Genomic DNA, 57,671 nt, shown 5'->3' with positions numbered 1-57,671 from the left:
AATGGAAATCAAAGAACCAAGCAACAAACTTTATAGTTGGCTCGTCCGTGTTCATTACATGCTCCACGAACTCTTCGAGATCATCACCATTTTGCTGAGTTGTTACATGGTATACGCGTTGCTCCCCATTCACCTCAGCCATAGCAAACTGACCTTTTAGACTCAGTGCCGCTTCTGCTACATCTTGGTCTTCATTGGCTTGAAGTAAAGCCAATGCTTCAGGTAGATCAACACAATCACTTGCTGTTTTTACTAGTGTTACAAATTCGTCTTGAGTCATTTTTATCTCACGTTTATAAGGCTTGTTTCTTATTCTTGGTTTGTTGAGTTTGCTTAGCAAGCATCACTTCTTTATCTTTCATCAATTTCATAAACTGATTACGACGGGCAACAAACTGCTTCATCTCATCTTTTGGCACAGAATCTGCCATTGGAATATTCGCTGTTACTGCATTTACAGGGCGATTTCTAACCAACAATTCAAAGTGTAGGTGAGGTCCAGTTACGCGACCAGTCGCTCCAGACAATGCAATAATATCGCCGCGCTTAACCTTCTGCCCTTTCTTCACCAAGATTTTACTGAGGTGCAAATAACGAGTTTTATAAATTGGGCCATGCTCTAGCACGATATATTTACCTGCATAAGGGTGATTACGAATCATAATCACTTTCCCGTCACCTGTAGCATGTACTTCAGAACCAAGCGGCGCACCAAAATCAGTACCATTGTGCGGAGCTAAGCGTCCAGTTACTGGGTGTAGACGGTGCGGGTTAAATGGTGAGGTTATTCTGTGATATTTACTTGGATAGCGATCAAATGCACGCTGTAGGCTATCACCATTTTCATCAAAGAACTGACCGTTATTGTGCAGATACGCACTAATTACGCGCCCTTGATTGTAGATGTTAATAGCTTCAACTTCGCGATTTCCGGTTTCCTGGCCATCAATGTATTGAACCTTGTGGACGATACTGAATTTATCTCCCGCTCGCAGTTCCTTAACAAAATTTAATTTGTCTTTTAGTAGGTTTGAAATCTCTTCAATTTCAGTACTGCTAAGGCCTAGTTTATGCGCTGAGGTTGAGAAACTGCCATATACCTTGCCCACCAAGGCTTTTGTTTCCCATGTACCCGGTAATGAAATATCTTTATATGCAAAGCTGTCATCTTGACCTCGTGTATATTGAACACGATCAGCCAAAGTAAACTCGAGTTCCATCTTAACCAATCGGCCTGACTCTTCATCTGCCCAAAACTTTAAGATATTACCTGGTTTCAGCTTATCTAAAGAGAGGTGGTTAAGATCCTCTTCCATAATTCTCATCAAATCTTGATAAGAGAATCCAAGACGCGAGAAAACCACACTCAAGTTGTCACCACGCTTAATGTGGTAGCTATACGTCGGCGCTTGTTCCCAGTTAGCTTTCGCTGAAGAAGTATCAATGGTTGGTGCAGGTGCAGAGTTTATATCGAGTTGCACAAACTTACGCTCTTCATGTGAATGCGAAAATAGAGCAACTATCAATAGCAGAACCGGAATAAGGAGTAGCTTTTTGTTGGACAAGAGTTGACTGCGATTGAATTTAAACACCACATTACCTATTCATTGAAATTTGGGCTGGAAGAATATAGGAATTTGAACAAAATTTCATCAGATTTTTTATGCACAAATTCCGGAAAGAGAGTTTACCAGTAATAGGTATACCCTATCAAAGAACAGCTGTATCAATTTGATTGTTCGGTCAACTTATTGTCAGTTATACGAAACTCTCTGCTTACAGTCTGTTGCGGATGCTCTGCCATCGCTTGATCTATACCATGCTCAGAATACACAATATGAAACTGATCTCCCTTAAAACTCAGAGAGTTAAGCTCAACCCTGTCGCCCAAAAACACCTCATTTTTGAACATCCAACGCTGCGGGTTAACTTGATAGAGAGTAAGGTAATAAAACACCCCACTCGCTCCGCTTGTCACTATAGATGGCACAACTACATAGCCGTTAGACCCTTTGTTGAAGCAAACATAGTTTGTATCTATGAACAGTTGTAGATTCGATTCCGTATAGCGTTCTGTTGATTGATATAACCGTTTGTCATGTTGACTTGGCTCAAGCAGCAGCTGTGATGCAATTTGAACATCCGCATTTTCACTCATATCAAGATGAAGAGTATTAGGTCGATTATAATCTGCAACATCACAGTTAAACTGAGTTGGTGTCAGTGGATGCGCAAAAGTAAGCGCTGGTAACATTAATCCCGCCAAAGCACCTGTGACTAACCATTTCATATCAAGCTTCTTAATCATTTGTAAAATCGACAATATTTAAACATATAGATAATGCTGTATAAACCCAATTTTAGATGTGCCTCAACTCAATTGCGAACACATCACACAGTGAAAAAAGAGCACATATCTACCTAGATAATAGATATGACATCTCGTTGTAATCATTTGTTCATTATTATCTGGTTTAATCAGGCGTCTTTAATTTCTTGTTATTACAAAGCAGAACAGCCTTAAAATGGAAGATGTAAAACTTAGTATTGATGTTATCAAAAATCTACAGTCTGTTGAGTATCACTGGGTACGCGCGATGCACGTAGAGGGATACAATGACAGTCAAATCGACCACTATATAATGCAATGCTTTGGCGGTGACACTGTATTTGCTCATCTATTTCGACGTGTGGCATTGCATCAAGAAAGTATTTATCTATTAATGCAGCACTTAGGCTATGCGCCTTCCAATCTTGAAAAGATATAGAGGGAGTAGGCTCTAGAGCCGCGGTTACATCTTCTCTCTTCCATAAAAAAACCGAGCACTGAAAAGTGCTCGGTTTTCCAATTTGATTGCGTAAGGTTACCCTTTCACGCCACCAGAAGTTAGACCACCAACCAACCAGCGCTGTGCTAACAAGAACACAATGGTAATTGGGAATGCAGATAACACTGCGGCGGCGGCAAAATCACCCCATAGATAGTTCTGAGGGTATAGATATTGCTGCATACCAACGGCAAGAGTGTAATTATTCACATCAGACAATAGCAAGGATGCAACAGGTACTTCACCGACAACACCAATGAAGGATAAGATAAATACCACCGCTAGAATCGGCACCGATAACGGCAATAGTACCAAACGGAATGCTTGCCAAGGTGTTGCGCCATCAAGAGCTGCTGCTTCTTCTAGTGAATTATCTATCGTCTCGAAATAGCCTTTGATAGTCCAAACATGAAGCGCAATCCCGCCTAAGTAAGAAAAGATAAGACCGCCATGGGTGTTCAATCCCAAGAATGGAATATACTGCCCTAACTTATCAAATAGCGCATAAATCGCCACCAACGCCAACACAGCGGGGAACATCTGGAAGATCATCATCGCTTTTAAGATAGTGCTCTTACCTTTAAAGCGCATACGAGCAAACGCGTAAGCCGAGGTTGTAGATAACGCCACAATCAAAATTGAGGAGATACCAGCGACTTTCACTGAGTTCCATAACCAGGTTAATACTGGGAATGGAGGTGGTGTAACGCTGCCATCTGCATGTGTTACCGTAAAGCCCAATGCTAATTTCCAGTGCTCCAAAGATGGGTTATCAGGGATCAAGCTACCGGTTGCGAAGTTACCTTCACGGAACGAGATCGCTACCACCATCAGCAGTGGAAATATAATAAGTGATAAGAAAATCCATAGAGCAATATGCGTTGCCCAAACACGGTATTTAAGGTCTTTACCTTGTACCATTGCCATAATTATTGCTCCTTAATCTTGAGACAGCTTAGTGAAACGTAGGTTTAATAGAGCCATACCGCCAACCAATAGGAAGATAAGGGTTGCGATAGCACTTGCTAGGCCGAAGTCTTGACCACCACCACCTTCGAATGCAATTCGATAGGTATAACTCACCAATAGGTCCGTATAACCTGCAGGCTCTGATGTACCAATCATATTTGGTCCACCATTGGTCAACAGCTGAATCATTACAAAGTTATTGAAGTTAAACGCAAAGCTTGCAATCAATAGTGGCGTCATTGGCTTAATCATCAATGGCACAGTGATGTGGAAAAAGTTCTTGAATGGACCCGCCCCATCAATAGCCGATGCCTCATACAAATCATCAGGAATAGCCTTTAATAGCCCCATACATAGGATCATCATATACGGGAAACCAAGCCAGGTATTCACAATCAAGACCATGGTTTTAGCTAAAATTGGGTCAGAGAACCAGCTCGGAGAAATGCCAAATATCTGAGTTAATACTAGGTTTATCTCACCAAAGCTTTGGTTAAATAGCCCTTTGAATATCAATATTGATATAAAGGCAGGCACGGCATATGGAAGAATCAGTAATACTCGATAAACAGAACGACCTTTCAGCTCTTCCCATTGCACAATACTGCCTAACACCAAGCCAATAACTAGGGTAAACACAACGGTGCATATTGAGAAAACTACAGTCCAGATGAATATAGAAACGAACGGCTCTTTAATACCATCATCTTTCCACACACGCTCGAAGTTATGCGTACCAATACCAACCACAAAACCTGGTGAGACTGGATTACCAATAAAGCTACCGTTGCTATCAACTGCTTGATAAAAACCGGTATCCATATTCGGCATGAATATTTGACCCGTCTCATTGTTCAGCATCGCCTGCTTATCATCTTGCAGGGTGAACAACGGCTCTACTGCTGCAAATTTACGAAGCCCACTCATTCGAATTGCTTCGCCATCAGGCATAATAAGGTCAAAACTGCTCAGCACTGGACGCGCTTGGATAATGCCCTTGATAGGCTCTTTTGTGCCTTCGACAGATTCTACAGGGCTAAGATTGAGATCTTGTCCTTTCGCTTCTTCCGATAGGCTAAATTTAGGTGTTGCTAATGTTTTCTCGCCATCTTTAACGGTAATAACATGACTGCCATCAGCAGCCTTTAACAAGGTAAACGAAAAGCTATCACCACTTTGGAAAGTACGACCTTCCAACACCGACTGTGTACGCTCGAGTGACAACTGATTTTTTGCGCTGTAGTTTGTGAAAGCGAGGTTTACTGTGTACGCCAACGGGAACAAGATGAATAGAATCATCCCAGCGACGCCTGGATAGATATAACGATGTGCGTAGGTTTTCTTGCTACCAAATATATACAGCGCCAATGCTGTAATTATTAGAGTGAGAAGTGCGAAAGCTACTTCACCACGCGAATACATTAGAATGGTTGCATAACCATTTACAATTCCGACTAAGCCAAGGGTTGCCCACTTTAATACCGCTTTGGTATTGCTGGCAACAGGAGGCGTCTCAACAGAACCAGAAGATTGTACCGTCTGCATAAAAAGACCTACTAGCGAATGAAAAATTTAAAACTAGGAGGGGTTACCCCCTCCTAAAAGGTTTTTTACCCAAGTAATATTAAGATACTTGTGGGTATATTAGTTGCGAAGCATTTGCTTCTTAGCATCAGATAGAGCGGCATCAACTGTTTGGCGATCATCTACGATATTGATAATTGCGTTCTTAGCTGAGTTCCAGTAGTTATTCATTTGTGGAATGTTCGGCATGATTTCACCGTGCTCAGCACTTTCCATTGTTGCAGCAATACGTGGATCAGAAGCTAGCTCTTTTTGGAAAGATTTAAGGGCAACTGCACCTAAAGGCTTATCGTTATTTACGTCACGTAGACCATCGTTAGTCAGCAGGTAGTTCTCGATGAACTCAACTGCAAGGTCTTTGTTTGGTGACGCAGAGCTGATACCAGCAGTTAGAACACCAACGAAAGGTTTAGATGCTTTACCATTAAAGGTAGGGATTGTCGTTACGCCGTAGTTCACTTTGTTGTCATAACCACCCCAAGCCCATGGGCCGTTGATGGTCATTGCTACATCACCTTTAGCAAAAGATGAATCTGCAATCGAGTAGTCCATATCAGCAGAGATCACTTTCTTCTCAACTAGGCTATGCAAGAAGTTCATTGCCGATGTAACGCCTTCGTTTGCAATACCTACATCTTTAATGTCATAGCCTTCGCCAGTGAATTTGAACGCATAACCGCCGTCAGCCGCCATAAGTGGCCATGTGAAATACGGTTCTTTTAGGTTCCACATGATCGCTTTCTTGCCATCTTTTTGCAGTTTTGCATCAAGGGCTGCCACTTCTTCCCAAGTCTTAGGTGGGTTAGGAACTAGGTCTTTGTTATAGATAAGTGCTAGTGCTTCAATCGCAACTGGATAACCAATAATTTTGCCATCGTAATTTACAGCATCCCATGCAAAATCAACAATGCCATCTTTAACTTCTTTAGACGGTTTGATCTCAGCAAGTAGGCCAGCTTCTGCGTAACCACCAAAGCGGTCGTGTGCCCAGAAAACGATGTCAGGGCCGTCACCAGTAGCCGCTACCTGAGGAAAGCGGTCAGATAGACCATCAGGGTGAGCAACGGTTACTTTAACTCCAGTGTCTTCTTCAAAGCGCTTACCAACTTCAGCAAGGCCGTTGTAACCTTTGTCACCGTTGATCCAGATAGTTAGTTGACCTTCTTCGATTGATGCGTGTGCTCCAAACGAACCTAAAGCGACTAAAGTACCTAATGCTACTGTGCTTAGGGCTTTTTTCATGGGTATCTTCCTTTTTATTATTAATGTAGGGCCACCGTCATTCATCGGAAAGCCAAATTTCATTATCTATCATCCCCCACTCCACAACGCTAATCATCCTCCTAACTACTACGCCCTCACCAAGCCTAAACAAAATCGCGATCAAGCTCACGCTCAATAAAAGACACAGATCACAGAACGCGTAATCTTGTGAGTCAGATCGACAGATAAGCACCAGTAAAAGTGATATTGGTCCTTTTTATCAACAGGTATGCCTTTAAGCCTACTCCCCTGCTACTCCCCCTACAAAAATAGGGTTCAGGATGATGTTGCAGTGGACAAAAATGCACAAACTAACAACATCCGAGATATGGATGGTAAGAACTTTTTTTCAACCTCGTTGTTGAATTAACATTTCCAAGATATTGGCTGACATTCTGTTGTTTGTGCGTGATGAATTCATGACGGGGGACACAACATAGAGTATTGGGGGAGGTCAATATCAATTGAAATGACCGGGGGTGCCACATCGAATCCGCTGTGTGCACCGCCTTTTTTCTTATTCGTCTATTTAGGACAATATATTGATACCAAAATGGCTCCAATATGGGCTATTTCGATATAAATATATTTTGAAAATCTCTGAAGATACAACTGCAGTGGCTTTCAATCACAACCAACTGTTTCCTATTTTTAGTGATCACACATACCAATATCTATACAGTGGTCACTAAAACGTAAAAATAAAAATTGAGGACCAACTCAAATGACAAGTGTCACGTTAAAAAACGTCTATAAATCCTACGGTGACGTCGAGATCTCAAAGAATGTAAACCTCGAAATTCATGAAGGCGAATTTGTTGTGTTCGTTGGCCCATCGGGTTGCGGTAAATCTACACTGTTACGCTGTATTGCAGGCTTAGAAGATATCACATCAGGTGACTTGTATATCGGCGATACGCGTATGAACGATGTAGAGCCATCCAAGCGTGGTGTGGGTATGGTATTCCAATCTTACGCCCTTTATCCTCATCTTAACTTATATGACAACATGTCATTTGGTATGAAACTGGCCAAAGCCGACAAGCAAGAGACTCAACGCCGCGTTGAACATGCCGCAGATATCCTACAACTGACCCACCTTCTAGAACGTCAGCCTAAGGCTCTATCTGGAGGTCAGCGTCAGCGTGTTGCTATCGGGCGTACTTTGGTATCACAACCGAATGTATTCCTGCTCGATGAACCTCTGTCAAACCTCGATGCCGCTTTGCGCGTACAGATGCGCAGTGAAATCACCAAGCTGCAACGTCAACTTGGCTGTACAATGATCTACGTAACCCACGATCAAGTGGAAGCGATGACAATGGCAGACAAGATTGTGGTTTTAGATGGTGGTTATGTTTCTCAAGTAGGCCGCCCTCTCGAGCTATATCACTATCCACAAAACCGCTTTGTGGCAGGTTTTATCGGTTCACCTAAGATGAATTTCATCAGTGTTCATGCCATTGAAGCCAGCTCTACCCATGTAAGAGTTGAGCTGGAAAACAAGGTCAGCTTTGATATCCCTGTTGACGGTACAACGGTTAATGTTGGAGACCGTATGTCCCTTGGCATTCGTCCGGAGCACCTTTTAATGTCCGACTCTTCAGAGGCAACTATCCAAGGTGAAGTAACGATTGTTGAAAAGCTAGGGCAAGAAACACAGGTATATCTGTCAGTAGAAAGTGCCGATACTGATATTAACTTCCGTCAACCTGATACGTTAGAAGTAGAGCCGGGCGATCACTATACTATCGGTATTGATCCAAAGCGCTGTCATCTATTCCATGATGATGGCCGTGCATGTCGCCGCCTACATCAAGAAGTTGGCGCAGAGATCCCGCAAGCATAAAAGCGACCGTGATTTAAGCCCTTTATATATTCTCAAACCCTTGCCATGCAAGGGTTTTTTATTTGTACATTTTATGGGTTCGCGATTGCAGTAACCCGAATATAATCTTTATAAGACCCCGCCATTGCCCCCTGCACGGAATCGATTATTATTGATAACCTCTGGCTATTTCCTTTAGTGCCCGGCCTTGAAAAATAGATCCGTTCCCCAAAGCTGACCCCCCTTCCGCCTAAACGTATTGAATAGGGAATAAGTTGATCGGGAGCACTTTGATGCATCAATCCACCATATTCAGATTCAATCTTCACCGAATACCCAGAGTTTGACCCCACTATCATATCAATACTTTTCTGAGCACCTGTTTTTAGTACTCCCATATCTAAAGAGTTGTTATTCAGTGTCGCGCCCTGAAAGGCCAGCGATAAATATGGGTAAATACGCACTGAGCTTTTAAGCCTTCTAGTATTGTTGCGCGAACCTTGTAGCTGTCCAACCAAAATGCCAGAGTACAAACCAGGTTGCAGGGCTTTATTTTCTACAAATTTCAATTCAAAGGTGTGAGTGCGACGGTTATGTTTAAATGGAATAAAGATTTTCCGATTCTCTCGTTCACTATACGTCTTACCTGATTCATCACTAATATAAGCAAATAACGACTGACCATCGTGTTCAAATCGAATCATTCCATTGCCATACGAGTCAATAGAAATCCCTTTAATATCACACCGCCTTAGCGCTTCGCTCAGTTCTACCTCAAACCTTAAACTGGGGATATTACTTACATCACTGTTTGGCACAGCTTTAGTTGTCATCCCCCAACTTCCAGAGCATGAAGCATAAGACATACTGCTCATTACCCCAATTATCACAAATAACATCAGCCGTTTTGTCATGGTGATACCTCGCGCAAGGTTAATGCTTGCAGATAAATTAAATTATCACTGGTTTGTTCAATAATTAAGTCGCCCGTTAATTCCGGCGTACCAATAATAGTCACTGTATAGCGGCCACTTTTCATGCGATCAATAGCAAATCGACCCGCTTTGTTAGTGAATATACTGCGCGTGATCCCCTCACCACTGACCACGCCATTACGCAATATAACCGCGTCACCATTGCTCAACTTCAATGTCCCAATTACGGTCTTTGATTCATCAGAGCCGACAGTCACAACGTGACCAGTATTTGAGCCGGGGACTATCTGATAGTAGCCAGAACCATAGTCATAACCTATATCTGCTTCCGGAATCGTCACGTTAAATGAACTGTATGAATGCCCGTATAGGGAAGTAGAATTATTTAAGCTAGAGGTTGCGCTAGCTTCTGGAGATTGGTCTTCGTACTCATTAATGTTTACTGGCACTTGTATAGAGTCGTGCACCTTGATTATCGCCGCAGGGCCTCGATAGCCTCGATTCCAAGAAACATCACTATCTACTACGGTCAAACCACTAGATAAACGCCCTGATACCGTATTGGCGGTAAATATATCTTGATTGTCGACAACCCGATTGACATCAACCTCAGCAGAGAAGCGATTTCCAATATAATCGGCTCTTGCTTCATAGAGTTGCGCCTCATCACCATACTCTCCTAGCAATTGATAACCATAACTACCAACCGAGTTCGAACTGTATTTACTAAACGCAGTACGCGCGACGTTACCACGACTAAAATACTGGGCTAGCGCTTCATATTCTCCACTATCTGAATACCAATCCCACTCAACAATGAAGTAATAAGTTGTCTCCTCAAACTCAAACGCTCCTTTGTTTTGCAGATAATCAGCCCCTATAGTGAGCTCGAAGTCCTGATACCCTACTTGTAGTTCCAGTTGTGCAAACAGTTCATTCTGCTCAGGGAATGTGAGCATGTCATATTCCACATAACTATTTAAACTCAAATACGACGTCATTCGATAGGTATAATCAAGCAATGCTCGACCACCAGTTTCAAGAGGAGCTGCGCTCCATGGCGTCGCCCTGTAATCGGTGAAGCCTTCTACACCGACTCTAAAATTAGGGGCATTGTAGCCAAGGTTTCCCCATACTGAACTTGCATAGTCGAGTGAGACAATCGCACCATAATAGGGAGAATCGACCTGCTGCTCTTGATAATGAAGTGCGCTCGCTCTTAATCCGATATTGGCAAACCCCGTCCCCAGTCCAAGGCTCATACCTGCAATCTGACCTAACGGATGATATATACCGTTTATGCCGACGGTAAAAGCATCTGTTAATCCGTAGTCAACATAAGACTGCACCACGTATTGCTGCTCATCGTAGATATACTCTCGGTCCGCCACATTAGATACCACACCAGCATATATACCGTAATCACTGTACCCTTGACGCAATAATCTGGTATTAAAGAACTGGCTATACGTTATTTCTTCACGCCGTCCTGATTGATAACGAATTTCCAAACGTATGTCGTTATTTCCCTGACGAAGGGGCAAGTCATCGATATCGTAGCGGCCAGGAGGAAGACGCAAATCACCATAAAAGGTGTCATTTACGTAGACTGAAACCGTGGCACTCTCAACCAGATAGACCTCTTGCGAACCACCAGATTGAATGTTTCGTGTCGGTTGCAAACGGTTCCACAAACGCTCCATTGCTACACCGCCTAAGGGCACAGAAGGCAGGTGCCCCGTTACAAACGGATTAATATCACCAACACTAAATCGCATTGGATAATCAGGCCTATCAACAAATGCTCTCACATCACCACGATAAACTTGAATATTGTCAGAATCATCCGCTAAATTTTCTGGGGCAACATACAAAGCACCATCAATATTCAATCCTTGATAACCCCCAAAATTACTGCTCGCTACCCATTCAAAACGCCAATCCGTTTGTTGAGTATCCTGCTCACTATCGACATACGACGCCGTTAAATTAAAGATGTTGTGCCACGCAAAAAATCCCGACTCACTATAAATCGGCTTTTCATAGGGAATATCAAAGCTGTATTCATTGCGCTTAGCTCGGTCTTTTTCCAGAGACAATGTCAAGCTAAGGTCAAGGTTATCGAACGTCAGTTCAATCCCCATATCTTGCAGTTCTTGTTGGCTCACAACCTTATTTCCAAAACGTAATAGCGACTCATTTACATCAGGAGCCAGATAGTTCTTTAATCTTTCATGCAATTCGGTGGCGCTAATCCCTATCAAACGCTCACCATCGGTCACAATGTTTATTTCAGATATCTGGGTTTGTCCTCGATAAAGAGGCACTGGAAAGGTCCACTGGTTGGCATATACCCAGCTAAAAAAGAAGATACATAGTAAGGTACTTAGCAACCTTATCATGATGACAAGACACTAATTTAGATTGATATCTACAAGCCTAGAGCCTTGCAACTCCTTAGGAAGTACATATTTTTTGGTCACTTTAGGTATGAGGTAGTTAGAGCTATTTTCCAGCTCCAACCCACTCCAAGTAGACTCTGTTTCTTCATCACCGACAGCAAAAGTAAGGCGTGCTTGCCCAATGTTAATCACGCAATTGCCTTTATTCACCAATACAATATTGGGGGAATCTACCTGTGCATTTAGGGTTCGGGTACACTTATCTTGTGTAGGTGAGACAAAAACTACAGTCGAGAAATTAAATAGGAATTTGACCTGAGACGCAGTCTCGTTGCCATCGTTGGTTTGCAGTTGCTCAAACATCACCCTGTAGGTTTGAGTGCTATCTACCTGCCCTTCACCCAAATAGCGAACCCTGAAACGACGGATCGTATTCGGCGCTACCATAGCTTGTGGCGGCAAAATCAAAAAGTCTTCATCCGCTGCGGTACTTATTTCTTGATTGGTTTCAGGGTCTATTGACACTTTATGCACAAGAACATCCAGCATAACTGGCTGACTGGTGTTATTCGTTACCTGATAACTCGATTGAGCCTTACGCCCCACATATTCCATCTCCAAATACATAGGAGTAACTTGATAAGCCCATGCCTGTATTGCCCACAATACTCCAACCGACAAAAAAACAATTAAACCCCTCATGTTTCCTCCTTAAAATCAACATGAGCGAGTAAATACCCGCTCATAAGAGATGATCTAATTTGGTAACAATTCGGCGTACTGCTTATATCACACCGGCTACTTCAATTGTGACCGTATCAGAATAAGTCCCTTCTAAAGCATCTGATGCGTCGACATTTAACTCAAGCGCTGCATTTTCAAAATCTGTTGCATTCACCTGATCAATCGTCTCTTCAAACGCTACCGCTGGGTCAAACACATAGCTACCCACGTTTAAAGTATATGGAAGGGAGGGCGCCCCACCACCATTACGAGCCATACCACCATTTGCAGAACTCATGGTAACTTTAAAGCCATCCACAGTATTACAATAGGCAGATACGGAACCGAGCCCTAGATCTGTGTGGTTAAGTTCACTTGCAAATACGTTTGTGCCTAAAGTATTATCAAAATCAATAGTCAACTCGCATTCACACGGCACAATCCCTGTAATTATGATGTCATCGCTGATATCACACATCACGCCACCTGGATCGTCTCCCTGATCATCACCTGGTGGAGTATCATAGCTATTACACATGCGGTGTTTATGCCGTTTCCCCGCATCTGCGTCCGGTATAATTAGCCCAAACAAGGCTAACCCCAAGATAGCTGCAAAAAATACCTGTTTCATAATCAATCCCTCGCCTTTTATCACTTTTACCAAGTTGCGAGGAAAGCTTAGTGTTACCCCTAAATTAAAGCGTCACCCTAAAGAATGAGTTAGCTACCATTTAGCGGGTGATTTTTGGGTGAATTTGTCGATTGCGCTACCGCTCTAGCAATAAGCTCTGCCCTAGAGTGCACGTTAATTTTTTTCATGACACTAGAAGCATGTGTTTTCACCGTATTGACACTTACATTAACGGTTTCAGCTATTTGCGGGTTATTTAGGCCCTTTAATAGCATTAAACAGATATTCTTCTCTTTTGGGGTAAGCGCATGCGATAAAGCAAAATCATCAGCTGCAATATGCGGATCAAATTCATTGGCAAGATAGGCTTTAGCAAGCTTACTGAGATCTCTTCGTGAGTACCAAAGCTCACCACTTTCTACAGCTTCTACCGCGCTTGCAATGTGCTCAAGACAATGCCGGCGCATCACAACCCCAGAAAAACCACTCAAGATCCAATCGCCTAACTGGAATCCTTCTTCATCTACATTAACCGCCAGCCAATCCCCTCGTTCATGTGCTGGATTGATGCCAACTCTGATTGGATTACCACTGGTAGCAACGTCAATAATATAGATACTTCGTGTTGATAATGAAGCATTAGGACAAAAACAGTCTCTCACATTGTTGGCGTGTGAGAATTTAATAGAAGTGAAGTGCTGTCTTAAAATAGCCGTTGCTGCACTGGCAAATTCATCAGAGCGTGTAACGACATAACCGCACGCATAAGATAGCGACATAAGCCCTCCTTAGGAACCTATGCCATCAAACGATACCCCTTTAAGCCTTGTATGAGTCAATATCTCAAAGCTACAAATCCATTTGAAGGCCATTTAACTTTAGGCGTTTTTGGTCTGATTTTCACCTTTGATACGCCTAATAATCCAATAATTTACCCATTTGAACATACGCTATTAAATACGATATCTATTTTAGAACTATATTATTGATGCGGATTATAGGTTTGCTCGCTAACATTGATGAGGGCCATCTACCAGCCCCTTAACCAATAAAGCCGAGCACTATCGCTCGGCTTTATTACATTTTGTTATTAGTGAATTGGCGCATCGGTTTTATTATTGAACTTACCGAAGTACTTCTCTAACACTTCAGGCGTTAACTCACCTGCTTCCTCAAGCTTTTTGAGCTCCGCCGCTATGCGTTTTTGCTCATCAATAGTAGGAAGTTGCTCTTCAAGTTGGTCTGCAACGTTGTCAGCCATGTCCTGCAGTTCTTTTTCAAAATCACTCATGATTCAAACCTCTCAATAGTTATGAGATGAGTTTACTGGAGTACACAATTAAGCTCAACTAGCAAAAAAGCCCCTCAGATTGAGGGGCAAAGTTTCCATCGCTTTTATTATAGTGTAATTATATTTAACATTTTAAAGCATGTGATTAGCCGAAATCGCCATTCACATAGCCTTGAGTGCGGTCATCTCTCGGATTACTGAATATTACTTGAGTTTCATTATGCTCAACTAATTCACCCATTAAGAAAAAAGCCGTGCGGTCAGAAATACGACGAGCCTGTTGCATTGAGTGCGTCACAATCACTATGGTGTAGTCCTTTTTTAGGTCTTCCATCAATTCTTCGATTTTATGTGTTGCGATAGGATCAAGCGCTGAGGTTGGCTCGTCCATTAAGATAACATCTGGTTCCATGGCAATAGTACGCGCAATACATAATCGCTGCTGCTGTCCACCCGATAGGCCGAAAGCGTGTGATTTAAGGCGATCTTTTACCTCATCCCATAACGCAGCACCGCGCAAAGAACGCTCTACAACCTCATCGATGTGTTTCTTATCTTTGATACCTTGTGCTCGTAAACCGTAGGCTACGTTCTCGTAAATGCTCATTGGAAATGGATTGGGCTTTTGAAAAACCATACCCACCTTAATACGCAGATCAGCAATATCAATATTGCCGTATATATCTTGGCTATCCATCTCAACTAGACCGGTGATTTTTACACCTTCAATCAGGTCGTTCATGCGATTTAAGCAACGCAATAGCGTTGACTTACCACAACCAGAAGGACCAATTAACGCCGTAACTTGACGCTGTGGAATCGGTAGATTGATTGCCTTAAGTGCGCGGTTTTCGCCATAAAAAAGGTCTAAATTTTCGATATTGAATTTGTTCATTGTTTAGTCTCTTGAATTCTTTAATCTGGCTAGCACTTAGTAAGTTGCTTTGTTGAAACGACTAGCGATAAGTTTGGTCAGCGTGTTGATAAGCAGTACGACTACGATAAGTACCGTCGCGGTGCCATAGGCTTGATTCCATTCATCAATGGTAAACAGCTCAGTGGTCAACTTATAGAGGTGAACGGTCAAAGTACGACCTGAGTCAAGCAATGATTCAGGAATACGCGCCACCATACCTGCGGTTAAAAATACCGGGGCTGACTCACCTATAACACGTCCAATACTCAAGATGACCGAGGTCAAAATACCTGGCATTGCGCTTGGCAAAATCAAGCGCCAAATGGTGTAGATTCTTGAAGAACCTAGTGCATATGAACCTTCACGATATGTCTGAGGTACCGCCATCAAAGCTTCTTCAGTAGCTCGGATGATGACAGGTAAAATCAAGATACTTAGTGTTAATGCCCCAGATAGGATGGAAAACCCAAACCCCATAATGGTGACAAAAAAGGTCATACCAAACAGACCAAAAATAATTGACGGAATACCCGCTAGAGATTCGGTACAAAAACGAATCACTTTCACAAACTTACTGCCAACTTTGGCGTATTCAGTAAGATAAATAGCGGTCATTATGCCTAACGGCGCCGCGACCGAGATAGATGCAATAACCATATAAATGGTCGAAATTATCATTGGGAAGATTCCGCGTTCTTCACCAGTACGCGTGTAATCATCAAAGATAAAGTTAAGGTCAACGAACTTCAAACCATTTGAAAGAACGTACCAGATTATCCAAAACAGGAAACCAACAGTGAGGGCTGCGGCCAACCATACAAATGCACTTAACATTTGGTCTTTGCGTTGACGAGCTTGTTTTAATTTAGCTATATCCATGACTTTACTTCGCCTTTTCACGGTTTAGGTACAATAAGGCACCGTTGAGGAGCATGATAAACACCAACAGAACCACGCCAGTTGCGTAAAGTGCGCTGGCATGCACGCCGCTTGCGTATGACATCTCAATTGCGATATTGGCAGTCAATGTACGAGCAGAATCTAAAATCCCTTCAGGCATTGCAGGTGCGTTACCCATCACCATGATAATTGCCATAGTTTCACCTAGTGCACGGCCTATTCCAAGAATCACACCTGTCATAATCCCTGAGCGTGCTGCTGGCACAAGTAACTTGAAGATGGTGTAGATTTTAGAAGCACCTAGAGCAAGTGAGCCCTCTTTATAAGCAGGAGGCACTGCGCGAATAGAGGTTTCTGAGACAGTAATTACCGTCGGTAGAATCATAATGCCGAGTACAATAATACCCGCAAGAATGGTATTACCCGCTGGCACATCAAAGACCTCTTGGATAAGAGGAACGATGATAACTAAGCCAAAGAATCCATATACTACAGAAGGAATACCCGCTAATAACTCAATCGCAGGACGAATTAAATTCGCGGCGCGCTTAGGCGCGACTTCTGCAATGAAAATAGCCGTCAAAACGCCGACTGGCACACCAAATAAAACTGCGCCTATGGTAGATACCAGCGAAGCGACTATCATAGTTGCAACGCCGTAAAGCGCAGGCGGTAACCAGTTTTGACCTAATACGATGCCGCTAACACCCACTTCCTGAAAAGCTGGGATACTTTCAACAACAATAAAATAAGCAATGATGGCAAGAGAAAGAATGCCGATAATTGCACTGGTAAGAAAAAGCGTATGGAAGATACGCTCTCTCCAGTCAACACCACGATTTTGGCGAAGGGACCCTTGGCCAAGATTGGAGGATTGAACGCTGTCATTATTCATAGAAAAATTCACTATAAATTGCGATGGGATATAAAAAGCTTATTAAAGTAAGCGAAAGGCTCAGCCTTCACAGGCTGAGCAAAATTTAATTTTGATTTAAAGCTTAGTTAACTGTGATGTAACCTTTCTTAGCTGCAATAGCTTGAGCTTCATCAGCAACCATCCAGCTTAGGAATTGTTGCGCTTCAGCCGAAGGTGCACCGTCTTTGTAAAGCACTAGGAATGGACGAGCTACTTTATAAGAGCCGTTTTTCACGTTATCAACCGTTGCTGCTGCACCATCAATTGTCAGAGCTTGAACAGATGAATCAACCGTACCTAGAGAGATATAACCTACTGCATATGGGTTATTCGCAACAGAAACCTTAAGTGCGCCGTTACCATTTGCTACTTGTGCACGCTGAGAGATAGCCGATACTTTCTTACCAGAGATAGTCATCTTAAGGTTCATGATGTCTTCAAATGCACCACGAGTACCCGAAGCAGTATCACGAGTGATTGCTACGATAGGCTTGTTCTCACCACCAACGTCTTTCCAGTTAGAGATTTCACCTTTATAGATTTTAGCGATTTGGTCAGCGGTTAGAGCCTTAACTGAGTTGTTTGGGTTTACAACAACAGCGATACCATCACGAGCAATAACAAGCTCTTTTAGGTTGTCTGATTTTTCTTCTGCTTTTAGGTCACGAGAAGAGATACCAAAATCCGCTGTGCCATTTTTTGCAGCACGAATACCTGCAGATGAACCTGGCGCTTGAATCTCGATAAATACTGGTTCACCCTTATTCATATAAGTTTCAGCAAAAACCTCAACCAAAGGAGAAGCACTATTTGAACCTACAACAGAAATAGTCTCTTTCGCAGTTGCTACGTTCATTGATAGAGCACCGAGTAGTGCAACTGTACCGATTACTGTCTTTTTCATCATATGTCCTTAATGGGAATCACTGTCACGACGATATGCCGTGGGTTTATTTAAACGACGAAGCACACTTTAAGCGGGTTATGTGACAGTTATGTTTCAGCAATTTGAAAGGTAAATGACAATTGGAAGGAAATGATGAGTAGATGGGGTGGTGTATCGGGGAATCGATGTGTCGGTGAATCGATGTGTCGGTGAATCGATGACGCAACCCACAGGATCATAGAACCAAAGCGCCACAGAACCGCACCTCCTCCCCCGTCATGCCGGTAATCTTTTAAGCCGGCATCTGTGATATCTCAGGTTCAATTAAGGCAAAACACTGAATTAGTATCGAGTATCTACAGATCCCCGCCTACGCGGGGACGACGATACAAAGGCGTGTCGGTGAATCGATGTACCGATGTACCGATGTACCGATGATGCAACCCACAGGGCCATAGAACCAAAGAACCACAGAACCGCACCTCCCCCCCCCGTCATGCCGGTAATCTGTTAAGCCGGCATCTGTGATATCTCGAACTCAAGTGAAGCAATACAGTGAATTAGTATCGAGTATCTACAGATCCCCGCCTTCGCGGGGACGACGATACAAAGGTGTATCGGTGTATCGGTGTATCGGTGTATCGATGATGCACCCACAGGACCATAGGACCATAGGACCATAGGACCGATACACCAAAAAAACGGAGCCACTAGGCTTCGTTGAGATTTATTCTGTATCCGCTTTCGGCTTTTTCTTCGGTATAAAGACGGAGTCACCAACTGCAATATTGGTATGGAAGGTTTTATCCCTTTTGACCGCCTTCTTAGGTGTCTTCTTGTGGTTTAACTGAGCATTACCACCCTGCTTGCCTTTTGACTTGGCGTAGGCCGGTTTTTTCGGTCTCAATCCTTTAAACTTACCTTCCAAGCCTTCAAGCACATCAAATTTAAGATCTTGATGGAGGAAGTTCTCTACGCGCTTAAAGCTATCCCAATCTTTTGGACCAACCAACGAAGCAGCACAACCCTTGTTACCTGCACGGCCTGTACGACCTACTCGGTGAACGTATTCCTCGGTATGTTTTGGCATATCAAAGTTGAAAACATGTGATACGTTCGAGATATCGATACCACGGGAGGCGATATCGGTGGTTACCAAGATCTTATACACCGCTCGCTCGAACTGACTCATGATGGTATTACGCTGATTCTGGTTCAAACTACCACTTAGCGCTACCGCCTTAAGCTTAAGTTCATTAAGCTTCTCAGTTAAGCGTTCAGTATCAGAACGTGTCGCGGTAAAGATCATGATCTGTTTATAATCAGCATCATCAATCAAACGCAACAGTTGTGCTTCCTTGTGATCAAGGTGGTCACACAGATAGAATTTCTGTTCAATATCCATATGCTGTGCTTGCGCACTATCAATTGAGATGCGCTTTGGATCATTTAGCAGTTCCATCGCAAGGTCATGAACCTCAGCGTGGTCTAATGTTGCTGAAAACATTAAGGTTTGACGGCGACGATGCTTAGCTGCGGCGTCTATTCGGCGCAACTCAACCGCGAATCCAAGATCAAGCATACGGTCTGCCTCATCCATGATCAGGGTATCTAAACCATCTAAAAATAGAGAGCGATGCTCTAAATGGTCCGCCAAGCGTCCCGGCGTCGCGACGATAAAGCGAGGATATTTACGCAAGGCTTTTACTTGATCATTGAAGTTTTCACCACCCACTATCAACTCAGCGTGGTAAGAAAGACCACCGAGCATAGAACGCAACTCACCATATACTTGACGCGCTAGTTCACGCGTTGGTGCCAATATTAGGCCACGTGGGTCTTTTGCAGAAAATGCCTTACTTTTAAGAGCCTTATGAAGCATTGGTAATACAAACGCAAGCGTCTTACCAGAGCCTGTCTTAGACGATGCTAATAGATCTTTACCTGCCATGATGACCGGAATGGCCTTCTGTTGAATCTCCGTCGCTTTCTTAAACGAATAGTGGTCCAAATTTTTCATCAAGCGGTTGTCTAAGCCCAGTTCACGAAACTTCAAAGTTTTCTCCTAAATAAGATAGTTATACGGTGCCAATCATACATCACATACCAATAGAGATCACAAAATTATCAAATTAACATAGTTACCCACTTGCCCACCCATAGCATTGCAAACCCCACTATTACTCAATCATCACCTTCTGAGTTGAATTGTGAGTAATCTAAAATGAAGAATTATTAATAGATGAAAGAATATTTCTACATTTTTCAATCAGCTACTACACTAAAAAAGTCATGGGCGACCAGTGGCATAATTAGAAAATTACAGGAGTTACTATGAAGAACAAAATTTTACTTGTAGCAGGAGTTAGCTCAGTATTATTACTTGCAGGTTGTGCGTCTGGTCCAGACGAAGCAACTACCGCAAAAATGAATGATCAAGATGCTCGTATTTCACAGCTTGAGCAAGATGTCTCAGCATTGAAAGCAGCGCACGAGAAAGATGTAGCTGACAATAAAGCAGCCACAATGAAAGCACATGAAACTGCTAAGTCTGCACAAGATGACGCCGCTCGAGCTAACGAACGCCTCGACAACGTAGCTCAATCTTACACTAAGTAAGCCTTAAAGATTTTAAAAGCCCAGTGAGAATATCACTGGGCTTTTTATTGGCCTATTCAAATTCAAATTCAAATTCAAATTCAAATACTAGTTAATCGCCGATATTAGGGTGGGCAAACCTGATTGTACCTTAACCACGCTATCTACTCTATTTGACGCAAAGCTATAACGCTCAACCCATATCTGCAGCTCTATTGGCCATTCCATAGATTCCTTATATCCATCCCTAGCAGTCAATGGCTCATGAGATTCCACATAAATACTACTATCAGGCTCCACTGCAACCTTAACCGGCTGATTAACGATTTGAACCGGCGTCTTGCGTTTAACCTGTGCAAACAACCACTCAATATCAGCGGGTTCCATGCGGATACATCCACTGCTTACCCTTAACCCAATTCCGAAATCCTTATTGGTACCGTGGATCAAATATTGCCCTGAGCCGTAACGAAGACGCATTGCGTATTCACCTAATGGGTTATCCGGTCCGGCAGGGACTTTTTCCGCAAGCTCAATACCAGCCTCTTCATAAGCAAGACGAATAGATTTAGGCGGTGTCCATGTTGGTCCTTCTATCATCTCATTGATATAGGTTGTCATCTGGGGTGTTTCTCGCCCTATCTTGCCTATCCCAACGGGGAATACATGCACCTGCTCACCATTAGGGTCAAAGTAATACAGTTTTAACTCCGCAAGGTTTACCACAATCCCTTCTCTTTGGGCGTTAGGAAGTATGGTTTGGTGCGGGATAATCAGCACCTCTCCCTCATGAGGAAGAAACGGATCAACCCCTCTATTGGCTGCCATTAAACTCAATAAACCCACGTCATAATCTCGTGCCAAAACGGCAAAGGTTTCCCCTGACTGCACCACGTGTCGCTTATTCTTGCCAATAACCTGTCCCCCATCCGCAGGCAGGGTAAAGGTTGCAGACATCACGACCTCCGATATGAACAAACTACCGATTAACATCCCTTTCAACATCTTGCTAATTTGCACGACTTCTCGCCTCTTTATACATCTCAAGTGCTTTTCCGCGCTGAGTTTTATGGTCCACTATGGGTAAAGGATAGTCTAAGCCAGCAAATTCAGCCCACAGCCATGGCTTATGGATATATCGATTTGGTACGTGTGACAATTCTGGTATCCAAAATCGAACAAATTCACCTTGCGGGTCAAACCTTTCCCCCTGAGAAATCGGATTAAAGATACGAAAATAGGGTTGTGCATCGCATCCCGTCGAAGCACTCCATTGCCAACCACCATTATTAGAAGCGTAATCCCCATCGATCAATTTATGCATAAAGTAGGCTTCACCGAGTCTCCAGTTTAACAATAGGTCTTTAGTTAAAAAGCTCGCAGTAACCATTCTCAATCGATTATGCATCCAACCCGTGGCATTTAATTGTCGCATCGCGGCATCCACAATTGGATACCCAGTTCTTCCTTGTTGCCACTTTGCAAGGTGTTGTGAATTTCCTTGCCAAATCATATTCCTCCCCCATGGGGCGAACGATTTTCCTTGGTTAAGGCTGGGTAAAAAAGCAATCAAATGCTGATAGAATTCGCGCCAAATGAGCTCACTCAGCCACGTCTGCTCTCCTTGTGACAACTCAGTAACGAGTCGGCCTTGCAGCATACTCTCTACACACTGTCGCGTAGATAACGCCCCAATCGCTAAAAAAGGAGACAGTCCACTAGTCGCTGCTATTGCAGGAAAATCTCGGTCTTGGTTGTAGTTAATGGCATCATCGGCAACAAACTGCCGCAGCTTATCCAAAATAGCGCGGCTAGATACTGTCCATTGCTTACTGTCCTGACAAGGGTAGTTGAAATCGATGCTCGGCTTATTCACGCTAGTATCGCAGGCAGCTTTAATTGGCTTTAGTACTTGAAATGAGCTTTGCTGGAGTTTATTCAGCCATGCCTTTTTAAACGGAGTGAAAACTTTAAAGTAATCCCCTTTTTTATTAAGCACTTGCCCTGGTTTAAACACACACCTGTCATGGCTACTGATAAAGCGCCTTGTACTTCCAGCAAGCCGCTCAGCTACGGCTTCATCTCTTTTAAGCTCATTGAATTCATATTCGGTATTTACCCAGACTGTTGAAGCCTGGTGCTCATCACAAAGCCTGTTTATCACGCTAGGGCATTGGTCATAAGTTGCGCTGCGGGTAACAATCAAGCCAACATGTAGCGCTTCAAGCTCTTGTGCTAGTTCACAGAGTCTACGCCGAATCAAATCCGCTTGAATCGGCGCCATTGCGTGCTGTTGCCATTGATTTGGGGTCTCAATAAACACGGCAATCACGCCGCAACCCTCAACTTTTTGAGCTTCTTGCAACGCGCAGCACAGCGCTGTGTTATCTATGACTCTGAGGTCGCGTCGCAACCAAACGATATGATTCATTGACGTATCACAGGCTATACCTCAAACGCAGATCTTGAGGGTGCGGAGCTAGAAATTTCTGTTGCTGCAAATAGGCATCAGGATAAAGAGTCAAATAATGTTTGAGTAAGGTTATCGGGCTTAGAAGCGGTAACACGCCTTCCCGATACTCATCAATTACCCGTCTCAACTCTTGCTTCTCTTGACTTGAAAGCCACTTTTTAAAATACCCCTGGATGTGCATCAGCGTATTAGAATTGTTTTTTCTACTCGCTCTGTTACTCAGTGCTTGCATCAATTTCAAACGATACAACTCATAAAACTCATCGATATCATATTCAGAGATAGTTGCTACTAGCTTTCCTAGTTCCTTATACGATTGCGGGTGGTGTGACATCAATGTCAACTTATACCGTGAGTGGAACGCGACTATTTTACCTGCAGTAGGCTCATCTCCCATACAATCATAAAAGTCACGTAAACTGAAAAGGCGTGCAATGAAATTCTCTTTTAATACGGGATCGTTTAAACGGCCATCCTCTTCTATCGGTAACCATGGCATTTGTTGCATCAATTGCTGGGTATATAGGCCAACCCCCTCTTTAGATGCGCCGCCTTTTGAATAGACTTTAACTCTTTCCATACCGCAGGTCGGCGATTTGGCACAGACCACATACCCGCACAGCTGTTTTAGTTTCAGACTGGCTATTTTTTGATTCGAGAATGCCAGCATTTTGTCAGTGTAATCCTGGGTTTCATCTTTGGTTTCCACAAGGGCAATGCGTTCCTTATCTGAAATAAGGCGAATCGTAGGGCGTGGAACTGGCATACCGGTACCTACTTCTGGACATACTGGAACAAACTTCACAAATGGGCCGAGCTCTTTGGTCACAAACTTACTTAGCTTATGTCCACTATCAAAGCGAACCTTGTCACCTATCACACAGGCACTGATACCTAGTTCTATTTTAGATTGACTGTCATTGAGCAACGATTGATGAGTCATAATATCCCCTTAAAGAGCGCCATATTTAATAAAAGTGCATCCATGCATACGAATATAATTTGAATATAGTTCAGATTTTTATAGATATTTTTCACCTCCGATTATGCGACGTAAATTTTCGAATTGAGCTTAATTTAGGTTACAATCGATAGAGAATTATTGGTGAGACAACACATCTTGAAACAGCTGGACAACGCAACGCTCGCGGTAAATTTTTGTAAGAACCCATTGTGCGAAGATTTTGGTTCTCTAAATCTTGATAACTATATCGTTACCAATCAACACAGTATTACCCCCAAGGTGGCATGTAAAAGCTGCCGCAGTATCCAAAATTTAATATGTTCTGAAGTGCTCGATATTGAGATAATTCAGCAAAACCAACATAAGCGTCATCAACTCCCTTGTTGCAATAATGAAGTGTGCAACAACTTTGGGCTCAACGTTCACCTATATCCGCACCTCTACCACTCTTTTGGCTTTAGTGGCGAAAAACAGCGCTATCGCTGTAAGCAATGCCAGTCAACAATTGTTGACCGCTTTTCGGTAGATAACCCACAACTCGATATCCATATAACCATATTAGGCTTACTGCTAACTGGATTTAGCCCCAAAGAAATTGCCAAAAAACTGAGTATGCAGGCTAAGACATTTAACGATCACCTAAAAACAATGGCTGTCCTATGTCGACAGAAATCAACCTTGTTCGACCATCACTGGCAAGACAGCCAATCCAAATTTAATCTAGGAAGTAAGTTTACTTCTCTACAGCCCAAAAGTAGCAACGGCGTACTGTTGCATGCTACTTGCGACTTGTCTTCGCAATACATCATTGACCATAATATCAATCTAACCAATCGCGACTCTCACCCCCCTGTAATTGATGAGAAACGTATCATAAAGCCAAGCTTTATTGCGCTACGTAACAAGTTGCCTCAATTAAAAAATGATGACCCAGTTGAAGCCCAATTAAAGGCGATAGAGATACGTATTGATGAGCGATTTGAAGAGCTGAATCCATTAGAAGAGCTGCCAAACTTTAAATACCCTCTAAAGTCTGCATTAGTGAAGCCGCAATATGCTATGACAGCACATTTCACACGTATTGCGCATAAGGTTTGTAACAAACCCATCGCCCTATTAATCCCATTGGAACCTTGCTTAGCCACCAGCGCTCTCAACGCTTTTAATAGCTTTAGGCAACAACAAATTTTTGATATGGCTTATATTCATCAAGATCTCGGTTGGAAGCCGAGCAAACATATATTTAAGCCCGACCAAATAACATGGCTGCACAGCAAAGCAATCTGGAATATGGCAGAACAGCGACGCCTGCGTGGTGCCAATGTTCACCGCATAATGGGAACCTTAGTTGAAAGTAACCTTGATACTAAAGAATTGTTTTCATTACCAAATCTAACCCCACTCAATGAATACTTTCATCGCTTTCACGCCTTATTTAAAGTAACAGTCCAAGAACCGAGAAGACGACTTCGTCCAGAGGGTCTTATGCCACTGCTGGATATTTACCGAGCTTGGAATAACCTATGTCACCAAATAGAACCCGGACAGACTCCAGCCGTGAATGCTGGAATATCAGAAAAACCCTTATCTCTAGCTCAACTATTAGGTTAAAAAGATAATCCCGACGCCAGCTACCGCCCCTAAGGTCCCCAGTAAAGCCCGAGTAGACAGCGGTTCACCTTTAAATTTATAAATTATCAACATAAACAAAGGGCTAGTTGCAATTAAAGTCTGCGCTACTGCAGGGTTCGCATATTTAAGGGCAATTTGTTGCAACCATAGTGCGATAAACGTGCCTACGAAAATGGCACCTAACAGAATCAGCCACTGCTTCGAGCGCATATCTTTTAACAACTTTCTCATTGTTGTCCAAGGTGATGCTTCAACCATATTAATAGTTATTGCCACTGCGAGAACGCCCACCGATAAACGAATTAAGGCGCCAAGTAACGGGTTTACATCCCCTGCAACCAATGCAAAATGCGATATCACTACCCCACTAGCCTGACAAACACTTGCCAACACTCCAAAGCCAATACCGGAACGCGACAATGGCTGTTGACTGCCATCGGCTTTAAACAACACAAATGCCACCGAAACCGTTGTCAAAAGCACACCAAACCAACTCCCCAAACTCAAGGCTGTGCCCAAAGCTAGCAAAGCAATAAGCCCCGAAAGTGGCGGTGCCAATGATTCCAGTAACAAAGTGTGATTAGGACCAATGCGCTTAAGTGCTGCGAAATAGGCGCTATCGCCAATCGCAATCCCAACGATACCTGAAATACCTAAAATCAAAGCATGGTGCGTGGAAATTTCGAGTGTCCCAGTAGGGATAATCGGCATCACTATTAGCATCATACACGAGGCAACGACACCTTTTATGATGTTCAACTGCATCGCACTAAACTGGTGACTAAACTGGCCATAGATCCAAGTGGCAAGGGCCCACACTATAGCGGCGCAAATCGCTGCTATCTCTCCATAAATACTCAAGCTAAGCCTCGGTTATAATTTGGTTATTTTTGTTAAAATTCAATAAAATGGTTGTAATGGAACATGGAAAGAATGACAATCAAACTACTCGAAAAAACATGAACAAGGATGGAGTATGTTTCTCGATTATGTCGCACTTGGGCTTCTAGTATTCGTTGCTCTTGTTATATTCTATGGGATCATAGTAATTCATGATATCCCGTATGAAATTGCTAAAAAACGCAATCACCCTCATCAAGATGCAATCCATGTCACCGGTTGGATAAGCCTATTTACTCTACACGCTTTATGGCCATTTCTTTGGATCTGGGCAACCCTTTGGCGCGAAGATCGCGGATGGGGAATGAATCAAATCCAAAAAGAGCAATCCGATCTTCATCATGATATTACACAATTAAATCAAAAGGTTCTGGATCTATCTCATCAAGTGGCAAAACTTCAGCAATCGCAAAGTGTGCCAAAGAACCAAGGTAAGACTGCAGAAAGCGAGGGAGAGGCGTAATGGATTTACTACTAATACTGACTTACACCGCAATCTGCGTCGCGATATTCAAAATATTTAAGATACCACTCAATAAATGGAGTGTTCCTACCGCAGTACTAGGGGGCATAGTTTTAATAGGAACATTGATTCTATTGATGAACTACAACCACCCTTTCACTCAAATCGGCGGACAGATCTATAACACAACCCCAATTGTTCCTACGGTTAAAGGACGAGTCACTGAGGTTAATGTAAAACCGGATGTCTTTATTCGCCAAGGCGACCCACTGTTTACCATTGAGTCAGCACCTTACAAGTCTGAATTAATGCGCAAACAAGCAGATCTCGCAGCTGCAAAGCAAGCGGTATTTCAACTTGAATCAGCATACAAAGCCGCACAATCAGATGTAATCCGCTCTCAGGCTGAACGCGATAGAGTAAAAAGAGAGTTTAACCGCTACTATACTGGTTATAAAAAAGGTGCTTTCACCGCACAGCAAGTTGATACTCGTCGTCAAAACCTTAAAGGTGCTAACGCCGATCTTGAAGCTAAAATCGCACAACAAAATAGTGCGCGCTTAGCTTATGAGTCTGAAATAGATGGTGAAAATACCACCGTTGCTAGGCTACAAGCTGAAGTTGCCCAAGCTCAATTCAATCTCGATGAGACCATTATTAGAGCCCCAACAGATGGTTACGTAACCCAACTGATTTTACGTCCAGGGCAAATGGCAGTTCCAATACCCATCGCCCCTGCAATGGTGTTCATTCATGCTGAAGAATACTATTACATAGGCGCATTCCGTCAAAACTCACTCCAACGCCTCAAACCGGGCTTCGAGGCGGAATTCTTATTCCGCAGTTTACCGGGTAAAGTATTTACAGGAGAAGTCGTCAACGTGATACCGGCAATGGCGGAAGGACAAGTGCAAACCTCAGGTAGGCTCATAGGCACCAATGCCATCAATACTCAAGGTAGAGCTTTAGTAAAGCTACGCATCAAAGAAGACCTAAAACAGTACGGATTACCATTGGGCACGGCTGTAGAAGTTGCGGTCTACTCTGATAGTTTCCACCATGTATCAATCATGCGCAAAATATTGATACGCATGAAAAGCTGGCAAAACTATTTATACTTGGATCATTAGGGGAGAAGCGGTTCTGTGGTTCTATGGTCCTTTGGCCCTGTGGCGCACATCATCGAAACATCGATTCATCGATACGCTCTTCAATCCATAGAACCACAGGGCCATAGAGCCACAGCACCGCCCTAAAAACGTCATCCCCGCAAAGGCGGGGGTGAACCGGTTCTGTGGTCCTATGGTCCTTTGGCCCTGTGGGATACATCATCGAAACATCGATTCACCGCTACGCTCTTCAATCCATAGAACCACAGGGCCATAGAGCCACAGCACCGCCCTAAAAACGTCATCCCCGCAAAGGCGGGGGTGAACCGGTTCTGTGGTCCTATGGTCCTTTGGCCCTGTGGGATACATCATCGAAACATCGATTCACCGCTACGCTCTTCAATCCATAGAACCACAGGGCCATAGAGCCACAGCACCGCCCTAAAAACGTCATCCCCGCAAAGGCGGGGGTGAACCGGTTCTGTGGTCCTATGGTCCTTTGGCCCTGTGGGATACATCATCGAAACATCGATTCACCGCTACGCTCTTCAATCCATAGAACCACAGGGCCATAGAGCCACAGCACCGCCCTAAAAACGTCATCCCCGCAAAGGCGGGGGTGAACCGGTTCTGTGGTCCTATGGTCCTTTGGCCCTGTGGGATACATCATCGAAACATCGATTCATCGCTACGCTCTTCAATCCATAGAACCACAAATCCACTACCCCCAATTCAAGACTCGAACCTCATTACCCGAGGCCGGCTTTCTTGGTACATTCAACGACAATATTAGCGATACGCCCGCCATCACCGCACCAATAATAAACACTAATCCAGGCGAGCTGAGCCAAATTACCCCAAATGTGACTGGGATAATGATAGCTGCAATGTGATTTATGGTGAAGCTTACTCCGGCTGTTGAGGCCATATCTGAAGGGTCTGCAATCTTTTGAAAGTAGGTTTTTACCGCTAAAGCTAGAGCGAAAAATAGATGGTCAATCACGTATAAGCCTGCGGCAAGATGCGCATTTTCGACAAAGGCATAACCTAAAAATACAACAATTAATCCTGTGTACTCAAACATTAACGCTCTGCGTTCACCTACAACGCCAATAAAGCGACCAATACGTTTAGCAAACAAAAAATTAAAGGCATAGTTAATCAAAAATAGCAGTGTAATGTCCGCGGCGCTGTAGCCAAAATGCTCAACCATCAAGAACCCAGCAAAGACGGTAAAGATCTGGCGCCTTGCTCCACTCATAAAGGTTAACGCGTAATACAGCCAATAACGCTTACGTAGTACCAGTTTTTTACTTTGCGTCGTTTTGGTCTGAAATTGAGGGAAGCTTACCGCCATCACTCCAACTAATACCATGGCAACACCACCCGTGATGGCATAAATGTAGATATAATCAAGCTTGAGCTTCTCTAGCATGACCCACAATGCACCATAAGTAATTAGTGATGCTAACGCGCCCACTGAAATCATCTTTCCTAGCATCTCGGGGGCTTCTTGTTTAGAAAGCCATTGTAGCGATAGGGATTGCTTTAACGTTTCAAAGTAATGAAAGCCTGTCGACATAATAAGTGTCGTCACCAAAAGCCCAGTCAAGCTAGGGAAGAATCCGGTTAAAAATGTCCCCATCCCCAATAAGAACAAAGACACCAACATAAAGCGCTGCTCACGTATAAACAGCAGTACAAACACCACGGTAAACGCTAGAAAACCGGGTATCTCTCGAACGCTTTGTAATAAACCAATATCGGCTCCATCAAAGTTGGCACGTTCAACCACAAAGTTGTTCAGCAAAGCCATCCAACTAGAAAATGCCACCGGCACTATGATTGAGATCAGCAATAAGAAGTTCTGTGGTGTTTGCCACGACTTTGCACCATGTTTCATTGGTTTACCTTCGTTAATATAAACTAATGCCCAAGCTATTAATCTATATAACAACTTGGGCATATATTATGTTGTATCGGGAATCAGCTCTCTATTCGAGATTATCTGAATACCCTTTGGGAGGAGGAGTCCAGCCTCGCTCTCCTTTGTCATGCTTATCAGAGCGATCGCTATTCATCATATTGCGAACTTTATCTTCTAACTCGATAAACAACTTGATGAAGTTATTGTCATAACGCTCTTCTTCCGAGTGATCTAACCAAGCATGATAGAGGTCATTCGAACTTTCTTTCTCTATCTGGATATAAGCGTGACGTTGTTGCTCAATCTGAAAGGGATGAAATCCCATACAGCGTAGGGTTTGCGTACCAAGCTCAAGGGCGGAATGAAAGGTTTCACTTTCTATGTGGTCCGCTCCTGCCTGACGAAGCAGATAAAAATGCCCTCGGTCAAATGCGCGAGCCATCACTTTCACATGCGGATAAGTATGCTTAACATACTTCACCAATTCCGTAGTAGCCTCTTGGTTATCAATCGCTATAACCAGCGCCTTAGCCCCCTCGATCCCAGCTGTATGCAGCATATCCGGTTTGGTTGCATCACCGAAATAGGTCTTGGTTCCCACCCGCCTAAGGTTAGCAACTTGAGTAGCTTGATAATCTAGCACCACAGTTGGAACGCCGTTGCTAACCAGTAGTCGATTGACTATCTGCCCAAAACGCCCCACGCCAGCGATAATAACCGTACCGGTTTCTTCTATTTCATCTTGCTGCTGTTCGTTTGATTTCTGCTCATATTTAGGCTTGATGACCTTATCATAGAAGATAAACAAACCGGGGGTTAAAAACATAGATAACGCAACTACTAAGCTTAGATGGGTTGCCATATCAGCAGGAATAACATGATTTTGCACTGTGAAACTCAGCAACACGAAGCCAAACTCCCCAGCTTGCGCCAAACTCAAGGCAAACAACCAGCGATTGCAACCACGTATCTTAAAAATAAGACCCAAACCATAGAGCACCGCGCCTTTAAGTAGCATCAAGCCTAGAGTCATCGCAATAATCGACGAGAAATCGGTAATCAAAACCGAAAAATCGATGCCCGCCCCTACGGTGATAAAAAACAGCCCCAACAACAAGCCTTTGAACGGCTCAATATTGGATTCGAGTTCGTGGCGAAACTCTGAGTTTGCCAGAACCACACCGGCCAAGAATGTACCTAATGCTGGCGATAACCCAACTAAACTCATCAAAGCCGCGATACCGATAACCAACATAAGTGCAGTTGCGGTAAAAATTTCTCTAAGACCCGATGCGGCAACAAATCGAAACAAAGGCCGACTTAGGAAATGTCCCCCTACAACCACTATCGCGATTGAAGCAGTAATCACCAACCCATACGCCCAGCCGGGTAAGCCCGCAACTAAGCTCAGCTGCTCATGATGATCTGCCGCTTGCGTTACGACATACTTAGCTTTCTCAACTAACTCGGGAAGAGCCAGCAAAGGAATAAAAGCAAGCATAGGAATTACAGCAATATCTTGGAAAAGCAGAACCGAAAAGGCATTTTTGCCCCCTTCTGTTTTGGTCAACCCCTTCTCATTGAAGGTTTGCAGAACAATAGCCGTTGATGACAGTGAGAAAATAAGCCCTATCGCCAGCGCAATAGACCACTGCAAACCAAGCAATAGGCAGATCCCCATCACAATCGCAGCACTAACACCAACTTGCAATCCACCTAGCCCAATCAATCGATTGCGCATCCCCCAAAGCATCTTAGGCTCTAGCTCAAGCCCCACTAAAAACAGCATCATTACGACGCCAAACTCAGCGAAATGCTGAATGGTAGTAGTCTCACTGCCCACAAATCCAGTAACCGGACCTATGATGACACCTGCAATCAAGTAACCCAACACCGAACCAAGACCTAAGCGTTTTGCGATTGGAACAGCAATAACCGCCGCAATCAGATAAATAAATGCCTGTAAAAAATAACCAGTCATGCACGCTCTCCTACAATCACACTAGAAAGGTTGCCACTAATCTGTGGCAATACAGAGGCTTGCTTAATGTCCACCTTATCTGACACCAATGCCTGTAACAGCTCTACGTAACCATTAACATGCTGCTCAATACGCCCTTCCTCGACTGCACTTCGAGAACCAAATAGTGCATATGGAGGAAGATAATCCATACCGATTAAATTGACCGTTTGCTCTATTGGATGCAGTAACTCTCGAATCGAATAATGATTGTAGCCATCCGTTTGGTAGGCAGCCTCACGTCCACCAGCGGTGAGCGCAGTTAAGAAGGTTTTACCATGCAATGCCGTCCCGTCTGTACCATAAGCAAAGCCATACTCTAAGACTAGGTCTTGCCACTCTTTCATAATGGATGGCGTTGAATACCAATACAAAGGAAATTGAAACACAACGACATCGTGGTCAAGCAGTCGTTGTTGTTCAATATTGATATTAATATTATGTCTTGGATAATCTGCATACAGGTCAACACAGGTAACACCAGCGACCTTTTTAGCGGCCTGAAACATCTCGACATTCACCTCAGAGCGTCTCTGAGATGGATGAGCAAATAATATTAATACCTTTTTATCCACCCTATCTTGCACAGTCGCTGATGCTATAGCGGTATCGAGTGACCCCATAATATTTCCTATAAAAAGTATTCAAAAAACACCCACAAATTATAGACTTCTCAACCGTTTACGCCACATTGATTGCAAGGCAAAAACAAACCAGCAACGACATTCGAAACAGTGATCCAATTCAAGTTAACCTAGTTGCATAACGATTAAGCTATAGCGGTTGGAATATTACTCTCTCAATCGCAAGGAGTCGCGATGAAACCCATACATGTATTAGGTGTATGCCTTGGCCTATTCTCTAGCTCTATTTTAGCTAGTACATCATTACCGGGTACACTACCCGACCTTACCCAGTCTGGTGTCGGGTATGCCTGCCTTATTATCTTTGCCCTCGCCTACGGCTTGGTTATGGGGGAAGAACAGCTAAAACTCAAAAAATCCAAGCCAGTACTACTGGCCGCTGGGCTTATTTGGATTCTGATTGGCTTTACCTTTTTGCGCTTAGGCGAGATTGAGCAAGCGAAAACTGCGCTGGACCACAACCTGCTAGAGTATTCAGAACTGCTTTTGTTCTTGCTGGTCGCAATGACCTATATCAATGCGATGGAAGAGCGGCGTTTATTCGATGCATTGCGTGCATGGATGGTAAGTAAAGGGTTTAATCTGCGAAGCCTATTTTGGATTACCGGTATCCTATCCTTCTTTATATCCCCTATCGCAGACAACCTAACCACAGCATTATTGATGTGTGCCGTAGTGATGAAGGTAGGAGGGAGTAACCTAAAATTCATTAATATCGCCTGCGTTAACATCGTAGTTGCAGCAAATGCAGGTGGCGCATTTAGTCCCTTTGGGGACATAACCACCCTCATGGTTTGGCAAGCCGGACATGTTGCTTTCGGCGACTTTTTAACCCTATTCGTGCCATCAGTGGTGAATTACATTATTCCTGCATTTATCATGGCTTGGTTTGTTCCCAAAGAGCAGCCCAATACCGTCAACGAACACGTCGAGTTAAAGCGTGGTGCGAAACGTATTATTGTTCTGTTTATATTCACGATAATTACTGCCGTGGGTTTCCACGCTCTATTCCATTTCCCTCCGGTTATCGGAATGATGATGGGCCTAGCCTATTTGCAATTCTTTGGGTTCTATCTCAAGAAATCACTTCCTCGTTCTCTAGAGCGTAAGCGTGCATTGGCTCAAGCAAATCATGATGAGGCTGCCCTGCATCGTTTAGGTTCTGTGGTTCCTTTCGATGTGTTTCGCCGAGTATCCCACGCCGAATGGGATACCTTATTATTCTTTTATGGCGTTGTTATGTGTGTGGGAGGTTTAAGCCTTCTGGGGTACCTGGGTATGGTCTCTGAAATCATGTACACCCAGTGGGATCCGGTGTGGGCTAATGTCGCGGTGGGTGTGCTGTCCGCCATAGTCGATAATATTCCAGTAATGTTTGCTATTTTAACCATGCAACCTGACCTAACAATGGGCAATTGGTTATTGGTGACACTTACCGCTGGCGTTGGAGGCAGTTTACTCTCAATTGGCTCTGCGGCAGGGGTAGCGCTGATGGGCGCAGCTCATGGAAAGTATACTTTTTTTGGCCACTTAAAGTGGATGCCGATTATTGCTTTAGGCTATGCAGCCAGTATCGCAACTCACCTCGCAATAAATGGACATCTATTTTAGAGAGTAATTAGCCACTAGATCGCGTCTTTACCTCGCAATTTTAAGCAGGCAAAGACGCAATCAGTTCTCATTTTGATCTGCGTCATAAATGAGTAGCACGCAATATGGGTAACTAATTACACATAACTAAAAAAGAGCCATTCCCATGATGCATGTTAATTCAAACCGACTCGTCGACAACTTTATTAAATTGATTAAGATCGACAGTGAATCCGGTAACGAACTCGAAGTTGCTATCGAAATTGAATCTCAACTTCAGCAATTAGGCTTTGATGTTGAGCGTCTAGCCGTTCCTGAAAACCTATCTAACGGTTTCAATATTTATGCCAAACTGCAAGGTAAACTGGACGACAGTGTCGTATTAAGCTGTCATATGGATACCGTTGCACCAGGCAAGGCTATCGAGCCTATCATCGAGAACGGTATCATTCGCTCTGCCGGCGATACCATCCTTGGAGGCGACGATAAGTCAGGTATTGCCGCAATTATCGAAGCTGTGAAAACCATTCAACAGCAAAATATTGAGCACAAAACTATCGAAATTGCCTTCACCGTATTCGAAGAAGGCGGACTACGTGGCTCAAAACAGTTCGATATCAATAAGATTGAATCACGCAATGGTATCGTGCTCGATACTGGCGGTCCGATCGGTACCATTATTACCGTCGCACCTGGACAGCAAAACATTAAGGTTAACATTACAGGTAAGCCGGCCCATGCAGGACTTGCACCCGAGCAAGGCATTAATGCATTAACCGTTGCAGCTGACGCTATCAGCAACATGAAGCTATCGCGCATTGATAGTGAAACGACTGCCAATATCGGTATTGTAAAAGGCGGCCATGCAACAAACGTGGTAATGCCAACACTCTATTTAGAGGCAGAAGCGCGTTCTATCGACGAACAAAAACTCGCGATACAGGTTGCCCATATGGTTGAAACGTTCGAAGCAGCGGCAGAGAAACACGGCGCAGAGATCTCCATTGAGACAAGTCGTGCTTACAACCCATTCCAGCTAGATTGCTCACACCCACATATTGTCGCAATGCAGCAAGCCTTCACCGACCTTGATATTGAACCTCGATTAGCCGCTACCGGTGGCGGAAGCGACGCCAACGTATTCTCAGAAAAAGGATTAACCATTGCCAACGTTTCAACCGGTATGTCCAAAGTGCACACCACCGAAGAATTTATCGCCATTGAAGATATGCAAAAAGTCAGCGAATTTTTAGTGTGTTATTTGAGAAGCGGTTCTGTGGTTCTGTGATCCTGTGGTTCTGTGGTCCTATGGTCCTTTGGGGCGCATCATCGAAACATCGATTCATCGCTACGCTCTTCAATCCATAGGGCCATAGAGCCACAGCACCGCCGTAAAAACGTCGTCCCCGCACAGGCGGGGATCTGTAGTCTCTCAAAAACCAATCAAGTGCATTGCACCAATTGAAGCCCGAGTCCCAACAGCTCCCGGCTTAAAACAACGGGGGTGAATCGGTTCTGTGGTCCTATGATCCTATGGCCCTGTAGCGCACATCATCGAAACATCGATTCATCGCTACGCTCTTCAATCCATAGAACCACAGGGCCATAGAGCCACAGCACCGCCCTAAAAACGTCATCCCCGCGCAGGCGGGGATCTGTAGTCTCTCAAAAACCAATCAAGTGCATTGCACCAATTGAAGCCCGAGTCCCAACAGATCCCGGCTTAAAACAACGGGGGGGAACCGGTTCTGTGGTCCTATGACCCTATGGTCCTTTGGGGCGCATCATCGAAACATCGATTCATCGCTACGCTCTTCAATCCATAGAGCCACAGCACCGCCCTTAAAACCACCACAACACTTGTCAAAAAACATCATAAATTTGTTTAGCAGTGGTTTAGCTCATTATCATAATCCCATACAATAGCCGTAATTAATTTCTAACCGGTAACCCAATGAATTATTTTACAAATTTCCTTAAAGGCATGGCGATGGGAGCCGCTGACGTTGTACCCGGAGTATCTGGGGGTACGATTGCCTTTATTACCGGCGTTTATGACACCTTACTTGAAAGCATTCGACGCATTAATCCCAGCTTGATTGGTATCTTGAGAAATCAAGGGATAAAGGGGGCATTTGCACATATTAATGGCTTGTTTTTAATTAGCCTGTTTGCTGGGATTTTCACCAGCATTCTAACCCTAGCAAAGCTAATCTCTTGGCTGCTGGTTACCCATCCCGTTCCATTGTGGTCATTTTTCTTCGGCCTAATTTTGGTTTCGGTGTGGCATATGCTAAAGCAGATCACCTCTTTTTCGATACTAAAATGGAGCAGCCTATTGATAGGTATTGGGATAGCCTTCATGATCACCGTGCTTAATCCCCTACACCTTGAACCTACCGGCGTAAATATCGTTATGGCAGGCGCGATAGCCATTTGTGCCATGATTCTACCCGGCATTTCTGGCAGCTTTATACTGCTATTAATTGGGATGTATGCACCTGTTTTAGCCGCAGTGAAAGGATTTCAGATCAATACTCTCGCGTTATTTATGTTCGGTTGTATCGCAGGCTTATTGAGCTTCTCACATCTTCTCTCATGGCTACTAAAACGCTATAGAGATATGACCTTTATGTTTTTGGTCGGTCTTATGCTTGGAACGTTACCGAAAATTTGGCCATGGAAAGAGACCATAACTTGGCGCACTAATTCCAGTGGAGAACAGGTGCCACTGCTACAGCATAATCTAACGCCTAGCGCCTTTGAGTCACTATTTCATACTTCATCACAGCTACCCCTTGCGATTGCTATGATGTTGCTTGCGATTGGGTTAGTACTTACCCTTGAAAGATTTGGAAAGCACTAATGAAAAACAAAATAATTAAAATCCCTGTGCTGATTGCAGCTTTAACCTTGGGTTTCTTTTCTCATGACATCATTGAGGCCATAAAACCTGCTCCGCAACAAATCACCTATTGTGAGGCTTCAATCTCAGGGTGTCAGAATAATGGTGTAACTATAAAAATGGATAGTGATGTCGCCAAAGCCATGCAACCTACCGCGATTAATATTGATTGGCCTAACCAAGCTTCAGATACACTCCTAGTAGAGCTTGAAGGGAAAGAAATGCACATGGGTGTCGCAAAATTTGTATTACAACGTGACCACGGCAACAAGTTTACCGGTAGTCTATTGTTACCTGCTTGTCACAGTGAAAAAATGACTTGGATAGGAAAGGTGAGCGCACCTGATACACCACAGTCAATACCGCTGTTAGTTAGGATGGAAAAATGAGTAAAGCTTGGTCACTAGTTCTGGTTGTCGCCTTTGTACTTGGATACGGATTAAAATCCTATTTGGACAATCAACAACAAGTGGCCAATCAACAAACTGAATTATCCTCTCACTACCCTATGGTAAGTGGCGAGGGAAACCAGCAATTTCCATTGTTTGACTCAACGGATCCTAGAGTGAACGTGGTTTACTTCGGTTTTACACGCTGCCCTGATGTATGCCCTACTTCACTAGCCATGTTAGCAGCGGCGTTAAATCAAGTTGATGACAATACGCTTAATAAAATCCGTCCCATCCTGATTACCTTAGATCCAGAAAGAGATTCAGGGGATGATACCAACACCTATGCGCAATATTTCCATCCAAACTTTGAAGGCTACTCCACAGATCCTGCGACTCTCGAAACCCTAGCCAACCGCTATGGTGTGGTCTATATACGCAGTGAACTTCAAGATTCTGCCCTCGAATATACCGTTGACCACAACTCTTATTTCTATTTTCTAGCTCCTGATGGGACTGAAATTACCAAGGTGCAACACACCCTTTCACCTGCACCTCTCATAAAAACCATAAATCAAATCACCAGTGAGACCTTATAATGAAAACTCGTTTTATCACACTTCTACTGTGCCTACTCTCTCCTCTTGCTTGGTCAAGCTCAGTTGTAGAAGTCTCCCATGCTTGGGCTAAAGAAACGCCACCAACCGCCACTACCAGCGCGATATTCCTAACCTTGTCCAACCCAACAAAGACCGACAGAAACCTTATATCTGCTAGTACTGAAGCGGCAGGTATTACAGAACTGCACACCCATCTTAAAGAAAATGGCATCATGAAAATGCGTCAAGTGAAAAGCATTGCCATCCCTGCTGGCAAAAGCACACAGCTTAAACCACATGGCTTACATGTGATGCTATTTGACCTTAAACAGCCACTTACTGAAGGCATGATAATTCCACTAAGCTTAACTTTGGACAGTGGACGTGTAATAAACTTATCTGTACCTGTTAAAAAAATGGTAATGCATAAATGATACCTCCGGTAACTTTGGGCTGGCAGCCTTTTTTTCAACAACAGCTAGCCCTTGAGGATTACGAACAAAACAAAATTGCTCGAATTAGCGCTCACCATCGCTCGGGTTATGTCGTACAAACTGAAACCGATACAATTCAACTGCCAATCCATGAATCGTTACCGGCAATGACAGTTGGTGATTGGGTAATATTAACCGCTGACAATACATTTTCACGACTATTAGAGAGAACCTCATTATTCTCGCGCAAAGCCGCTGGGAGTAAGGTTGCAGAGCAATATATTGCCGCTAATATCGATACCGTATTTATCGTTATGTCGCTCAATGATGACTTTAATTTAAGTCGCGTCGAACGCTATCTTGCACTAGCTAATGAGTCTCAAGTTGAGCCTGTTATTGTTTTAACCAAGCAAGACCTCTGTAACGATGGGGAGCTTCTCAAAGCTCAAGTTCAGGCATTAGACCCAATGTTAATGGTCGAAATGGTCAACGCTCTAAACGAAACCAGTGTTGCCCGTTTACTACCATGGTGTAACACTGGCAAAACCGTCGCCTTTATGGGCTCTTCAGGCGTAGGCAAATCAACACTAGTAAACTCTTTGTTAGGAGAGTCCGCTCAAAAAACTGGCTCGATTCGAGACGACGACAGCAAAGGCCGCCACACAACGACCGGCCGTACCCTGCTCAGCATGCCAAGTGGCGCGGTATTACTAGATACCCCAGGTATGCGCGAATTACAGTTAGCAAATGTCTCCCAAGGAATAAGTGAAACCTTCTCGGATATCGAAACACTTGCCCAACAATGTCGCTTTTCGGATTGCTCACACCAAGGAGAACCCGGCTGTGCGATTCAAACAGCACTCGATAGCGGCGACTTAGACACTCGCAGACTCAATAATTACCTTAAATTACAACGCGAACAAGCTCGCAACAGCGCAACCTTAGCCGAATTGCGCTCACACGATAAGCAACTCGGAAAAATGTATAAATCACACCAAAACGACGCTCGTTCACGTAAGAATAAGTGAGGAGCGTATCGGTGTATCGGTGTGGCGATGAGCGATGATGTACCCCATAGGATCATAGAACCACAGCACCACAGAACCGCTCTCCCCCCCATCCCGGTAGTCTTTTAAGCCGGGATCTGTAGTCCTTCACAATCCACGTGAAGCAACACACCCAATTAGGTACCCGAGACTACAGATCCCCGCCTGCGCGGGGATGACGATTTTGAAGGGTGTGGCGATGTAGCGATGATGTACCCCATAGGATCATAGAACCACAGCACCACAGAACCGCTCTCCCCCCCCCCTCATCCATCACTCCTCACCAAACAGACATACCCTTTCGCTGGTATCGTTATATTCAGTTCTTCATCTTGAAGGGTATATTCCAATCCCGATGCAATATCTCGCATCGGGTAGCTCCATTGAGTTGTCACTAACTTGGGCTTATCAGATTTATTTATAGCAACGACTCCAAGCTCACCACGTTGGAAGACTAAATGCTCATCGCTTACCTCTAAAACGAGCATACGGCTGCCATGAACTCGATTATGGAACGCTATTAAGCTCTTCATTCTAGGGTCTTGCCATGAATTTACCCAACGCGGTTGCCCAGTGTGAGTTTGTATGCCACTGGTATTTAAGTCCGTATACACTAACGGCACACCACCATCTCGGCATAAAACATAGCAATACGCGAGCCATTCATATTCTTCAGGCATAATCAGCCCTTTAAAGGCATCGTTATTTGGAATATCGTGCGTAATCGCAAAGGTAATGGCACGCTTTCGCCTTAGCGCCTCACCTAAGCTATAAGGATCGCTTAGCGAGGACATGCGCCCTTTATCTTGAAATGCCTTAAACACCGTATTAAATAACGGAAAATCATAGGCAGCCAGCTGAGTTTTGCTTAAGTAGGGTTTTAAAAACAGCTCATACTCTTGTTTCGTTGCCCCACCATCGGTAATGATTTCACCAAAAATGTGCACTCCCTCAGTAATCTCTGGAGTCCACACCTTACAGATTTGCTCGATACTAATATGTTTCGCCGCATCAATACGAAAACCTTTTACGCCGAGTTGCTTCAGTGCTCTTAGATAATTCTTTTGCTGAGCGGTGACGTAATCACTCTCTTTTAAGGTTGGAAGCCCTGGGTCATCTGGGCCACCAGTGATACGACCATTTTGTACCTGGTATTTATCTTGCCAATCAACAATACCAAACGCATCAACAAAATCTTTGTTAGTAAACAGGGGTTCAGAGAGATCGCCAAATAGCTTTAGCGACTCATAAAAGCATTCATTACTTTGGTAGTGTTGGCGTTCCTGTTGGCTTGGGTACTCAAGGTCATCCCTTAAATACGCTTCATTTGCCATATGGTTAAATACAACATCTACATAAATCCGCAATCCCCATTTGTTGGCCTCAACCATCATCTGTTTAAAGTCGAGCGTATTACCTAGCTGGTTATCAATGATACGGTAGTCTTGAGGTTGATAGCGTTGCCACCAAGGGGTTCCGTTGGCGTTCTTTAGACTTTTCATTGGTGGTGACACAAGCACCGTCTTATAACCTAGCTCAACAATATACTTCGCCTGCTGAGCAACCATAGAATACGGCCAATCAAAAGCATGAAGGATCACATCACTAGTGCAAGCGCTTGAATCAAACTGAACTGACATGAGACACCTCTAAATTATTAAACCTATTCACTTATTAATTTAATCGATCATAAACCTCTGATTAACTTACAAGAATCATGCCTGATATGAAATCCTCCCCATAACATTTAATTAAAGGATGAGAAAATCAGCATCACTAATAATAAAAGGCGGAACGACTGGATGAGACGAGATTAACCGCTAAAAATCATCTAATTTACAGATTAATAATTCAAACACTAGCCCACAAATTAGTGTATTTAACCAATAACAAGTGGGTAATTTATTGAATCGACACTTTAAAATGATATCCAACTTGTCACCAATAAGGCGATTTCAGCGAAATGCCGTTTAACTTTTGTACAATATTACACCTATACTTACCCAAACTTTTATGGGAGAAGTAGAATGTTTCGATTCTTGATCTTATTACTTGTGAGTTTTAGTTTTTCAGCCTCTAGTAACGACTTAATGAAGTTGTATAAGTCAGAAAACGAAATTGAATACAGTGACCTAGTTATCAGCGTCAAAGGTTACAAAGTACCGACGCGTGCGGCGTTTCGAGGATGGATGTTGATGAATGGCGCGCAAAAGCGTGTACAGGAAATAGCCGATCAACTCAAAGCTGCCGGTATCACTGAAGAGCCGATGAAAACGATGCCTATGCATTTAATATTATTACAAGGTACCAATTGGGCGATGAATGGCACTTCAGTATTTACAATTCCGGCCAAAAAGCAGGTCCCGAATATGGTGCGCACCGTAAAATTCATCCAACAACACGTCGAACCGGTGCTAGGCCCTCTTATTCCGGTATCTGGAGATAGAACGCAGTATTACAATCAAACCTCAGGCGGGGCAACAAAGAGTAAGCACCTTAGCTTTTGTGCTCTTGATTTAGTACCGATTAATAACATCACTCGCAGTGAGCTCCATAAAAAATTATGGAGTATATATAACGCAGTCGGCAGAAAGAATAATATGGGGATGGGGATCTATTCAGGTGTTCGTTTTCATATAGATACGTGTGGATTTAGAAACTGGTAAACCCACATTTATCTGTAATTAACCTTACGCTATCTGTAAATACTTGTGTGTTTGAATCGATAAGCGCCAATTTTTTTGTATACAGGTATCAATACACAATTGCGTTGCTCGAGGCTTTTGACTGATGGGTTGCAGTAGTATTTCAACACCATCAGTCACAGGATGATTAACCAGTAGTTGCTCTAAATCATCGATGTCAGACTGCTTTGCTACTGGGTGCTTTACCTCATTAGCGCGCGTCATTGGCTGCGCTTTAATTGGCAGCTTACCTTTCATACCAATCTTAGGCGAAACCGTTACCCAAGTGCTAGGGGTTGCTTGGATATCAAAGGTGCCACTGGTTTCAATCTGGCAACGATACCCCTTTTCTTCCAGCAATGTGGTCAACGGAACAAGGTCGTATTGACATGGCTCTCCACCGGTAATCACCACATGCTTCGCGGTATAGTTTTCTAAACAGTACGCAACCAGCGACGCTTCAGATTGCTGACACCACAATTCACTATCACCAGATTTAGCGATAATAGTGCCGAAGTCGGTTTGCTTGTCTGGTTGTACTTCCCAGGTTTGCTTAGTGTCACACCATGCACAGCCAACAGGACAGCCTTGCAAACGAATAAAGATAGAAGGAACCCCAGTAAAAAAACCTTCGCCTTGAATTGTTTCAAAAATTTCGTTTACTTGAAGCATTCTATCTCTCTTAATCAATTTCATTGGTCTGTTTTTCAAACTAATCCATGCCAGATTAATTTTGGGCGCTGATTGTAGCAAGAATCATCCAATCCCCCAATCAAAAACAAGTATAGATGAAACGCAAAAGGCAGAGCTTTCGCTCTGCCTTGATATTCTTTATTCAGATATTATAGGTAGTAGCGCATACCTATAGTCCACTTATCTTTGCCATCACCGTAAACACCATCACCACCAAGGTCTAGCTCGTATGCTGCATAGCCTATGAAATTAGGGGTAATTGTCTGCTCAGCTTGAAAAGCAAGTTGACTGTATTTGGTCTCGTTTCGTTTATCATCTTCAAGTGCTTCATAGTTCACTATTAGATTCAAACCAAAATCGAGTCCGTAGGCACCAATCAGTTCATAACCCGTTGAATCTTCAATTCGGACGCCTGGCAGAACATCGCTATCTACGCTATCTACATACTCATTCATTGCATATACACCAGCAACAAAGATACCATCACCGTAAGAGCCGTACTTAGCACTCACGATATTAGACATAGCATCCTCGTCTGCAGGGCGATATTTACCAGTAGTAAACGCATAACCGACTTGGAACTCACCAAAGGTACCGGTCAATGCAACCTGAACGCGGTCACCGTTATCAGCGCCGTCATCACCTTGCCAACCTAAACCACCAGCGAGTACAAAACCGCCTAGGTCAAAACTTTTACGGTAGCTCAGCATTTTATCTGCACGTGCCGTACCCAATGACTTGTGGTTTTCATATAAAAAGTCATTGGCATAAACGATAGGTTGATCCGCAATTCCACCAACGTCATAGTATGGTGCCCATTGGGTACCCGCTACAAGGCGTCCATATTGCTCATGTGTTACACCAACATAGCCTAGACGAGTAGTGAACGTTTCATCGCCACCATCTAAAAAGTTTAATTGCCACTCACCTTTTGCATCAACTTTAAAGCCATTTCCAATGTCTTGAGTTGCATTAAAATTAATACGTGGAGAATTGGTACCTACATCGGTTTCACCATCTTCTTCACCATTAATATTAGCGGAGACGTGACCACCAATAGAGAATGTAGAGCCTTCATTATTATAAAGCTCCACTGCGAACGTTGGGGCGCTTACTACTGATGCCGCAACTAAACTTGCTAGTACTGTTTTTTTCATAATGTATTTCCATTTACCTATGTATAAAAAACGTGTTTTAGAACACTGTTATTTTCGTACCGCAAAACCAATTTATTTTGTCATTGCTTTCTGCAATCAAGAACGGGTGATGTGCCTCTAATTAACCGAGTTCACAACTAGTCCTACAAATCAGCTTTTGTTACAGCGTAGTAACGAATTTTTAATATTCCAACTTTAAATCGGGCATAGATCACAAAATAAGACCCGTAATAGCAAATTAATGGCTCAATGATGGGTATTTATCCATTTTAGTACTGCTTACGCTTTATCTTTGCCTACGCAGCATCAGGCAATCTCCATCTACGTAACAGGTTATTTTAAAGGCAGATAGTACGTATTTATGGGGGATTTTTATTTCTGATCTTAAAGATTCAATGAAGTGCAGTTAATGATTTATCGTGAGCGCATAAAGCTATAAGCACCTAGGTTGCGCTGAGATATTTATATGAAATAAGCCCCTTTAATCTCTAAATAGAAGATAAAGAGTGAAATAGCACCTAGTCATGAAATAGTTGATGACCGGCATCAAGCAGATAGATACGTTGAAAGGGAAAGTTAGAGCGATTGAGGTGAATTGATGATCGAAGCGGTAAGTAAAATAAGCCCAAGCCTTTAAACTTGGGCACTAGACTATTTGTAGGCAACACCCATTAGTACTGGAGCGTCCTGGCCGTCCTCCAATGTGATACTAAATGGTATTGATAACTCTATATCGCTAAAGCCAGCATCATGTAGAGCTTTATGAGCGCTCTCTTGGGTCAAGCCTTCGCTTTCATTTTGTGCAAGCCAATCCCAATGAACAAAAACCCCATCGCTATCAAGTAGCGAATGAATGATAAAGGCTGAATCTTTAAAGTTTTCTAGAAAACCACAAACAGAAGATGCAACCACTAAATCAAACTGACCACGAAACGCTGGATGTTGCGCAGCTAAGCCTCGGGAGAGTTTATCAACTACCGGTTCAACATTGGTTAAGAGTTTCTTATCTAACTCCTCAATCATGGCCTCAGAAGAGTCCAGAGCTACAATATTTCTCGCCAACGGAGACATACGCTCACTCAATAAACCCGTCCCACACCCGAAGTCGATAACTCGAGATGAGCTCAGTTTATTAAGCGCTAGCAACTCTTGAAATACGAGGTCTGAAAACTGAGTGGCGGTTTTATTGCTTTCCCACTCCGCGGCATATTCATCCCAATTGTGCACGATCTGAAATCCTATCCTCAAACTTTATTTACATGGTGTAGTAAAGCAAATCTCAATGAAAAAAGATACAAAATTGCATTCAATACAAATAGATATTGGGATTTGAGTTACAGAAGTCTCAATTTGTCACTGTGCATCGCGACAAAAGCCGTATTTCCAGCGTAAACTGACCTTTCGCTGACAATTTTTTTGTCGGCTCTTATTCGACTTAGTGGTAGGTAATCCATTAATGAACCTCGCACATATACAAGCCTTTATAACCGTCGCCAGGCTCGACTCAGTTTCTGCGGCAGCTCGACATCTTGATTGCAACCGCACTAAACTGAGTATGGCGATAAAAGCACTCGAGAAAGAGTTAGCAACAGAGTTATTTATTCGAAGTGGCAACAACCTATCTCTTTCTGAAGCAGGGAAAGCCATTATCAAGGATGCAGAGGCATTACTGGTGGCGGAATCTAGAATCAAGCAGATATGTCAGCACGTACATGGCAACTTTAACGCAGAGATGTGGATAGCACGTGACGATTCCATTCCCGATGATGTGTGGCAACAACTGTCCCATCGCTTGAACAATAAATACCCCGCTACCTCATTTAATATCGTACTCGCTTCAAGTGGAGACCTTGCCAATCTAGTTGAAACCTCTCAAGTTGACTTTGCCTTCGGTGTTGATTACGAACGCGAGGATGACCCTAGAATTCTATACACCCCCATAGCCAAAATACGCATGATGTCGGTATGTAAAGCGGGACATACTTTAAGTCGATCGCGCCGCGTGTCCGATGAAGACCTCAGAAATACACCTCAAGCCTCCATGGCTTACCTAAATGAGAAAGAAAACCCAGAGCTACAGCCTTTTTCGCGCAAGTATATCGGCTTCTCTAGCTTTGACTATATCTTGGCCACCATTGATACCGAAGGTGCCTGGGGGGTTCTTCCTGAGCCTCTAATCCGCGACAAATTACGTCAGCAGCAATTGTCAGTAATTAAACACACCTATGGACTCACTCAGGAAGACTACTGCATGTTTAGTGCATCCGGCATGGAGGCGAGTCCAGCGATGAGCTGGCTTTGTGATCAACTAAGCGATTACCTGTTTGATTTTTAATCACCTCAGTGAGCGTCAATATAGTTGACAGTCACGTGTACAGCTAAGTCATTGATTTAATTAAAAAGCAACATATTAAGCCTTATATGCAACCGCTATCAAATAAATCAATGATTGAGTAACAACCCGGATTACCAAACAATGAATCTATTGTTTTGCAAAAAGATTTAATATGAGTAAGCCAGCATCCAACCTAGAAAGTAAAATACTTTATTTCTCTGCCGTTCTGGCTCTGGGCTTTGCGGTTATGGGTATTGCTGTCGGGATATGGCTGTCATCTATTGTCATATTCTTCGATGGTATCTACTCACTATTAAGCCTTGGCTTAACCCTGCTTTCGTTAATCGCAGCCAAGCTCATAGCGGCGCCATCCTGCGCCAAATATCCATTGGGTTTGGCTACGCTTGAACCTATAGTTATCGCCATTAAGGCCTGCGTGATCCTCGCCGTTGTTATCACCTCTCTCTATTCAGCATTTGATGCCATGTTGCACGGCGGCCGCACCATCGACGCCTCGATTGCGAGCCTATTTGGCATTGTTAATGTCATCGGGTGCGCCCTAGGGTGGCGAGTCATTGTGCACCTTAATAAAAACGCAAATTCAGGGCTCATTGATGCAGAAACTACCCAATGGAAAATGGATACTATTATAAGTTTGGCTGTCCTTGTTGGCTTTGTGGTCGCGTGGTTACTGACTCAATCACCTCTGGCTCATTATGCTAACTATGCAGACCCAATAATGATGCTCATTATGGGAGGCTATTTTTTAAAAGTGCCGTATGAGATGTTGAAAAGTGCCGTCCAAGAATTGCTTAATAAGAGTGCCGATGAGACCGTTTGTAAACAAGTTATGCAGCACGTCTCCAGCACCAATCGAACTCAGGATATGGATATGCAAGTTACCGCTATCACTAAGGTTGGCAATGAGCTGCGCGTCAATATCGATGTGATCGTTCATGAAGATGAACAGCTAAGATACAATGACATCGAACACACTAGGACATCGCTAAACAGCAAATTAGCAATCCTGCCATATAAACTACGCGTAAACATGAACCTCGCAATGTAATCTCACGCATTGATATGCACCACTCCTGTATCCTCAACCTAGCACAGATCCGCTTCTCTTAGGCTATCCTTACTTGATTGCTTGCAAAACTCATCTTGCTCCTATAAAGTTGCATTTAAAATACATGTTAGGATTTATTCATGCTCAATATTACAGATAAGTCTAAGGAAGAAGCGATTCCAGCTATCCTTCGACTGGGGTTCCGTCCCTTCTTTTTACTCGGTGCCCTTTACGCCTTTATTGCAATTCCAGTATGGATATATGCATTCCAACATGGACAGCCTACCCACCTATCTGCACCTGCTTTATGGTGGCATGCCCATGAGATGCTATTTGGCTTCTCAATGGCAATAGTTGCCGGTTTCGTGCTGACCGCGGTACAAAACTGGACTGGAATTAACGGCACTAAAAGCTCTCGCCTCGCAATTGTTGTGGCACTGTGGCTTGCCCCAAGAATCCTATTTTGGACCCCCGCTCCATTGTGGGTAGTGGCCGTATTTGATGCCCTATTCTTGCTTGCTGTCGCCTATGAAGTCGGCATTCGTGTATTTAAATCAAAGGGCTGGAGAAACTTATTTTTTATCCCCTTGTTTGCGTTAGCAATTTTTGCTGATTTCGCAAGTTTTGCGGCAATCAAAGGCGTAGCACCGTTTAGCGCGAGTGCCGTGTGGCAAGCAATGTTATGGTGGTTCATGCTACTACTATCAGTAATGGGTGGGCGCGTGATTCCATTCTTTACCGCACGTCGATTCCACTTTGATAAGCCAGAGCCTAAATTGTGGCTTGATATGGCGGCAAACTTACCCTTGGTTTTATTGTTCCTACTAAGCTTTTTCCCCGCAACCTTAGCTCAATTGCAAACCCCACTATTTATATGGGCGGGTGTGTTCCAGTTAGTACGTTTTGCTCGCTGGAAGCCGCATCGTACATTTGGTGAGCCTTTAGTTTGGTCTTTACATCTTGCGTATGCGTGTATCCCAACTTACTTGTTAGTCAAGGGATTAACCAGCAACCCAATGCTGTCTCATAATTCACTGCACATTTTCGCTATTGGTGCATTGGCAGGCTTGATTCTAGCCATGATTGCTCGCGTTACTATGGGGCATACCGGTCGCAATATTTATCAAGGCCCACAAATGCGTATCGCGTTTATAGCATTGGTATTATCGGCGCTAGTTCGCTCAGTCGGTGTCGCATACTTTCCTCAGTATATGATGGAACTGCTCGATCTAGCTGCCGCACTGTGGATGCTAAGCTTTGGTATGTATTTGATTAAATTTGGTAAAATGTTAGTTACACCGAGAGCTGACGGTCATCCCGGATAATTCTACTAGCGCGTCAAAGCTTTGCTTTACTGGCGCGCTTTTCATTATCCGTCCATGCCCCAATCCTTGTGTCATGACTAAATCAACCTTGTCGATTTCCTGAGCCGCCCTTTCAGATACTGAAAACTTAGCAAATTTATCGTCTTTATCGTGCACGATATGGGTCAATGGTTGACGCAGTTTAAGCTTGTTATAGGGTTCAATAGTATGAATCGGGTAATGATACTCACAGCTTACCTCCTCAACCACTTCTTCAAATAGCTTCATCGAATATCCTGAGCGACGCACGCTATCAAACAGATTCTCAAGATAATCTAATACCGGCGCTATCAATAACATAGGTACCTGCTGAGCGGTAACGTGCTTGCACTCAATAGTAGAGGCAGTCCCCATACTATGCGCGACAATACCGACTACATCACTTTCACTGTCTAGAATCGTTTCAAGGCCGGCAACAAACGCTGGTATATGCCCATAAGCACCACCACTTTTACCATGTGCAGGTTGGTCATAAGCTAATGCAGTAAAGCCCTGCTCAGCAATATGTTCCATCAAGGGGAAAAACTGATTTGCACTGCCTGACCAGCCATGATTTAAAACCCAAACTGGCCCCGCACCCAAACGATAGGTTTTCAACTCGCCATGAGCAGAGGAAATGCTATCCAGTTGCATCCCCTGTGGCATGGTATTTTTGCCTGGCGTACGCGCGGGTGTTAAAAACAATTTGCGCGCTATATTTCTGGCGTGTCGCGGCGCTACTTTATGATGCACACGAGTACCAATATTGATAAGGGATCGTCTAAAATTAAATCGTTGAGAGGTGTTAAAATAGATCTTGTCGCTCATGTTACGCCCTTGCTATGCATATTATGAAGTAGCATAACATGCACATGGTAAAGCGTCTGTAGCAAGCAAGGTCGGGAAATGGGTTACTCTCGCTTCAAATCACGAGCTAAAATAAGCGCCAAGCCAAATATTTGCAGAAACAGGGCAATGTTTTTGTAGTGGCTCATTGCAATAGAATTGGCTTGCATCTGCTCCATTAACGACACATTCTCGAAATAATATTCATCAATAATATCCCGCTGCTGATCTTGTTGCTGCTCTATCAATAAGCTTAAGGTTTGCAAATTATCTACATTGACCCTAGGAATAGGCTTTCCAGTCCAAGTTTCGATTTGCACTTTTAGTTCATCGAGTACCGGTTGCGCTACCGTATGATTGGAAAGAGTCAGTAACAAAATCTCGTTTTTACGCTCTAGATTTTCAATTCGATTCCACGCTAATTGGATCGAGCGCTGATTATTATCCCTAGCTTCAGCTAGACCAACATTTTTAGTCACTAGATCATCGATAACTTGGCTAGATAGTAAAATAGCCAACACATTGAGCAATAATCCTATCAAAACCAGTAGCCATGCAGGTGGCCAGTATCTGCGCATAATGCCTCGCCTACAGATTCATCACATACAGCGCAATATTAGATAGAGCTAAAACTGAGATTGTGATGAGGGTTAGAATCATCCCATAAAAACGCCCTTTCATGCGCTTATTTAATATCGCAATAGCATGGAGTACACGCCCTGTAACCAGCGCAATCCCACACAAATGAACCATCAGACATGGCAAACCACTTGATTCCGCTAAATACAATAAAATCAACGCGATAGGAATATACTCAGTCGCATTATGATGAGCCGAGCGAGCAACTTTCAGGTCTTCAACGTCTCCATCCAACAGCGAAATTTGATGCTTACGCCGCTGCTTGATCACCTGCGCAGCAAGATAAAGCATCCATCCGGCAAGAATTGCCGCATATAAAGAAGTCGCCATAGATTAAATTCCTTTTTAGTGTAGTTGAAAAGCGGTTCTGTGGTTCTTTGGCCCTATGGTCCTGTGGCGCACTTCATCGAAACATCGATTCACCGCTACGCTCCACAAGCACAATGCACCAATTGCAGCCCGAGTCCCCCACAGCTCCCGGCTCAAAACACCACCGGGATGACGGGAGTGAAGCGGTTCTGTGGTCCTATGACCCTATGGTCCTGGGGCGCACTTCATCGAAACATCGATTCATCGTTACGCTCCACAACCCATAGAACCAAAGGACCAAAGGACCACAGAACCGCTGTTAAAACCACAGAACCGCCGTTAAACCCCCTACTTAACCTTCTTATAAAACACAGTAGCAAGCGGAGGAAGTACCATCTGCACTGATTGTGCTAGTCCTTCACTTTCAATCGCCTCTGTGGTTAGTTTAGTCGGTAGTTGGGTGTTTGATCCGTTGTAGTGCTCATCATCGGTATTAAGTAGCAGTTCATATTCAGATTGCTGCGGGATACCTAAGCGGAAATCATGATGCGGTACTGGCGTAAAGTTGGAAACCACCAATATACGCTCACCATTTTCATCAATGCGCTCATGTGCCAGTACGCTAGATTGAGCACAATCTTGTAAGCGCCACTCAAACCCTTGAGGTTCACAGTCAAGGCTATGCATAGCGGATTGTTGTTGGTACAGCTTGTTCAAATCACGAGTTAGGTTCAATAATCCTTGATGGCGTTCAAAGTCCAACAGGAACCACTGTAGCTGGTCATCATGATTCCATTCACTGGTCTGCCCAAATTCCGCACCCATGAAGTTTAGCTTCTTGCCCGGTTGTCCATACATGTAGCCCATGTACGCACGCAGGTTAGCGGTTTTCTGCCACTCATCACCTGGCATTTTATCGTGGATCGCACCCTTACCGTACACAACCTCATCATGAGATAGAGACAGTACATAGTTTTCACTGTGTGCATAAACCAGCGGGAAGGTAATTGTATTGTGGTGATATTGACGGTGAATTGGGTCTTCCTGAATATAGGCTAAACTATCGTGCATCCAGCCCATATTCCACTTAAAGCCAAAGCCCAAACCACCTAGGAAAGTCGGCGCTGAAACACCAGGGAATGCAGTCGATTCCTCAGCGATAGTCATCGCATTCGGGAAGTGTTTATACACCTCTTCGTTCATCCATTTCAGGGTCGAGATCGCGTCGTAGTTCTCGTTACCACCGTCTTGGTTTGGCAGCCATTGATCGTGGCTACGGGAATAATCGAGATACAGCATTGACGCTACCGCATCTACGCGCACACCATCGATATGATAGTGCTCGAACCAGAACAAAGCATTAGATACAAGGAAGCGGCGTACATGCTCACGACCAAGATCGTAAATATAAGAATTCCAGTCTTGATGCCAGCCGCGACGCGGATCAGGATCATGAAACAGTGGCGTACCATCGAAGTTAGCCAAGCCGTGATCATCAGATGGGAAGTGAGCAGGAACCCAATCCAGTACTACACCTAGACCCGCTTGGTGGCAGGCATCTACAAAATATTTAAAGTCATCTGGTGAACCGAAGCGGCTGGTTGGTGCAAACAGGCCTATCGGCTGATAACCCCAAGAGCCATAAAACGGGTGCTCTGAAACTGGCATCAATTCAACATGGGTATAACCAAGATCAACAAGATACGGTACCAATTGCTCGGCTAATTGACGATAACCTAAGAAATCACCATTTTCATCTCTGCGCCACGAGCCCGCATGAAGCTCATAAAATGACAACGCTTGCTTGCGTTTTTCTGATACAGGACGATTTTGCCATGCTTCATCTTGCCACTGGTATCGATTTTGATCGTAGGTCACCGATGAAAATGATGGGTATTGTTCGTGCTGGAATCCCCATGGGTCTTGCTTATGCGGCAAGCCTTCCCCATTAGGACCTTTTAGTTCAAATTTATACGAGGTACCTTCGGCCAGTTCAGGAATGAACAGCCCCCAGATGCCATAATCAAGACGCTGCATCGGGTTACGACGCCCATCCCAACTATTGAACTCACTCACTAGGCTTACCGCTGTTGCATGCGGTGCATATACCAAGAAACGAGTTCCAGAAATGCTTTCGCCACCTCTTTCGAGAGTAATAAATTGTGCGCCCATGTGCTGATACATTTGTTTAGGCGTATGTAACTGATCAAATTCTGCATACAAAGCATGGTATTGGTATGGGTCATCCAATATTTGTTCAGTCTCTCCCCAATGTACCGCAAGCTTATAATGGGTCAACGACAGGTCGATATCTTGCGTTAAAACAAACGCACTCTCTAGGTCACGTTCCAATTCAATGCGTTTGCCTGCAAATAGAACTTCAACGCGATCTGCACCTGGCATCCACACGCTCAATGAGCGCCCTTCATTGCATACATAGGGTCCTAATAGCGAGAACGGGTCGGCAAATGATGCCTGACTCAATTGCTGATAAGCGTTCTCGATTTTATCTATAGATTGATTCACGCCCAATCTCCTCAATAGTCCGTAGTTTATAATTATGTATTCTTAACTCTCTAAAAAAGAGCCAACTAAAATTTAATTTTATAAGCAATGAAGTCGTTATTATCGACATGATTTCTTACACTTTTAATTAAAAAAATACCCGCTGAATAAGCGGGTATTTAGCAGCCTCGGGATTGTAACTTAATTACAAATTACAAACCTTGAAGCGAGTAGAAGTTTTAGCCCCAAAACCACAAGTCATTAGCGAGAAGCTTGACCTCGAGTTTCAGACAAACGCTGCGCAATGGTATTCACATCATCACGGGCAAACATTTCGTCAAGGTTAACGGCCAACTTACGACGCCAGTTTGGATACTCTTCCACCGTGCCCGGAATGTTCACTGGCTTATCCATTTCTAACCAATCTTCAAGCTGAACGCTTAGCAGTGTTGAAGAGCCCGCAGCCACATGCAGCTGCAACGCTTGTGCTAAATGGCTATCCATTGGAACCCACTGTGCATCTTGTCCAATACCATCAGATAAAAACTGAGGATTGTGCTGACGAATCGAGTTTAAGATCCCTTGTTTACAGACCAATCGCTCATTAAACAAGGTATGCAATTGCTCTTCATTTGGGTAGAGGCCAAGGTCTTTACCCAGCTTTAGGTCATCACAATGCCAAAAACCACGTAAAGTAGGCATGTCATGGGTACATAGTGCAGCCATAGACTGAGATGCATATTGAGTCGGGCTCACAAAGCTTTCATCTTCATTGGTTTCAAAGAAGAATACCTTATAAGAATGCACGCCCGCATCACGTAAAATGCCGACAATTTCATCTGGCACTGTACCTAAGTCTTCACCAATAACTGAGCACTGGAATCGATGAGACTCAAGAGCCAAAATGGCTAGCATATCTTCCACGGGGTAGTACATGTACGCCCCTTTCGTTGCATTCTCACCTTTAGGAATCCACCACAGGCGAAGCAGGCCCAATACGTGGTCAATACGCAGTGCACCACAATGTTGCATGTTGGCACGCAGCAGCTTAATAAACGCATCATAAGCGGTTGATTGAAGTACCTGCGGGTTCAACGGCGGCAAGCCCCAGTTTTGACCCAATGGCCCCAAGATATCAGGTGGCGCGCCTATGCTGGCATCGAGAACAAGATTACCGTCATCAGCCCAAGTTTCAGAGCCTGAATCAGCTACGCCGACCGCGAGATCGCGATACAGACCAAGCGCCATACCTTTTTCTTCAGCTAGCGCTTGTGCTTCGTTTATCTGAGTATCAGCAATCCACTGCAAATACATATACAGGTTAACCAGTTCACGATTGTCTTTAATAAACTTCTGAGTTGCGCTTGAATCAAAACGACGATACTTCTCAGGAAATACAGGCCAACCCCATACACCTTGGTCATCATCGTGCAGGCTCTTATGCAAGGCATCAAAAGCCGCTTGGTGAAGCAGACTATCACTGCCCTGCTCTACAAAATCTAAAAAGGCTTGAGCTCGTTCACTGTTTTTATCCAGATGACGCGTTTTAAACTCAGCGTATAACATAGGTAAAACGCTCATCTTAAGATCAGCGACTTCACTGTAGTTAACATGTTGAACCTCACGAGCTCTTTGCAAACGCTGTTGGAATTCCGCACTTCCAACCTTCTGCTGAGCCTGTGCACTCAATGCAAACTCAGGTACTGAGCATACATCGATGTATAGAATATTTAACCAGCGGCGCGAAGATGGGCTGTATGGGCTCGCACCTTCAGGGTTCGCTGGGAATAACGAGTGGATTGGGTTCAAACCGATAAAATCACCACCACGCGCGGCAATATCACCAACCAGTTGCTTCAGATCTCCAAAATCACCTATGCCCCAGTTATGTGGCGTGCGCAAGGTGTAAAGCTGAACACTCGGTCCCCAAAGCTTGTTGCCATTATCAATCTGTGGCTGTTTAAAACACGCTTTTGGCGTCACGATCAGCACCATTTCATAAGGCGCTTTACGGCGTTTACGGGTGATTATCAGCTTGTGGTAACCCCACTCAATCTCACTTGGTAATGAAAATACTAAGGCGCCACCTTCAGCACGCTCATCACGAACGATTTGCGACTGTAGATAACCCTCTAGTACTTCACCTTTTTCTGTTTCTAGGCGCCATGCAAATTCGCTTTCACGCGCACTCACACCCAGATTCAGTTCAATCTCAACGGGCTCACCATCGCGAACGACCTTAACCGCTGCCAAGACTTCTTTCTTATGTTTCTTCTCTGCAGATTTAAGCAGTGCTTCGTCACTGCTCGTATCGTAGCCAAGTGAAGCTAGCAGGTGAAGAATCGTTTCATCTTCAACACTAGATTCATCACCCCAAGCACTGACATAGCTATCGGCAATACGAGCCATTTCGGCGACTTTTTTTAATGCGGATTGTTCTTTCATCGCTCTCTCCGAAGACGAAACACGCCTTCAAACTAATAATATTGATTTATAGCTGTCAGCCTAAAGCTGACAGCTATCTATTTTTGTTGTTATTAACGGCTAACGGCTAACTGCTTCCAGTTTCCAGATGTTATTCACGTAATCACGGATTGAACGGTCTGAACTGAATTTACCAACAAGGGCAGTATTCAGAATCGCTTTCTTAGCCCAACCTGCTTGGTCACGGTATTGAGCATCCATGTCTTCATGTGCTTTCACATAAGAAGCGAAATCCGCAAGACATAGGTACGGGTCACCGCCATCAAGTAAGCTATCGTAAGTCGCGCGCAGCTTGCCTGGTTCACCAGGTGTGAACTCATCACCTAGTAATAAATCTAGAGATGCCTTCAATAGGTGATCCGAATTGTAGTAATCAAATGGGTTATAACCGTTGGCGTGAATGTCAGTTACACCGTCAACGTCAAGACCAAAGATATAGATGTTTTCATCACCTACTTCTTCACGAATCTCAACGTTTGCACCGTCCATCGTACCGATAGTTAGTGCGCCGTTTAGAGCCATCTTCATGTTACCAGTACCTGATGCTTCTTTACCTGCTGTAGAGATTTGCTCTGATACATCAGCCGCTGGGATAATGATCTCAGCCATGCTCACGCGATAATCAGGCATGAATACTACTTTCAGTTTGTTACCGATGCGCGCATCGTTATTCACCTTGTCAGCAATCTTATTGATCGCATAGATGATTTCTTTTGCTAGGTGGTAACCTGGCGCAGCTTTTGCTGCAAAGAACACCACGCGTGGCGCCATATCAAACTCAGGATCGTTTAGTAGACGGTGGTACAAAGACAAGATATGTAGCATGTTTAGATGCTGACGCTTGTATTCGTGTAGACGTTTAATCTGAACATCGAAAATTGCGTCGGTATCCAACTCAATCCCCATGTTTTCTTGAACCCAATCCGCAAGACGTTGTTTGTTTTGCTTCTTAACCGCCATATATTCCTTTTGGAATTCTTTATCATTGGCGTAGTTAGCAATCTGCTCTAGTTGCTCAAGTTTTGCGGGCCACTCGGTACCAATCTTGTCATTAATTAGAGTCGACAAACCTGGGTTACAGAATTTCAACCAGCGACGCGGTGTAATACCGTTAGTCACGTTGTGTAGGCGTGTTGGATACAGCTCATTAAACTCAGGGAACAGGTCTTTTTTAACCAATGCAGAGTGTAGCGCCGCTACGCCATTTACTGCGTAAGAGCCCACAACACACAAGTTTGCCATGCGCACCATACGGTGGAAACCTTCTTGGATAATAGAAAGCTTACGTTGTTTCTCTACATCGCCCGGCCACTTAGCACGCACTTCCATTAGGAATTCGTGGTTAATGCGGTAGATGATCTCCATGTGACGAGGAAGTAGACGTTGAATCAACGACTCAGACCAGGTTTCAAGTGCTTCTGGAAGCAAGGTGTGGTTGGTGTAAGCAAATGTCTTAGTTGAAATAGACCATGCTTTCTCCCAGCCAAATCCTTTTTCGTCCACTAGAATACGCATTAATTCAGGGATGGCGATGGTTGGGTGGGTATCGTTAAGCTGTACAGTTTCGTACTTAGGTAGGTCAACCAGTGCATGACCTGCAGCTTCATGACGACGCAAAATATCGCGGATAGAGGCTGCTGAGTGGAAATACTGCTGCATTAGACGCAGGGTCTTACCTTTTTCGTGGTTATCATTCGGGTAAAGAACCTTAGTGATATTGCCCGCATCAATCAACGAGTGTTGCGCTTCAAAATAGTCGCCATTGTTAAAGCTTTCTAGAGAAAACGGTGCGATAGCACGGCATTCCCATAGGCGTAGCGGATAAACCGTTTCTGATTCATA

51 protein-coding genes (2 of these 51 only partly in view) are annotated in these 57,671 nt (G+C 43.8%); 17 read left to right on the top strand and 34 right to left on the bottom strand.

Annotated features, from left to right (window positions below; translation table 11 throughout):
• From OCU28_RS12735 to OCU28_RS12725, 3 genes are all read right to left on the bottom strand, one after another.
• Window positions 1-280, bottom strand: the 5' portion of a protein-coding gene (locus OCU28_RS12735; protein WP_261818061.1) for a hypothetical protein. It extends 68 nt beyond the left edge of the window; only the first 280 of its 348 coding nucleotides appear in the window; the start codon lies at window positions 278-280; its stop codon lies beyond the left edge, outside the window.
• Between the two features lie 13 nt (window positions 281-293).
• Window positions 294-1,592, bottom strand: a complete 1,299-nt coding sequence (locus tag OCU28_RS12730; RefSeq protein ID WP_261818060.1) for a peptidoglycan DD-metalloendopeptidase family protein — start codon at window positions 1,590-1,592, stop codon at window positions 294-296.
• 134 nt (window positions 1,593-1,726) lie between these two features.
• Window positions 1,727-2,290, bottom strand: coding sequence for a hypothetical protein (locus tag OCU28_RS12725; protein ID WP_261818059.1), 564 nt, complete (start codon window positions 2,288-2,290; stop codon window positions 1,727-1,729).
• Window positions 2,291-2,525: 235 nt separating this feature from the next.
• Between OCU28_RS12725 and OCU28_RS12720 the strand changes: the two genes are divergently transcribed.
• Window positions 2,526-2,768, top strand: coding sequence for a hypothetical protein (locus OCU28_RS12720; protein ID WP_261818058.1), 243 nt, complete (start codon window positions 2,526-2,528; stop codon window positions 2,766-2,768).
• Window positions 2,769-2,864: 96 nt separating this feature from the next.
• Here the strand turns inward: OCU28_RS12720 and malG are convergent, their stop codons facing one another.
• From malG to malE, 3 genes are all read right to left on the bottom strand, one after another.
• The gene (malG, locus tag OCU28_RS12715) at window positions 2,865-3,755 is read right to left on the bottom strand and encodes a maltose ABC transporter permease MalG (protein ID WP_261818057.1); all 891 of its coding nucleotides are present in this window, start codon (window positions 3,753-3,755) and stop codon (window positions 2,865-2,867) included.
• A 12-nt stretch (window positions 3,756-3,767) separates the two neighbouring features.
• A complete protein-coding gene (malF, locus tag OCU28_RS12710) occupies window positions 3,768-5,342 on the bottom strand; it encodes a maltose ABC transporter permease MalF (protein ID WP_261818056.1) in 1,575 nt (524 codons plus the stop codon).
• A gap of 99 nt (window positions 5,343-5,441) precedes the next feature.
• Entirely contained in the window at window positions 5,442-6,623 is a 1,182-nt protein-coding gene (gene malE, locus OCU28_RS12705; RefSeq protein ID WP_261818055.1) for a maltose/maltodextrin ABC transporter substrate-binding protein MalE, read from the bottom strand.
• Window positions 6,624-7,368: 745 nt separating this feature from the next.
• Here malE and malK point away from each other — a divergent pair.
• A complete protein-coding gene (malK, locus tag OCU28_RS12700) occupies window positions 7,369-8,493 on the top strand; it encodes a maltose/maltodextrin ABC transporter ATP-binding protein MalK (RefSeq protein WP_261818054.1) in 1,125 nt (374 codons plus the stop codon).
• A gap of 71 nt (window positions 8,494-8,564) precedes the next feature.
• Here malK and OCU28_RS12695 read toward each other — a convergent pair whose 3' ends face one another.
• The 11 genes from OCU28_RS12695 to OCU28_RS12645 all read right to left on the bottom strand — a co-directional run bounded on the left by OCU28_RS12695 (window position 8,565) and on the right by OCU28_RS12645 (window position 20,128).
• Complete coding sequence (locus tag OCU28_RS12695) at window positions 8,565-9,386, bottom strand: hypothetical protein (RefSeq protein ID WP_261818053.1); 822 nt, start codon at window positions 9,384-9,386, stop codon at window positions 8,565-8,567.
• Window positions 9,383-11,809 carry a fimbria/pilus outer membrane usher protein gene (locus OCU28_RS12690; RefSeq protein ID WP_261818052.1) on the bottom strand — a complete coding sequence of 809 codons (2,427 nt, stop codon included), beginning with the start codon at window positions 11,807-11,809 and terminating at the stop codon, window positions 9,383-9,385. The genes OCU28_RS12695 and OCU28_RS12690 overlap by 4 nt, the downstream gene beginning before the upstream one ends.
• A 12-nt stretch (window positions 11,810-11,821) precedes the next feature.
• Window positions 11,822-12,511: a fimbrial biogenesis chaperone gene (locus tag OCU28_RS12685; RefSeq protein ID WP_261818051.1), complete on the bottom strand. Its 690-nt coding sequence runs from the start codon at window positions 12,509-12,511 to the stop codon at window positions 11,822-11,824.
• An 82-nt stretch (window positions 12,512-12,593) separates the two neighbouring features.
• Complete coding sequence (locus tag OCU28_RS12680; RefSeq protein ID WP_261818050.1) at window positions 12,594-13,163, bottom strand: spore coat U domain-containing protein; 570 nt, start codon at window positions 13,161-13,163, stop codon at window positions 12,594-12,596.
• 89 nt (window positions 13,164-13,252) lie between these two features.
• Window positions 13,253-13,942 (bottom strand): helix-turn-helix transcriptional regulator, encoded by a 690-nt coding sequence (locus OCU28_RS12675; protein WP_261818049.1) that lies wholly within the window; start codon window positions 13,940-13,942, stop codon window positions 13,253-13,255.
• A 311-nt stretch (window positions 13,943-14,253) separates the two neighbouring features.
• Entirely contained in the window at window positions 14,254-14,454 is a 201-nt protein-coding gene (locus OCU28_RS12670) for a restriction endonuclease subunit S (RefSeq protein WP_261818048.1), read from the bottom strand.
• Between the two features lie 145 nt (window positions 14,455-14,599).
• Window positions 14,600-15,349: a phosphate ABC transporter ATP-binding protein PstB gene (pstB, locus tag OCU28_RS12665; RefSeq protein WP_261818047.1), complete on the bottom strand. Its 750-nt coding sequence runs from the start codon at window positions 15,347-15,349 to the stop codon at window positions 14,600-14,602.
• A 36-nt stretch (window positions 15,350-15,385) separates the two neighbouring features.
• Window positions 15,386-16,249 (bottom strand): phosphate ABC transporter permease PstA, encoded by an 864-nt coding sequence (gene pstA, locus OCU28_RS12660; RefSeq protein ID WP_261818046.1) that lies wholly within the window; start codon window positions 16,247-16,249, stop codon window positions 15,386-15,388.
• Between the two features lie 4 nt (window positions 16,250-16,253).
• Window positions 16,254-17,165 (bottom strand): phosphate ABC transporter permease subunit PstC, encoded by a 912-nt coding sequence (pstC, locus tag OCU28_RS12655; protein ID WP_261818045.1) that lies wholly within the window; start codon window positions 17,163-17,165, stop codon window positions 16,254-16,256.
• A 103-nt stretch (window positions 17,166-17,268) separates the two neighbouring features.
• Window positions 17,269-18,090, bottom strand: coding sequence for a phosphate ABC transporter substrate-binding protein (locus OCU28_RS12650; protein WP_261818044.1), 822 nt, complete (start codon window positions 18,088-18,090; stop codon window positions 17,269-17,271).
• Window positions 18,091-18,799: 709 nt separating this feature from the next.
• Window positions 18,800-20,128 carry a DEAD/DEAH box helicase gene (locus OCU28_RS12645; protein ID WP_261818043.1) on the bottom strand — a complete coding sequence of 443 codons (1,329 nt, stop codon included), beginning with the start codon at window positions 20,126-20,128 and terminating at the stop codon, window positions 18,800-18,802.
• A gap of 278 nt (window positions 20,129-20,406) precedes the next feature.
• On the opposite strand from OCU28_RS12645, the gene OCU28_RS12640 reads away from it, so the two are divergent.
• Entirely contained in the window at window positions 20,407-20,691 is a 285-nt protein-coding gene (locus OCU28_RS12640; RefSeq protein ID WP_261818042.1) for an Lpp/OprI family alanine-zipper lipoprotein, read from the top strand.
• An 87-nt stretch (window positions 20,692-20,778) separates the two neighbouring features.
• Here OCU28_RS12640 and OCU28_RS12635 read toward each other — a convergent pair whose 3' ends face one another.
• The 3 genes from OCU28_RS12635 to OCU28_RS12625 are packed head-to-tail and all read right to left on the bottom strand — an operon-like array spanning window position 20,779 to window position 24,086.
• Window positions 20,779-21,675 carry a L,D-transpeptidase family protein gene (locus tag OCU28_RS12635; protein WP_390623842.1) on the bottom strand — a complete coding sequence of 299 codons (897 nt, stop codon included), beginning with the start codon at window positions 21,673-21,675 and terminating at the stop codon, window positions 20,779-20,781.
• A 4-nt stretch (window positions 21,676-21,679) separates the two neighbouring features.
• Window positions 21,680-23,101: a deoxyribodipyrimidine photo-lyase gene (gene phrB, locus OCU28_RS12630; protein ID WP_261818041.1), complete on the bottom strand. Its 1,422-nt coding sequence runs from the start codon at window positions 23,099-23,101 to the stop codon at window positions 21,680-21,682.
• Between the two features lie 7 nt (window positions 23,102-23,108).
• Entirely contained in the window at window positions 23,109-24,086 is a 978-nt protein-coding gene (locus OCU28_RS12625; RefSeq protein ID WP_261818040.1) for a YbgA family protein, read from the bottom strand.
• Window positions 24,087-24,248: 162 nt separating this feature from the next.
• Here OCU28_RS12625 and OCU28_RS12620 point away from each other — a divergent pair, with 162 nt between their 5' ends.
• Window positions 24,249-25,718, top strand: a complete 1,470-nt coding sequence (locus OCU28_RS12620; protein ID WP_261818039.1) for a hypothetical protein — start codon at window positions 24,249-24,251, stop codon at window positions 25,716-25,718.
• Here OCU28_RS12620 and OCU28_RS12615 read toward each other — a convergent pair.
• Entirely contained in the window at window positions 25,710-26,600 is an 891-nt protein-coding gene (locus OCU28_RS12615) for a DMT family transporter (protein WP_261818038.1), read from the bottom strand. The two genes, OCU28_RS12620 and OCU28_RS12615, sit on opposite strands and share 9 nt — an antisense overlap.
• A gap of 115 nt (window positions 26,601-26,715) precedes the next feature.
• Between OCU28_RS12615 and OCU28_RS12610 the strand changes: the two genes are divergently transcribed.
• Window positions 26,716-27,102 carry a DUF3302 domain-containing protein gene (locus OCU28_RS12610; protein ID WP_261818037.1) on the top strand — a complete coding sequence of 129 codons (387 nt, stop codon included), beginning with the start codon at window positions 26,716-26,718 and terminating at the stop codon, window positions 27,100-27,102.
• A complete protein-coding gene (locus OCU28_RS12605; protein WP_261818036.1) occupies window positions 27,102-28,232 on the top strand; it encodes an HlyD family secretion protein in 1,131 nt (376 codons plus the stop codon). Before OCU28_RS12610 ends, OCU28_RS12605 begins: the two co-directional genes overlap by 1 nt.
• A gap of 700 nt (window positions 28,233-28,932) precedes the next feature.
• Here the strand turns inward: OCU28_RS12605 and OCU28_RS12600 are convergent.
• The 3 genes from OCU28_RS12600 to OCU28_RS12590 all read right to left on the bottom strand — a co-directional run bounded on the left by OCU28_RS12600 (window position 28,933) and on the right by OCU28_RS12590 (window position 32,781).
• Complete coding sequence (locus OCU28_RS12600) at window positions 28,933-30,114, bottom strand: MFS transporter (protein WP_261818035.1); 1,182 nt, start codon at window positions 30,112-30,114, stop codon at window positions 28,933-28,935.
• Between the two features lie 91 nt (window positions 30,115-30,205).
• Window positions 30,206-32,119 carry a monovalent cation:proton antiporter-2 (CPA2) family protein gene (locus OCU28_RS12595; RefSeq protein ID WP_261818034.1) on the bottom strand — a complete coding sequence of 638 codons (1,914 nt, stop codon included), beginning with the start codon at window positions 32,117-32,119 and terminating at the stop codon, window positions 30,206-30,208.
• On the bottom strand, window positions 32,116-32,781 hold the full coding sequence (locus OCU28_RS12590) for an NAD(P)H-dependent oxidoreductase (RefSeq protein WP_261818033.1): 666 nt from the start codon (window positions 32,779-32,781) through the stop codon (window positions 32,116-32,118). The genes OCU28_RS12595 and OCU28_RS12590 overlap by 4 nt, the downstream gene beginning before the upstream one ends.
• A 195-nt stretch (window positions 32,782-32,976) precedes the next feature.
• Here OCU28_RS12590 and nhaD point away from each other — a divergent pair, with 195 nt between their 5' ends.
• From nhaD to rsgA, 7 genes are all read left to right on the top strand, one after another.
• Window positions 32,977-34,413, top strand: coding sequence for a sodium:proton antiporter NhaD (nhaD, locus tag OCU28_RS12585; RefSeq protein ID WP_261818032.1), 1,437 nt, complete (start codon window positions 32,977-32,979; stop codon window positions 34,411-34,413).
• A gap of 145 nt (window positions 34,414-34,558) precedes the next feature.
• Window positions 34,559-35,680 carry a M20/M25/M40 family metallo-hydrolase gene (locus tag OCU28_RS12580; RefSeq protein ID WP_261818031.1) on the top strand — a complete coding sequence of 374 codons (1,122 nt, stop codon included), beginning with the start codon at window positions 34,559-34,561 and terminating at the stop codon, window positions 35,678-35,680.
• Window positions 35,681-36,346: 666 nt separating this feature from the next.
• On the top strand, window positions 36,347-37,258 hold the full coding sequence (locus OCU28_RS12575) for a DUF368 domain-containing protein (RefSeq protein ID WP_261818030.1): 912 nt from the start codon (window positions 36,347-36,349) through the stop codon (window positions 37,256-37,258).
• On the top strand, window positions 37,258-37,686 hold the full coding sequence (locus OCU28_RS12570; RefSeq protein ID WP_261818029.1) for a hypothetical protein: 429 nt from the start codon (window positions 37,258-37,260) through the stop codon (window positions 37,684-37,686). The genes OCU28_RS12575 and OCU28_RS12570 overlap by 1 nt, the downstream gene beginning before the upstream one ends.
• Window positions 37,683-38,285 (top strand): SCO family protein, encoded by a 603-nt coding sequence (locus OCU28_RS12565; protein ID WP_261818028.1) that lies wholly within the window; start codon window positions 37,683-37,685, stop codon window positions 38,283-38,285. Before OCU28_RS12570 ends, OCU28_RS12565 begins: the two co-directional genes overlap by 4 nt.
• Window positions 38,285-38,719: a copper chaperone PCu(A)C gene (locus tag OCU28_RS12560; RefSeq protein ID WP_261818027.1), complete on the top strand. Its 435-nt coding sequence runs from the start codon at window positions 38,285-38,287 to the stop codon at window positions 38,717-38,719. The genes OCU28_RS12565 and OCU28_RS12560 overlap by 1 nt, the downstream gene beginning before the upstream one ends.
• Window positions 38,716-39,747 (top strand): ribosome small subunit-dependent GTPase A, encoded by a 1,032-nt coding sequence (gene rsgA, locus OCU28_RS12555; RefSeq protein WP_261818026.1) that lies wholly within the window; start codon window positions 38,716-38,718, stop codon window positions 39,745-39,747. Before OCU28_RS12560 ends, rsgA begins: the two co-directional genes overlap by 4 nt.
• Before the next feature lie 284 nt (window positions 39,748-40,031).
• Here rsgA and OCU28_RS12550 read toward each other — a convergent pair whose 3' ends face one another.
• Window positions 40,032-41,405: an alpha-amylase family protein gene (locus OCU28_RS12550; RefSeq protein WP_261818025.1), complete on the bottom strand. Its 1,374-nt coding sequence runs from the start codon at window positions 41,403-41,405 to the stop codon at window positions 40,032-40,034.
• Between the two features lie 387 nt (window positions 41,406-41,792).
• Between OCU28_RS12550 and OCU28_RS12545 the strand changes: the two genes are divergently transcribed.
• Window positions 41,793-42,431 carry a D-Ala-D-Ala carboxypeptidase family metallohydrolase gene (locus tag OCU28_RS12545; RefSeq protein WP_261818024.1) on the top strand — a complete coding sequence of 213 codons (639 nt, stop codon included), beginning with the start codon at window positions 41,793-41,795 and terminating at the stop codon, window positions 42,429-42,431.
• Window positions 42,432-42,455: 24 nt separating this feature from the next.
• Here the strand turns inward: OCU28_RS12545 and queE are convergent, their stop codons facing one another.
• The 3 genes from queE to OCU28_RS12530 form a co-directional block, all read right to left on the bottom strand.
• Window positions 42,456-43,121 (bottom strand): 7-carboxy-7-deazaguanine synthase QueE, encoded by a 666-nt coding sequence (gene queE / locus OCU28_RS12540; RefSeq protein WP_261818023.1) that lies wholly within the window; start codon window positions 43,119-43,121, stop codon window positions 42,456-42,458.
• Between the two features lie 170 nt (window positions 43,122-43,291).
• Window positions 43,292-44,299: a porin gene (locus tag OCU28_RS12535; protein WP_261818022.1), complete on the bottom strand. Its 1,008-nt coding sequence runs from the start codon at window positions 44,297-44,299 to the stop codon at window positions 43,292-43,294.
• A 651-nt stretch (window positions 44,300-44,950) separates the two neighbouring features.
• A complete protein-coding gene (locus OCU28_RS12530; RefSeq protein ID WP_261818303.1) occupies window positions 44,951-45,529 on the bottom strand; it encodes a class I SAM-dependent DNA methyltransferase in 579 nt (192 codons plus the stop codon).
• 226 nt (window positions 45,530-45,755) lie between these two features.
• Between OCU28_RS12530 and OCU28_RS12525 the strand changes: the two genes are divergently transcribed.
• The 3 genes from OCU28_RS12525 (at window position 45,756) to OCU28_RS12515 (ending at window position 49,028) form a co-directional block, all read left to right on the top strand.
• The gene (locus tag OCU28_RS12525) at window positions 45,756-46,634 is read left to right on the top strand and encodes a LysR family transcriptional regulator (RefSeq protein ID WP_261818021.1); all 879 of its coding nucleotides are present in this window, start codon (window positions 45,756-45,758) and stop codon (window positions 46,632-46,634) included.
• Window positions 46,635-46,806: 172 nt separating this feature from the next.
• On the top strand, window positions 46,807-47,703 hold the full coding sequence (locus OCU28_RS12520) for a cation transporter (RefSeq protein WP_261818020.1): 897 nt from the start codon (window positions 46,807-46,809) through the stop codon (window positions 47,701-47,703).
• Window positions 47,704-47,843: 140 nt separating this feature from the next.
• Window positions 47,844-49,028: an NnrS family protein gene (locus OCU28_RS12515; RefSeq protein ID WP_261818019.1), complete on the top strand. Its 1,185-nt coding sequence runs from the start codon at window positions 47,844-47,846 to the stop codon at window positions 49,026-49,028.
• Here OCU28_RS12515 and OCU28_RS12510 read toward each other — a convergent pair.
• The 6 genes from OCU28_RS12510 to OCU28_RS12485 all read right to left on the bottom strand — a co-directional run.
• Complete coding sequence (locus OCU28_RS12510) at window positions 48,993-49,874, bottom strand: alpha/beta hydrolase (protein ID WP_261818018.1); 882 nt, start codon at window positions 49,872-49,874, stop codon at window positions 48,993-48,995. The genes OCU28_RS12515 and OCU28_RS12510 overlap by 36 nt on opposite strands.
• An 83-nt stretch (window positions 49,875-49,957) precedes the next feature.
• Complete coding sequence (locus OCU28_RS12505; protein WP_261818017.1) at window positions 49,958-50,470, bottom strand: hypothetical protein; 513 nt, start codon at window positions 50,468-50,470, stop codon at window positions 49,958-49,960.
• 10 nt (window positions 50,471-50,480) lie between these two features.
• On the bottom strand, window positions 50,481-50,861 hold the full coding sequence (locus OCU28_RS12500) for an MAPEG family protein (RefSeq protein WP_261818016.1): 381 nt from the start codon (window positions 50,859-50,861) through the stop codon (window positions 50,481-50,483).
• Between the two features lie 327 nt (window positions 50,862-51,188).
• Window positions 51,189-53,366, bottom strand: coding sequence for a 1,4-alpha-glucan branching protein GlgB (gene glgB / locus OCU28_RS12495; RefSeq protein WP_261818015.1), 2,178 nt, complete (start codon window positions 53,364-53,366; stop codon window positions 51,189-51,191).
• Window positions 53,367-53,606: 240 nt separating this feature from the next.
• Window positions 53,607-55,790: a 4-alpha-glucanotransferase gene (gene malQ, locus OCU28_RS12490; RefSeq protein ID WP_261818014.1), complete on the bottom strand. Its 2,184-nt coding sequence runs from the start codon at window positions 55,788-55,790 to the stop codon at window positions 53,607-53,609.
• A 99-nt stretch (window positions 55,791-55,889) separates the two neighbouring features.
• On the bottom strand, window positions 55,890-57,671 hold the 3' portion of the coding sequence (locus OCU28_RS12485; protein ID WP_261818013.1) for a glycogen/starch/alpha-glucan phosphorylase. The gene runs 672 nt beyond the window's last position; 1,782 of the gene's 2,454 nt are visible here — the last part of the coding sequence; its start codon lies off the right edge, out of view; the stop codon is at window positions 55,890-55,892.

Origin of the sequence: Vibrio gallicus, from assembly GCF_024346875.1 — a bacterium.
GTDB classification, from domain to species: Bacteria; Pseudomonadota; Gammaproteobacteria; order Enterobacterales; family Vibrionaceae; genus Vibrio; species Vibrio gallicus.
Note: the sequence above shows the minus strand (reverse complement) of the source record. Positions and strands in the feature narration are given on the sequence as shown.

What these genes read in the sequence shown, in the direction of transcription:
- OCU28_RS12570 (WP_261818029.1), top strand. Translation starts at nt 37,258, where the DNA reads ATGAAAAACAAAATAATTAAAATCCCTGTGCTGATTGCAGCTTTAACC.
- OCU28_RS12535 (WP_261818022.1), bottom strand. Translation starts at nt 44,299, where the DNA reads ATGAAAAAAACAGTACTAGCAAGTTTAGTTGCGGCATCAGTAGTAAGC.
- phrB (WP_261818041.1), bottom strand. Translation starts at nt 23,101, where the DNA reads ATGAATCATATCGTTTGGTTGCGACGCGACCTCAGAGTCATAGATAAC.
- OCU28_RS12605 (WP_261818036.1), top strand. Translation starts at nt 27,102, where the DNA reads ATGGATTTACTACTAATACTGACTTACACCGCAATCTGCGTCGCGATA.
- OCU28_RS12680 (WP_261818050.1), bottom strand. Translation starts at nt 13,163, where the DNA reads ATGAAACAGGTATTTTTTGCAGCTATCTTGGGGTTAGCCTTGTTTGGG.
- OCU28_RS12670 (WP_261818048.1), bottom strand. Translation starts at nt 14,454, where the DNA reads ATGAGTGATTTTGAAAAAGAACTGCAGGACATGGCTGACAACGTTGCA.
- malE (WP_261818055.1), bottom strand. Translation starts at nt 6,623, where the DNA reads ATGAAAAAAGCCCTAAGCACAGTAGCATTAGGTACTTTAGTCGCTTTA.
- OCU28_RS12595 (WP_261818034.1), bottom strand. Translation starts at nt 32,119, where the DNA reads ATGACTGGTTATTTTTTACAGGCATTTATTTATCTGATTGCGGCGGTT.
- malF (WP_261818056.1), bottom strand. Translation starts at nt 5,342, where the DNA reads ATGCAGACGGTACAATCTTCTGGTTCTGTTGAGACGCCTCCTGTTGCC.
- rsgA (WP_261818026.1), top strand. Translation starts at nt 38,716, where the DNA reads ATGATACCTCCGGTAACTTTGGGCTGGCAGCCTTTTTTTCAACAACAG.
- pstA (WP_261818046.1), bottom strand. Translation starts at nt 16,249, where the DNA reads ATGGATATAGCTAAATTAAAACAAGCTCGTCAACGCAAAGACCAAATG.
- pstB (WP_261818047.1), bottom strand. Translation starts at nt 15,349, where the DNA reads ATGAACAAATTCAATATCGAAAATTTAGACCTTTTTTATGGCGAAAAC.
- OCU28_RS12695 (WP_261818053.1), bottom strand. Translation starts at nt 9,386, where the DNA reads ATGACAAAACGGCTGATGTTATTTGTGATAATTGGGGTAATGAGCAGT.
- OCU28_RS12520 (WP_261818020.1), top strand. Translation starts at nt 46,807, where the DNA reads ATGAGTAAGCCAGCATCCAACCTAGAAAGTAAAATACTTTATTTCTCT.
- OCU28_RS12685 (WP_261818051.1), bottom strand. Translation starts at nt 12,511, where the DNA reads ATGAGGGGTTTAATTGTTTTTTTGTCGGTTGGAGTATTGTGGGCAATA.
- OCU28_RS12725 (WP_261818059.1), bottom strand. Translation starts at nt 2,290, where the DNA reads ATGAAATGGTTAGTCACAGGTGCTTTGGCGGGATTAATGTTACCAGCG.
- OCU28_RS12640 (WP_261818042.1), top strand. Translation starts at nt 20,407, where the DNA reads ATGAAGAACAAAATTTTACTTGTAGCAGGAGTTAGCTCAGTATTATTA.
- OCU28_RS12575 (WP_261818030.1), top strand. Translation starts at nt 36,347, where the DNA reads ATGAATTATTTTACAAATTTCCTTAAAGGCATGGCGATGGGAGCCGCT.
- nhaD (WP_261818032.1), top strand. Translation starts at nt 32,977, where the DNA reads ATGAAACCCATACATGTATTAGGTGTATGCCTTGGCCTATTCTCTAGC.
- malQ (WP_261818014.1), bottom strand. Translation starts at nt 55,790, where the DNA reads ATGAAAGAACAATCCGCATTAAAAAAAGTCGCCGAAATGGCTCGTATT.
- pstC (WP_261818045.1), bottom strand. Translation starts at nt 17,165, where the DNA reads ATGAATAATGACAGCGTTCAATCCTCCAATCTTGGCCAAGGGTCCCTT.
- OCU28_RS12550 (WP_261818025.1), bottom strand. Translation starts at nt 41,405, where the DNA reads ATGTCAGTTCAGTTTGATTCAAGCGCTTGCACTAGTGATGTGATCCTT.
- OCU28_RS12590 (WP_261818033.1), bottom strand. Translation starts at nt 32,781, where the DNA reads ATGGGGTCACTCGATACCGCTATAGCATCAGCGACTGTGCAAGATAGG.
- malG (WP_261818057.1), bottom strand. Translation starts at nt 3,755, where the DNA reads ATGGCAATGGTACAAGGTAAAGACCTTAAATACCGTGTTTGGGCAACG.
- OCU28_RS12545 (WP_261818024.1), top strand. Translation starts at nt 41,793, where the DNA reads ATGTTTCGATTCTTGATCTTATTACTTGTGAGTTTTAGTTTTTCAGCC.
- OCU28_RS12515 (WP_261818019.1), top strand. Translation starts at nt 47,844, where the DNA reads ATGCTCAATATTACAGATAAGTCTAAGGAAGAAGCGATTCCAGCTATC.
- OCU28_RS12675 (WP_261818049.1), bottom strand. Translation starts at nt 13,942, where the DNA reads ATGTCGCTATCTTATGCGTGCGGTTATGTCGTTACACGCTCTGATGAA.
- OCU28_RS12510 (WP_261818018.1), bottom strand. Translation starts at nt 49,874, where the DNA reads ATGAGCGACAAGATCTATTTTAACACCTCTCAACGATTTAATTTTAGA.
- OCU28_RS12525 (WP_261818021.1), top strand. Translation starts at nt 45,756, where the DNA reads ATGAACCTCGCACATATACAAGCCTTTATAACCGTCGCCAGGCTCGAC.
- OCU28_RS12560 (WP_261818027.1), top strand. Translation starts at nt 38,285, where the DNA reads ATGAAAACTCGTTTTATCACACTTCTACTGTGCCTACTCTCTCCTCTT.
- OCU28_RS12580 (WP_261818031.1), top strand. Translation starts at nt 34,559, where the DNA reads ATGATGCATGTTAATTCAAACCGACTCGTCGACAACTTTATTAAATTG.
- OCU28_RS12635 (WP_390623842.1), bottom strand. Translation starts at nt 21,675, where the DNA reads ATGTTGAAAGGGATGTTAATCGGTAGTTTGTTCATATCGGAGGTCGTG.
- OCU28_RS12690 (WP_261818052.1), bottom strand. Translation starts at nt 11,809, where the DNA reads ATGATAAGGTTGCTAAGTACCTTACTATGTATCTTCTTTTTTAGCTGG.
- OCU28_RS12610 (WP_261818037.1), top strand. Translation starts at nt 26,716, where the DNA reads ATGTTTCTCGATTATGTCGCACTTGGGCTTCTAGTATTCGTTGCTCTT.
- OCU28_RS12625 (WP_261818040.1), bottom strand. Translation starts at nt 24,086, where the DNA reads ATGACTCATCAATCGTTGCTCAATGACAGTCAATCTAAAATAGAACTA.
- OCU28_RS12650 (WP_261818044.1), bottom strand. Translation starts at nt 18,090, where the DNA reads ATGAAAAAGACAGTAATCGGTACAGTTGCACTACTCGGTGCTCTATCA.
- OCU28_RS12505 (WP_261818017.1), bottom strand. Translation starts at nt 50,470, where the DNA reads ATGCGCAGATACTGGCCACCTGCATGGCTACTGGTTTTGATAGGATTA.
- malK (WP_261818054.1), top strand. Translation starts at nt 7,369, where the DNA reads ATGACAAGTGTCACGTTAAAAAACGTCTATAAATCCTACGGTGACGTC.
- OCU28_RS12720 (WP_261818058.1), top strand. Translation starts at nt 2,526, where the DNA reads ATGGAAGATGTAAAACTTAGTATTGATGTTATCAAAAATCTACAGTCT.
- queE (WP_261818023.1), bottom strand. Translation starts at nt 43,121, where the DNA reads ATGCTTCAAGTAAACGAAATTTTTGAAACAATTCAAGGCGAAGGTTTT.
- OCU28_RS12565 (WP_261818028.1), top strand. Translation starts at nt 37,683, where the DNA reads ATGAGTAAAGCTTGGTCACTAGTTCTGGTTGTCGCCTTTGTACTTGGA.
- OCU28_RS12600 (WP_261818035.1), bottom strand. Translation starts at nt 30,114, where the DNA reads ATGAAACATGGTGCAAAGTCGTGGCAAACACCACAGAACTTCTTATTG.
- OCU28_RS12500 (WP_261818016.1), bottom strand. Translation starts at nt 50,861, where the DNA reads ATGGCGACTTCTTTATATGCGGCAATTCTTGCCGGATGGATGCTTTAT.